At 73.5% G+C, this 56,578-nt stretch carries 51 protein-coding genes and 1 pseudogene (2 of these 52 running past the window's edge); 29 read left to right on the forward strand and 23 right to left on the reverse strand.

Annotation, left to right across the window (positions count from 1 at the left end):
- A protein-coding gene (locus tag AB0L29_RS19980; protein WP_365828889.1) for an N-acetylmuramoyl-L-alanine amidase crosses the window boundary here: on the reverse strand, positions 1–170 show its 5' end (the start). Its footprint begins 1,027 nt before the window's first position; only the first 170 of its 1,197 coding nucleotides appear in the window; it begins with the start codon at positions 168–170; the stop codon falls past the left edge of the window.
- 714 nt (positions 171–884) lie between these two features.
- Here AB0L29_RS19980 and AB0L29_RS19985 point away from each other — a divergent pair.
- From AB0L29_RS19985 to AB0L29_RS20000, 4 genes are all read left to right on the forward strand, one after another.
- Positions 885–1,502, forward strand: coding sequence for an RNA polymerase sigma factor (locus tag AB0L29_RS19985; protein WP_365828891.1), 618 nt, complete (start codon positions 885–887; stop codon positions 1,500–1,502).
- 341 nt (positions 1,503–1,843) lie between these two features.
- Positions 1,844–2,761 (forward strand): hypothetical protein, encoded by a 918-nt coding sequence (locus AB0L29_RS19990; RefSeq protein ID WP_365828893.1) that lies wholly within the window; start codon positions 1,844–1,846, stop codon positions 2,759–2,761.
- Positions 2,762–3,141: 380 nt separating this feature from the next.
- A complete protein-coding gene (locus tag AB0L29_RS19995) occupies positions 3,142–3,819 on the forward strand; it encodes an RNA polymerase sigma factor (protein ID WP_365828895.1) in 678 nt (225 codons plus the stop codon).
- On the forward strand, positions 3,819–4,925 hold the full coding sequence (locus tag AB0L29_RS20000; protein ID WP_365828897.1) for a hypothetical protein: 1,107 nt from the start codon (positions 3,819–3,821) through the stop codon (positions 4,923–4,925). Before AB0L29_RS19995 ends, AB0L29_RS20000 begins: the two co-directional genes overlap by 1 nt.
- Positions 4,926–5,191: 266 nt before the next feature.
- Here the strand turns inward: AB0L29_RS20000 and AB0L29_RS20005 are convergent, their stop codons facing one another.
- A complete protein-coding gene (locus AB0L29_RS20005) occupies positions 5,192–5,980 on the reverse strand; it encodes a L,D-transpeptidase family protein (RefSeq protein ID WP_365828987.1) in 789 nt (262 codons plus the stop codon).
- Between the two features lie 336 nt (positions 5,981–6,316).
- On the opposite strand from AB0L29_RS20005, the gene AB0L29_RS20010 reads away from it, so the two are divergent.
- Positions 6,317–7,897 (forward strand): methylmalonyl-CoA mutase family protein, encoded by a 1,581-nt coding sequence (locus tag AB0L29_RS20010; RefSeq protein ID WP_365828899.1) that lies wholly within the window; start codon positions 6,317–6,319, stop codon positions 7,895–7,897.
- A 159-nt stretch (positions 7,898–8,056) separates the two neighbouring features.
- On the forward strand, positions 8,057–8,707 hold the full coding sequence (gene leuE, locus AB0L29_RS20015) for a leucine efflux protein LeuE (protein ID WP_365828901.1): 651 nt from the start codon (positions 8,057–8,059) through the stop codon (positions 8,705–8,707).
- Positions 8,708–8,755: 48 nt separating this feature from the next.
- Here the strand turns inward: leuE and AB0L29_RS20020 are convergent, their stop codons facing one another.
- The gene (locus AB0L29_RS20020) at positions 8,756–10,156 is read right to left on the reverse strand and encodes an FAD-dependent oxidoreductase (RefSeq protein ID WP_365828903.1); all 1,401 of its coding nucleotides are present in this window, start codon (positions 10,154–10,156) and stop codon (positions 8,756–8,758) included.
- 69 nt (positions 10,157–10,225) lie between these two features.
- Between AB0L29_RS20020 and AB0L29_RS20025 the strand changes: the two genes are divergently transcribed.
- Positions 10,226–10,876, forward strand: coding sequence for a TetR/AcrR family transcriptional regulator C-terminal domain-containing protein (locus AB0L29_RS20025; RefSeq protein ID WP_365828905.1), 651 nt, complete (start codon positions 10,226–10,228; stop codon positions 10,874–10,876).
- A gap of 17 nt (positions 10,877–10,893) precedes the next feature.
- On the opposite strand, the gene AB0L29_RS20030 is transcribed toward AB0L29_RS20025, so the two are convergent.
- The 4 genes from AB0L29_RS20030 to AB0L29_RS20045 all read right to left on the reverse strand — a co-directional run bounded on the left by AB0L29_RS20030 (position 10,894) and on the right by AB0L29_RS20045 (position 15,586).
- Entirely contained in the window at positions 10,894–11,769 is an 876-nt protein-coding gene (locus AB0L29_RS20030) for a class I SAM-dependent methyltransferase (protein ID WP_365828907.1), read from the reverse strand.
- A gap of 78 nt (positions 11,770–11,847) precedes the next feature.
- The gene (locus AB0L29_RS20035; protein ID WP_365828909.1) at positions 11,848–12,993 is read right to left on the reverse strand and encodes an acyltransferase; all 1,146 of its coding nucleotides are present in this window, start codon (positions 12,991–12,993) and stop codon (positions 11,848–11,850) included.
- 278 nt (positions 12,994–13,271) lie between these two features.
- A complete protein-coding gene (locus tag AB0L29_RS20040; RefSeq protein WP_365828911.1) occupies positions 13,272–14,609 on the reverse strand; it encodes a polysialyltransferase family glycosyltransferase in 1,338 nt (445 codons plus the stop codon).
- On the reverse strand, positions 14,606–15,586 hold the full coding sequence (locus tag AB0L29_RS20045; protein WP_365828913.1) for a glycosyltransferase family 2 protein: 981 nt from the start codon (positions 15,584–15,586) through the stop codon (positions 14,606–14,608). The genes AB0L29_RS20040 and AB0L29_RS20045 overlap by 4 nt, the downstream gene beginning before the upstream one ends.
- A 198-nt stretch (positions 15,587–15,784) precedes the next feature.
- Here AB0L29_RS20045 and AB0L29_RS20050 point away from each other — a divergent pair, with 198 nt between their 5' ends.
- The 13 genes from AB0L29_RS20050 (at position 15,785) to AB0L29_RS20110 (ending at position 32,029) form a co-directional block, all read left to right on the forward strand.
- Entirely contained in the window at positions 15,785–17,134 is a 1,350-nt protein-coding gene (locus AB0L29_RS20050) for a DUF6716 putative glycosyltransferase (protein ID WP_365828915.1), read from the forward strand.
- Positions 17,135–17,169: 35 nt separating this feature from the next.
- The gene (locus AB0L29_RS20055; RefSeq protein ID WP_365828917.1) at positions 17,170–18,453 is read left to right on the forward strand and encodes an acylneuraminate cytidylyltransferase; all 1,284 of its coding nucleotides are present in this window, start codon (positions 17,170–17,172) and stop codon (positions 18,451–18,453) included.
- Between the two features lie 14 nt (positions 18,454–18,467).
- Positions 18,468–19,406, forward strand: a complete 939-nt coding sequence (locus AB0L29_RS20060) for an N-acetylneuraminate synthase family protein (RefSeq protein WP_365828919.1) — start codon at positions 18,468–18,470, stop codon at positions 19,404–19,406.
- Between the two features lie 47 nt (positions 19,407–19,453).
- On the forward strand, positions 19,454–20,518 hold the full coding sequence (locus AB0L29_RS20065; protein ID WP_365828921.1) for a hypothetical protein: 1,065 nt from the start codon (positions 19,454–19,456) through the stop codon (positions 20,516–20,518).
- Between the two features lie 637 nt (positions 20,519–21,155).
- Positions 21,156–22,397, forward strand: coding sequence for a M20 family metallopeptidase (locus AB0L29_RS20070; RefSeq protein ID WP_365828989.1), 1,242 nt, complete (start codon positions 21,156–21,158; stop codon positions 22,395–22,397).
- Positions 22,398–22,688: 291 nt separating this feature from the next.
- Entirely contained in the window at positions 22,689–23,741 is a 1,053-nt protein-coding gene (locus tag AB0L29_RS20075) for a BMP family ABC transporter substrate-binding protein (protein ID WP_365828923.1), read from the forward strand.
- A 622-nt stretch (positions 23,742–24,363) separates the two neighbouring features.
- A complete protein-coding gene (locus AB0L29_RS20080; RefSeq protein ID WP_365828925.1) occupies positions 24,364–25,419 on the forward strand; it encodes a BMP family ABC transporter substrate-binding protein in 1,056 nt (351 codons plus the stop codon).
- A gap of 206 nt (positions 25,420–25,625) precedes the next feature.
- Positions 25,626–27,194 (forward strand): ABC transporter ATP-binding protein, encoded by a 1,569-nt coding sequence (locus AB0L29_RS20085; RefSeq protein ID WP_365828927.1) that lies wholly within the window; start codon positions 25,626–25,628, stop codon positions 27,192–27,194.
- Complete coding sequence (locus AB0L29_RS20090) at positions 27,194–28,318, forward strand: ABC transporter permease (protein WP_365828929.1); 1,125 nt, start codon at positions 27,194–27,196, stop codon at positions 28,316–28,318. The genes AB0L29_RS20085 and AB0L29_RS20090 overlap by 1 nt, the downstream gene beginning before the upstream one ends.
- Positions 28,315–29,592 carry an ABC transporter permease gene (locus tag AB0L29_RS20095; protein WP_365828931.1) on the forward strand — a complete coding sequence of 426 codons (1,278 nt, stop codon included), beginning with the start codon at positions 28,315–28,317 and terminating at the stop codon, positions 29,590–29,592. The genes AB0L29_RS20090 and AB0L29_RS20095 overlap by 4 nt, the downstream gene beginning before the upstream one ends.
- Entirely contained in the window at positions 29,589–29,981 is a 393-nt protein-coding gene (locus AB0L29_RS20100) for a cytidine deaminase (RefSeq protein WP_365828933.1), read from the forward strand. Before AB0L29_RS20095 ends, AB0L29_RS20100 begins: the two co-directional genes overlap by 4 nt.
- A gap of 75 nt (positions 29,982–30,056) precedes the next feature.
- Positions 30,057–31,340, forward strand: a complete 1,284-nt coding sequence (locus AB0L29_RS20105) for a thymidine phosphorylase (RefSeq protein ID WP_365828935.1) — start codon at positions 30,057–30,059, stop codon at positions 31,338–31,340.
- Between the two features lie 95 nt (positions 31,341–31,435).
- Positions 31,436–32,029 carry a Uma2 family endonuclease gene (locus AB0L29_RS20110; RefSeq protein ID WP_365828991.1) on the forward strand — a complete coding sequence of 198 codons (594 nt, stop codon included), beginning with the start codon at positions 31,436–31,438 and terminating at the stop codon, positions 32,027–32,029.
- A 5-nt stretch (positions 32,030–32,034) separates the two neighbouring features.
- On the opposite strand, the gene AB0L29_RS20115 is transcribed toward AB0L29_RS20110, so the two are convergent.
- Positions 32,035–32,955 (reverse strand): AEC family transporter, encoded by a 921-nt coding sequence (locus AB0L29_RS20115; protein WP_365828937.1) that lies wholly within the window; start codon positions 32,953–32,955, stop codon positions 32,035–32,037.
- A 178-nt stretch (positions 32,956–33,133) separates the two neighbouring features.
- Between AB0L29_RS20115 and AB0L29_RS20120 the strand changes: the two genes are divergently transcribed.
- Positions 33,134–33,478, forward strand: coding sequence for an STAS domain-containing protein (locus AB0L29_RS20120; RefSeq protein WP_365828939.1), 345 nt, complete (start codon positions 33,134–33,136; stop codon positions 33,476–33,478).
- Here the strand turns inward: AB0L29_RS20120 and AB0L29_RS20125 are convergent.
- Both AB0L29_RS20125 and AB0L29_RS20130 read right to left on the reverse strand, forming a co-directional pair.
- Positions 33,362–34,378 (reverse strand): sigma-70 family RNA polymerase sigma factor, encoded by a 1,017-nt coding sequence (locus AB0L29_RS20125; RefSeq protein ID WP_365828941.1) that lies wholly within the window; start codon positions 34,376–34,378, stop codon positions 33,362–33,364. The two genes, AB0L29_RS20120 and AB0L29_RS20125, sit on opposite strands and share 117 nt — an antisense overlap.
- Positions 34,379–34,618: 240 nt before the next feature.
- Positions 34,619–35,887, reverse strand: coding sequence for an MFS transporter (locus AB0L29_RS20130; protein ID WP_365828943.1), 1,269 nt, complete (start codon positions 35,885–35,887; stop codon positions 34,619–34,621).
- A gap of 63 nt (positions 35,888–35,950) precedes the next feature.
- On the opposite strand from AB0L29_RS20130, the gene AB0L29_RS20135 reads away from it, so the two are divergent.
- Entirely contained in the window at positions 35,951–36,985 is a 1,035-nt protein-coding gene (locus AB0L29_RS20135) for a LysR family transcriptional regulator (protein WP_365828945.1), read from the forward strand.
- A gap of 47 nt (positions 36,986–37,032) precedes the next feature.
- Here the strand turns inward: AB0L29_RS20135 and AB0L29_RS20140 are convergent, their stop codons facing one another.
- Positions 37,033–37,794, reverse strand: coding sequence for an alpha/beta hydrolase (locus AB0L29_RS20140; RefSeq protein WP_365828947.1), 762 nt, complete (start codon positions 37,792–37,794; stop codon positions 37,033–37,035).
- Between the two features lie 153 nt (positions 37,795–37,947).
- Between AB0L29_RS20140 and AB0L29_RS20145 the strand changes: the two genes are divergently transcribed.
- Together AB0L29_RS20145 and AB0L29_RS20150 are read left to right on the forward strand one after the other, a co-directional pair.
- Positions 37,948–39,105 (forward strand): adenosine deaminase, encoded by a 1,158-nt coding sequence (locus AB0L29_RS20145; RefSeq protein ID WP_365828949.1) that lies wholly within the window; start codon positions 37,948–37,950, stop codon positions 39,103–39,105.
- Positions 39,106–39,233: 128 nt separating this feature from the next.
- Entirely contained in the window at positions 39,234–39,599 is a 366-nt protein-coding gene (locus AB0L29_RS20150; RefSeq protein ID WP_365828951.1) for an ATP-binding protein, read from the forward strand.
- Positions 39,600–39,682: 83 nt separating this feature from the next.
- Here the strand turns inward: AB0L29_RS20150 and AB0L29_RS20155 are convergent, their stop codons facing one another.
- From AB0L29_RS20155 to afsQ1, 5 genes are all read right to left on the reverse strand, one after another.
- Positions 39,683–39,883, reverse strand: a complete 201-nt coding sequence (locus AB0L29_RS20155) for a PspC domain-containing protein (protein ID WP_365828953.1) — start codon at positions 39,881–39,883, stop codon at positions 39,683–39,685.
- Positions 39,884–39,976: 93 nt separating this feature from the next.
- Entirely contained in the window at positions 39,977–40,558 is a 582-nt protein-coding gene (locus AB0L29_RS20160; RefSeq protein WP_365828955.1) for a VanZ family protein, read from the reverse strand.
- A gap of 102 nt (positions 40,559–40,660) precedes the next feature.
- Positions 40,661–41,407 (reverse strand): hypothetical protein, encoded by a 747-nt coding sequence (locus AB0L29_RS20165; protein ID WP_365828957.1) that lies wholly within the window; start codon positions 41,405–41,407, stop codon positions 40,661–40,663.
- On the reverse strand, positions 41,407–43,008 hold the full coding sequence (locus AB0L29_RS20170; protein ID WP_365828959.1) for a HAMP domain-containing sensor histidine kinase: 1,602 nt from the start codon (positions 43,006–43,008) through the stop codon (positions 41,407–41,409). Before AB0L29_RS20170 ends, AB0L29_RS20165 begins: the two co-directional genes overlap by 1 nt.
- Positions 43,005–43,682: a two-component system response regulator AfsQ1 gene (afsQ1, locus tag AB0L29_RS20175; RefSeq protein ID WP_189908514.1), complete on the reverse strand. Its 678-nt coding sequence runs from the start codon at positions 43,680–43,682 to the stop codon at positions 43,005–43,007. Before afsQ1 ends, AB0L29_RS20170 begins: the two co-directional genes overlap by 4 nt.
- A gap of 225 nt (positions 43,683–43,907) precedes the next feature.
- Here afsQ1 and AB0L29_RS20180 point away from each other — a divergent pair, with 225 nt between their 5' ends.
- Entirely contained in the window at positions 43,908–44,675 is a 768-nt protein-coding gene (locus AB0L29_RS20180; RefSeq protein ID WP_365828962.1) for a SigE family RNA polymerase sigma factor, read from the forward strand.
- A 292-nt stretch (positions 44,676–44,967) separates the two neighbouring features.
- On the opposite strand, the gene AB0L29_RS20185 is transcribed toward AB0L29_RS20180, so the two are convergent.
- Entirely contained in the window at positions 44,968–45,672 is a 705-nt protein-coding gene (locus AB0L29_RS20185; protein WP_365828964.1) for a uridine kinase, read from the reverse strand.
- Between the two features lie 59 nt (positions 45,673–45,731).
- On the opposite strand from AB0L29_RS20185, the pseudogene AB0L29_RS20190 reads away from it, so the two are divergent.
- Positions 45,732–46,118: pseudogene (locus tag AB0L29_RS20190) on the forward strand (hypothetical protein); the annotation flags it as partial.
- A 130-nt stretch (positions 46,119–46,248) separates the two neighbouring features.
- On the opposite strand, the gene AB0L29_RS20195 reads toward AB0L29_RS20190, so the two are convergent.
- From AB0L29_RS20195 to deoC, 3 genes are read right to left on the reverse strand one after another with little or no spacing between them, the layout of a single operon-like run.
- On the reverse strand, positions 46,249–47,133 hold the full coding sequence (locus tag AB0L29_RS20195; protein ID WP_365828966.1) for an aldehyde dehydrogenase family protein: 885 nt from the start codon (positions 47,131–47,133) through the stop codon (positions 46,249–46,251).
- On the reverse strand, positions 47,126–48,562 hold the full coding sequence (locus AB0L29_RS20200) for an aldehyde dehydrogenase family protein (protein ID WP_365828968.1): 1,437 nt from the start codon (positions 48,560–48,562) through the stop codon (positions 47,126–47,128). Before AB0L29_RS20200 ends, AB0L29_RS20195 begins: the two co-directional genes overlap by 8 nt.
- A gap of 5 nt (positions 48,563–48,567) precedes the next feature.
- Positions 48,568–49,530: a deoxyribose-phosphate aldolase gene (gene deoC / locus AB0L29_RS20205; protein WP_365828993.1), complete on the reverse strand. Its 963-nt coding sequence runs from the start codon at positions 49,528–49,530 to the stop codon at positions 48,568–48,570.
- Positions 49,531–49,788: 258 nt separating this feature from the next.
- On the opposite strand from deoC, the gene AB0L29_RS20210 reads away from it, so the two are divergent.
- Positions 49,789–50,496, forward strand: a complete 708-nt coding sequence (locus tag AB0L29_RS20210; protein ID WP_365828970.1) for a PH domain-containing protein — start codon at positions 49,789–49,791, stop codon at positions 50,494–50,496.
- 469 nt (positions 50,497–50,965) lie between these two features.
- Here AB0L29_RS20210 and AB0L29_RS20215 read toward each other — a convergent pair whose 3' ends face one another.
- The 3 genes from AB0L29_RS20215 to AB0L29_RS20225 all read right to left on the reverse strand — a co-directional run bounded on the left by AB0L29_RS20215 (position 50,966) and on the right by AB0L29_RS20225 (position 54,262).
- Positions 50,966–52,597: a phospho-sugar mutase gene (locus AB0L29_RS20215; protein WP_365828972.1), complete on the reverse strand. Its 1,632-nt coding sequence runs from the start codon at positions 52,595–52,597 to the stop codon at positions 50,966–50,968.
- A 301-nt stretch (positions 52,598–52,898) separates the two neighbouring features.
- Positions 52,899–53,723, reverse strand: coding sequence for a purine-nucleoside phosphorylase (locus AB0L29_RS20220; RefSeq protein WP_365828973.1), 825 nt, complete (start codon positions 53,721–53,723; stop codon positions 52,899–52,901).
- Positions 53,724–53,824: 101 nt separating this feature from the next.
- Positions 53,825–54,262, reverse strand: a complete 438-nt coding sequence (locus AB0L29_RS20225; RefSeq protein WP_365828975.1) for a gamma-glutamylcyclotransferase — start codon at positions 54,260–54,262, stop codon at positions 53,825–53,827.
- A 97-nt stretch (positions 54,263–54,359) separates the two neighbouring features.
- Here AB0L29_RS20225 and AB0L29_RS20230 point away from each other — a divergent pair, with 97 nt between their 5' ends.
- The gene (locus AB0L29_RS20230; RefSeq protein ID WP_365828977.1) at positions 54,360–55,808 is read left to right on the forward strand and encodes an NAD(P)H-quinone dehydrogenase; all 1,449 of its coding nucleotides are present in this window, start codon (positions 54,360–54,362) and stop codon (positions 55,806–55,808) included.
- A 166-nt stretch (positions 55,809–55,974) separates the two neighbouring features.
- Positions 55,975–56,578, forward strand: the 5' portion of a protein-coding gene (locus AB0L29_RS20235; RefSeq protein ID WP_365828979.1) for a DeoR/GlpR family DNA-binding transcription regulator. It continues 359 nt past the right edge of the window; the window shows 604 of its 963 coding nt (coding positions 1–604); the start codon lies at positions 55,975–55,977; the stop codon falls past the right edge of the window.

A 56,578-nucleotide genomic window follows, 5' to 3' on the forward strand; every position in this document is an offset into this window, starting at 1 on the left:
AGCGGATCGCTGCCCGGTACGTCGATGCTGTGCACGGTGCCGGTGGGGTCGGCCTGCGCCGGGGCGGCCAGACCGAGGGTGCCGAGCGCGAGGGCGGCGGCGACAGCGGTGTGGAGGAAGGGGCGCATCAGCCGGCTTTCGTCGTCGTTCCGTCGGACGGGGATCCGCATGCGGCGCACCCGAGGACGGACCGGGTGGCGGGGCGCATGCGGATCCATCCCTTCCGGTGCGGGGAACGGGCGAAACGGCGCACGGGCGCGATGCGCCCGTCCGGCGGTCCGGGACGGCACCGCCGGCCGATCACCGGCGTACGCCAAGGCGAAACGGTGGTACGGCCGCTGTGCCGCACCGCTGCGTCCGGGGCCGCAGCGGTGACTCGTGACGCGTGCGGTCCCGCATCCGCTCGGCCGGCCGGGGAGCCCCCGGGAGGACTCCCCCGGCCGGAGAAGGGGGCGGGGTCCCACGGGCAGGACGCGGGACGCAGGACGCAGGGCGCAGGGCGGGGGGGCAGCGACGCGCGCCGCGGGCCGGGGAGATGCGGTCGTGCGCGACGGCCCTCGTCGCGCGCCACCGCCCGCACCCGGCCACCGCCCGCACCCGGCTGCCGCTCGACTTCTCGGCGGCCGGCCCGCGCGTCGTCGACTTCCTGGCCGACGGGCTCCGCAAGGGCGGCGCGGACCGGGAACGGGCCCACGGCACGCTGCTCGCGCCCGGCGCGTACGCCGGAGAGGTGCCGGTGCGCCGGGCGGGTGCGGCGGGCCGCGGCCCGGGGCGCTGTGACACTTCGATGAGGTCCGACGCTGAGGACCGTGGAGGCGTGGGCACGGCCGGCCGTGCCGCACGACGCGGATTCGTCACTCACTCGGTACGGACGAGGACAGTTCTTGGGCCACGGAGGGGAACCCCGCCGCGCACCGGCGTACGACGGGGAATTGGGCGCGGCCGTCGCGCGGGCCCAGGAAGGTGACGAGGCCGCCTTCGCGGTCGCCTACCGGCTCGTACAGCCCGGGCTGCTCGGCTATCTGCGCGGGCTGGTCGGGGACGACGCGGAGGACGTGGCCTCCGACGCCTGGCTGGAGATCGCCCGGGACCTGGGGCGGTTCAGGGGCGACGGGGCCGGCTTCCGCGGCTGGACGGCGACCATCGCCCGGCACCGGGCGCTCGACCATCTGCGCCGCCGGCGGGCCCGGCCCCGGGCGGCGACCCTCGAACAGGACGTCCTGGAACTGCCCGGGCCGCAGAGCACCCACGAGCAGGCGCTGGAGGCCATGTCCACCGAGCGCGCCCTGGACCTGGTCCGCGGGCTGCCCCGCGACCAGGCCGAGGCGGTGCTGCTGCGGGTCGTCGTCGGCCTCGACGGCCCCGCCGCCGCGCGTGTGCTCGGCAAGCGGCCGGGAGCGGTGCGCACCGCCGCCTACCGGGGCCTGAAACGCCTGGCCGGACAGGTGGGCGCCGAGAGTGTGACGGATGAGGCACCCCGGACGCTGGGTGAGTCGACATGAACGCCACCGGCGGGGGACCGGCGGCCGGGCCGCCCGGCCCGGGCGGGGCCTGCGGGCCGGTCGGGCCGTCCCCTCCGGTGGGCCGGCGGGACGGGTCCGGCCGGCCGGCGTGAACGCAGCGGACCGTCCGTACGTACCGGCGGGCGGCCGGGTGCGCCTCGCGCCCCCGGCGAACCGAGGCGACCGGGCCGGCCCGACCGGACGAACCGGCCGCACGGCCCACCGGGACCGGACGGGCCGGGACCACCGCGTGGGACGAACGGTCCGCGCGGACCGAGACGAACCGCACGGCGCCCCCGCGGCCCGTGGGCGGCACAGAGCGAGCGGAGACGGGAACGGACATGGGTGAACGGCAGAGCGACGGCGGACTGCCCGGCCGTCGGCGTGTGCACCCTGGCGGCTCCGCGTGCGGGCACCGGAGCGCGGCCGGTCCTGGCGCCTGCGCCCCGGACACCCGGGAAACGGCCCCGGGCGGTGCCGCGCTGGAGGCGCTGATCGCCGCCGCGCTGCGCGGGGACCGCATCGACGCGGAGGCCGAGCGGCGGGCGGTGGCCGCGTTCCGGGCCGCCCGCGAGGCGGGGGCGCACCGGGCGCGCACCCGCCGCCGGGACGACTGGCGGCCCCGGCCCCGGCCGCGCCCGGCGCGCTCGGTGAGGGCCGCCCTCTCCGTGGCGCTGGCGAGCCTCACGCTGGGCGGCGTCGCGGTCGCCGCGATCGGCGTGACGGGCTCCCACGGCGGCGACGGCGCCCGTGACGACCGGCGGGACACCCGGCCCCCGGCCGCCTCCGCCGGCGCCTTCCAGCGGCCGGACGCCGGGGCCGCCGCCCCGTCCGGCGCCGGCTCCGCGCGCCCGGACCGCCCGGCCGCCGCCCAGGACACCGCGGCCCACTGCCGCGCCTACGAACGGGTCGAGGGCCGCGGCAGGGCCATGGACGCGACGGCCTGGGAACGCCTCGTCACGGCCGCGGGCGGCGAGCGCAACGTCGCCGCGTACTGCGTCGGGCGGCTGAAGGACGCGGCGGACGGCGGCGACGGGCGGGGCCGGGCGAGCACCAGGCCCGCACCGGGCGACCCGGCCGACAAGGGCGACAGCGTCGGCAACGGCACCGGCGCCGACAACGGCGCCGACAACGGCAACGGCGCCGGCGACGGCGCGGCCGACCCGGGCACCGGCAACGCCGGCGGCGACCCCGGCGGCAGCGGCCGGGGGAAGAACAACGGCGGTGACGGCGGCAAGGCCGGCGCGAAGAAGCCGTGACCGCCCCCGCGCGGCACTCCGGCGGCCCGCCCGCCCACGGCCCCGCGGCCCCACCCAAGGCAACGGCCGGGGCCGCCACCCCCCACAGGAGAGGCCCCGGCCGTCGCGCGGAACGGGCCGCGCGGCGGCCCGTACTTCCTACAGCGCCGGGCGCGCGGAATGTGTCACACCTCCGCGTCACGTATTGGTTGCATCTTGTACCGACATGGACGGGAAACGGTTTCAGGTCGTAACGTGCCATTCGCGCCAGGCCGCGAAGGACAGACGACCACACCGACCGCCAGCGGCCCTGAGACGGCGACCAAGATCGAGGAATCACGACGGCGAGAACCCGGTCCGCGCGAGCGGCGCCGGTCCGGGGGCAGAAGGGCGCGCGCGGGGTGCAGGGGGACGACGCGGAACTGACCGCCGCGGTGCGCGCGGCGCAGGACGGGGACGAGACCGCGTTCCGGACCGTGTACCGCGCCGTGCATCCGAGGCTGCTCGGCTACGTACGGACACTGGTCGGCGACCCCGACGCCGAGGACGTGGCGTCCGAGGCCTGGCTGCAGATAGCCCGGGACCTGGGGCGGTTCAGCGGGGACGCCGACCGGTTCCGCGGCTGGGCCGCCCGCATCGCCCGCAACCGCGCCCTGGACCACATACGGATGCGGGGCCGGCGCCCCGCGATCGGCGGCGACGAGACCGAGCTGACCGGCCGGGCCGCCGAGTTCGACACCGCCGGGGAGGCGATCGAGGCGCTGGCCACCGACAGCACCTTCTCCCTCATCTCCCGGCTGCCCCAGGACCAGGCCGAGGCCGTCGTGCTGCGCGTGGTGGTGGGCCTCGACGCGAAGACCGCGGCCGAGACCCTCGGCAAGCGGCCGGGTGCCGTGCGCACCGCGGCGCACCGCGGTCTGAAGCGGCTCGCCGAACTGCTCAGGGGCGCCGATCCGCAGGCGGATCCGGAATCGGCGGGAGTGCTCGACGTCGTGCCGCCCCAGCGAGAACCGCGCCGCCGCGCGGTGACGTCCGCGACTGTGACGCCCACGCGCACGCGGACGCAGAAGGACATGTGATGGCCGACGAGCAGTACAGGTGGCTGGACCGCGAAACGGCGGAGCGGTTGCTGCGCGGAGAGCCACTCGAAGCTGTCGATCCCGCCGCCCGCGACCAGGCCGAACGGCTCGCCGGAACACTCGGCGCGCTGTCCGCCCCGCCCCCTCCGGCCGGCGAGGAGCTCCCCGGCGAGGCCGCCGCGCTGGCCGCCTTCCGCGCGGCCCGCGCCGAACGCGCCGAACGCGCCGGCACGGGCGTGATCCGGATCGGCGGGCCCGCCGGCACCGCCCGCCGCTCCCGCTGGGCGCGCCCGGCACGGCTCGGGCTGGCCGCCGCGCTGGCCGTCGGCATGGTCGGCTCGGTCGCGGTCGCGGCCGGAACCGGAGCCCTGCCGACGCCGTTCGCGGGCGGCGATCCGGAACCCGGGACCTCGGCCGCCGTCACGCCCTCCGGGCGCCCGCTGACGTCGCCCTCGCCGCGCGGGTCCGGGTACGGCGACGCGATCCCCGGCGGGCCGTCGGGCGACCCCTCCGCGGGGATCGCCGGGGGCGCCGGCCCGGGCGAGCCGGGCCGTGGCACGACCACGCGGCCCGGCTCCGGCGCGGGCACCGACGCCCCCCGCAGCCGCTCCGGCAGCCAGGGGAAGCGGATCGCCTCGGCCTGCCGCGACGTCCGCGACGGCAGGGGGCTCGACCCCGGCCGCAGGCGCGTCCTGGAGGACGCGGCGGGCGGCGCCTCCCGGGTGTGGAAGTACTGCGAGGGCGTGCTGGCCGCGGCCGACGGCGGTTCCGCGAACGCCGGGAACAAGGGCAGGGGCAAGGGCGAGAAGGACGAGAGCAAGGACAAGGACGACAAGGACAAGGGCGGCAACGGCGGCAACGGCAACGGCGGCAACGGCAACGGCGGGAACGGCAACGGAGGCGACGGCGGCAACGGCAACGGAACCGGCCGGAGCGCCCCGGGCGGCAAGGCCGGTGACGGCGGTGGCAAGGGCCGGGGCGCCGGCCACCGGAACGGCGCCTTCCCGCCCTCGACGCCGTTCGCCCCCGCGCCCCTGGCCTCGCCGGAGGCGGCGCCTCCGCCGGGGTCCGCTCCGTCCCCCGCCCCCACGTACAGCGCGATCTGAGCCGGCCGGGCGGCCGGGTGGCCGGACACGGACCGCGCTGACCTTGATACCTGCCCTCTGACCTGCGGTTTCGTGATCCCGGAAAATTTTTTCGCCGAGGGTGTGACGTTCTGGGCCGCCGTGGCGCAGTAATGAGTGAGCCGACTGGTCATCGGCCGTCGCACGGAGCCGGGGTTCCCCCCGTACCCACGGCTCGTGCACCTGGCGCGGGCGGGACACGTTCCCCCGGTCCCGTCCGCGCCCCGAACGTCCCTGCCGCCCGGCGCTCACCAGTGGACGACGACCTTGTCGCCGTTCCTCACCTGCGCGTACAACCGGGCGATCGCCGCCTCGTCCCGCACGTTGACGCAGCCGTGCGAGGTGCCGGCGTAGCCGCGGGCGGCGAAGTCGAGGCTGAAGTGCACCGCCTGGCCGCCGCTGAAGAACATCGCGTACGGCATGGCGGAGTCGTAGAGCGTCGACCAGTGGTCGCGGGACTTCCAGTAGACGTGGAAGACGCCCTCCCGGGTGGGTGTGTACTGCGAGCCGAAGCGGACCGCCATCGTCGACAGGGTCCGTCCGTCCACCATCCAGCGCAGGGTCCGGCTCGACTTGCTGATGCACAGCGCCCGCCCGGTCAGACAGCGCGGGTCCGGCGCGTCGGCCGGCTGGCCGCCCATCAAGTACAGCTCCCACCGGCCCGGCTCGTGCGTCATCTCCAGCAGCCGCTGCCAGGTGACGGTGTCGGTCCGGCCCGTGGGCGGCAGTCCGCGCTTGCCCTGGAAGCCCCGCACGGCCTTCTCCGTCAGGTCGTCGTACGTCCCCGTGGGCCCGTGGAACAGCCAGGCGACCTGGCGCAGCCGGGCCTGCAGCTCGCGGACGTCGCGGCCGGTGGCGCCGCGCGACCACAGCACCGGGGCCCGCCCGGCCGGCGCGGCGCCCGGCCGGCCGTCGGCCGCACGGGTCGGCGCACCGCTCGGGAGCTCGACGCGCACCGGCGGACGGCGTACGCCGTCCGCGCCGGTGGTCTGCACCGTGCAGCCGGTTCCCCAGCAGGTCGCCGCGGCCAGCGCCACGACGGCGGCGACCGCCCTCCCCCTGCCCGCGGTACGGCCCGTAGTACGCACCCCAGCCCTCCAGCCGTCTCACCGATGCGCCCGGATGTCACAGGAGATGTACCCCGGACCGGACCGTTCACGAACCCGGTGGCATTGCGGTGACGGGTGCCGCGGTGGAGGCTGTGAGCGAGGTCCCGTCGCGGCTGTGAGCAAGGTCCCAGCGTGCGCCTCTCCACCGGGTGCACGCCCACCGCTACAGTCCGTCGAAGGGTCGGTCTGTACTGGCGGGTAACCGGCGGGTAACAAGTGTCCGGCCGGTCACTCGGGCAACTGCTCAGCGGGAGGCATCACACCATGGCGCGCGAGTCGGAGTCGGGTCTGCCGATCGAGCCGGTCTACGGGCCGGAGGCTCTTCGGGGCTGGGATCCGGCCGGGAAGCTGGGTGAGCCGGGGGGGTATCCGTTCACGCGGGGTGTGTATCCGTCGATGTACACGGGCCGGCCGTGGACGATGCGCCAGTACGCCGGTTTCGGTACGGCGGTGGAGTCCAACGCGCGCTACCGGCAGTTGATCGCCAACGGTACGACGGGGTTGTCGGTGGCCTTCGATCTGCCCACGCAGATGGGGCACGACTCCGATGCGCCGATCGCGCACGGTGAGGTGGGCAAGGTGGGGGTGGCGATCGACTCGGTGGAGGACATGCGGGTGCTGTTCGGCGGTATTCCGCTGGGCGAGGTCTCCACGTCGATGACGATCAATGCGCCGGCCGCGGTGCTGTTGCTGCTGTACCAGCTGGTGGCCGAGGAGCAGGGGGTGAGCGCGGAGAAGCTGACCGGCACGATCCAGAACGACGTGCTCAAGGAGTACATCGCGCGCGGGACGTACATCTTCCCGCCCCAGCCGTCGCTGCGGCTGACCGCGGACATCTTCCGGTACTGCCGGGCGGAGATGCCGAGGTGGAACACGATCTCGATCTCCGGCTACCACATGGCCGAGGCGGGTGCCTCGCCGGCGCAGGAGATCGCCTTCACGCTGGCCGACGGCATCGCGTACGTGCGTACCGCGGTGGCGGCGGGCATGGACGTGGACGATTTCGCGCCGCGGCTGTCGTTCTTCTTCGTGGCGCGCACCACGATTTTGGAGGAGGTGGCCAAGTTCCGTGCGGCGCGGCGGATCTGGGCGCGGGTGATGCGGGAGGAGTTCGGCGCGAAGAACCCCAAGTCGATGATGCTGCGTTTTCACACCCAGACCGCCGGGGTGCAGCTGACCGCGCAGCAGCCGGAGGTGAACCTGGTGCGGGTGGCGGTGCAGGGGCTGGCGGCGGTGCTGGGCGGCACCCAGTCGCTGCACACCAACTCCTTCGACGAGGCCATCGCGCTGCCCACCGACAAGTCCGCGCGCCTGGCGCTGCGCACCCAGCAGGTGCTGGCCTACGAGACGGACGTGACGGCGACGGTGGACCCGTTCGCCGGCTCCTACGTCATCGAGACGATGACCGACCAGGTGGAGGCGGCGGCGCTGGAGCTGATGGGCAAGGTGGAGGACCTCGGCGGGGCGGTGGCCGCCATCGAGCGCGGCTTCCAGAAGGGCGAGATCGAGCGCAACGCCTACCGCATCGCCCAGCAGACCGACTCCGGCGAGCGGGTGGTGGTCGGCGTCAACCGCTTCCAGCTCGACGAGGAAGAGCCCTACGAGCCGCTGCGGGTGGATCCGGCCATCGAGGCCCAGCAGGCCGAACGCCTGGCCGAACTGCGCGCGCAGCGCGACCAGCCGGCGGTGGACAGCGCGCTGGCGGCCCTGAAGAAGGCCGCCGAGGGCGACGACAACGTGCTCTACCCCATGAAGGAAGCCCTGCGCGCCCGCGCCACCGTGGGCGAGGTCTGCAACGCGCTGCGCGAGGTGTGGGGGACCTACGTGCCCAGCGACGCGTTCTGAACCACCCCGCCACCCCGCCACCCCGCCGCACCACCACGCACACGACCCGCCCGGCCCCGCCCGGGCAGGCACCCCCCGAGGCGGCCGGCCGTCGCCCTCGACGACGGTCGGTCAAAACCCCGGTGAGGGCGGCCGTACCCGCGTGCGACACTCCTTGGCATGTTCGGTGTCGTCGACCTCCCCACCTACCTGGCGGGCCTGGCCCTGATCGTCCTGCTGCCCGGCCCCAACTCCCTGTACGTGCTGTCCGTCGCCGCCCGGCGCGGCGTGCGCGCCGGATACCGCGCCGCCGCCGGGGTCTGGTGCGGGGACACCGTGCTGATGACGCTGTCGGCCGCCGGGGTCGCCTCCCTGCTGCAGGCCAACGCCCTGCTGTTCGGGATCGTCAAGTACGCCGGGGCCGGATACCTGACGTGGCTCGCGATCGGCATGCTGCGGGCCGCGTGGGGGATGTGGCGGACGCGGGGCGAGAAGGGCGCACAGGACGCCCCGGCCGCCCAGGCCTCCGCCGAGCGGCCCTTCCGCAGGGCCTTCGTCATCAGCCTCTTCAACCCCAAGGCGATCCTCTTCTTCGTCGCCTTCTTCGTGCAGTTCGTCGACCCCGGCTACGCCTACCCCGCCCTGTCCTTCGTCGTCCTCGGCGCCTTCGCCCAGCTGGCCAGCTTCCTCTACCTCAGCGCGCTCATCCTCAGCGGCACCAGGCTGGCCGCCGCCTTCCGCCGCCGCAGGCGTCTGTCGGCGGGGGCGACCTCGGCGGCGGGCGCGCTGTTCCTCGGCTTCGCCGTGAAACTGTCGCTGGCGAGCGCCTGACCGCCTGACCGTGTGACCGCCTGAGCGCCGGTCCGCCGGCCCGCCGCGTCAGCGCAGGCCGACGCGGGCGAGGTAGTCCGCGAGGCCGGCCGCCGCCGTGTCGCCCGCCCAGCCGACGTAGCCGTCCGGGCGCACGAGGAACAGGCCGCTCCCGTACGTCGGGTGGGCGGGACCGCGCACCACGGGCACCGGTGCCGCGGGGGCCTGTGTGCCCAGTGCCAGCAGCGTCCAGTGCGGGCCCCGGAAGGCGTCGAAGAGGCGTGTGCCGTCCACCGTCGCGTCCGGTGCCCGGTCGCCGGCCCGTACGGGGCCCGGGGCGGGGCGCGTCTCCCGGGCGAGGGAGGAGTGCCGGTAGCCGACGCCCAGTTGGAGGGTGGCCGCCCCCCGGCGGGTCTCGCCCCGCAGGACACGGGTGGAGAGGCCGAGCACGTCGGCGGCCGTCGGGCGGCGTTCCTCCTCGTAGGTGTCCAGCAGGTCCTCGGGCGCTCCGTCCCGGAGCACCGCGCCCAGTTTCCAGCCCAGGTTGTAGGCGTCCTGGACGCTGGTGTTGAGGCCCTGGCCGCCCGTCGGCGGGTGCACGTGCGCCGCGTCCCCGGCGAGCAGGACCCGGCCCGCGCGGAACCGGTCCGCCAGGGCGGTCCGGGCGCGGAAGTCCGAGGCCCAGCGGACCTCCGTCACGTCCTCGGGAGCGAGGTGGGAGCGGGCCGCGACCACCTTGCGGACGCCGTCCGGGGTCGTGTCCACGCTCGCTCCCCGCGGGAAGGAGGCGGTCAGCTGGAAGTCCTCCGTCCCGGCGAGCGGGCAGATCGCGAGGTGGCCGCCGGCGCCCCCGTCCGGCGGGAAGAGGTGCCAGTTGTCGCGGTCCAGACCGGTGATCCGCACGTCCGCCACCAGCATCGGGTGCGGGTCCACCGTCTCCCCGGTCATCCCGATGCCCAGCGCGCGCCGCACCGTCGAGCGGCCGCCGTCGGCGGCGACGGCGTACCGGGCCCGGACCGGTTCGCCGGAGGCGAAGTGCGCGGTGACGCCCTCCTCGTCCTGCGTCACGGACACGACCTCGCGGCCGAAGGCGACCCGTCCGCCGAGTTCCGCCAGCCGCGCGTACAGGATCTCCTGGGTGCGCCACTGCGGCACCATCAGCGGCTGCGCGCAGGGCGAGTCGTCGGTGGCCTCGACGGGGTCGAACATGTGGTGTTCCCCGAGGCGTTCGCCGTCGCGCCAGACCATCCCGACCGGATAGCCGCCGCCGGCCGCGCGGATCGCGTCGAGGACGCCGAGGTCGTCGAAGACCTCCATGGTGCGCGGCTGGATCCCCTTGCCCCGCGAGCCCGGGAAGAGCGTGTCGGCGCGCTCCGCCACGAGCGCCGGGACCCCGCGCCGGGCGAGGTCGATGCCCAGGGCGAGGCCGGTCGGGCCCGCACCCGCGATCAGGACGTCCACGGTCGTCATACCGACTCCTTAACGCTGTTAAGTGATGCTCGGGCCGAGCGTCCCCTTAACGGCGTTAAACTGTCAAGCGTGAGTACGGAACGACGCGCGCCGCTGGACCGTCGGCGGGTCGCGGACACGGCCCTGGAGCTCCTGAACGAGGTCGGCCTGGAGGGCCTGACCCTGCGCGCCATCGCCAAGCGGCTGGACGTCAAGGCGCCCGCTCTGTACTGGCACTTCGAGGACAAGCAGGCGCTGCTCGACGAGATGGCGACGGAGATGTACCGCCGCATGGTCGCCGGGGTGCCCCTCGACCCCCGGGACGACTGGCGGACGCGGCTGCTGAAGGCCAACCGGGGGCTGCGGACCGCGCTGCTCGGCTACCGGGACGGGGCCAAGGTCTTCAGCGGGTCGCGGTTCACCGGCATCGAGCACGCGCGGCAGATGGAGGACGACCTGCGGCTGCTGACGGGGGCGGGGTTCAGCCTGCCGCAGGCCGTCCGGGCCTTCACGACGGCGTACCTCTACACGCTCGGCTTCGTCACCGAGGAGCAGGGCGTCCGGCCGCTGCCCGGCGAACGGCGGCCCGGCTACGACGTGGAGGAACGCGCCCGCCTGATGGCCGGCTTCCCGTTGTCGGCCGCGGCGGGCGCGGAGCTGTTCGCGGACTACGACCGGCACTTCGAGGAAGGGCTGGCCCTGGTCATCGAGGGGATCGGGGCGCGGTACGCGGTCGCCTGACCCGGGCGCCGGGGCGGCTACGCCGGTGCCCGGCCCGCCCGTGCCCGCCGCAGCGCCCGGGTGACGAGCGGCGGCAGCAGGTCCGCCGCGAGGCGGCGGGCCCGGGAGCGCGGCGCGCGGGGCGCCGGGGGGACGTAGTGGCGCGAATGGGGGAACGGCGGCGGCTGCATGCGCCGGGAATGGGCGCGGACCAGGCGGTGGCCGGCGGCCCACTGGACGCTCACGCCGCAGTCCTCGCGCTTCTCCAGCAGCGCGAGCAGGGCCTCCTGCAGCGGCTTTGGGTCCCCCCACGTGCCGTACAGCTTCTGCGTGCTGAGGCAGACGGGGCGCAGTCCGCGCTCGAGGACCGCCTCCCACACGGCGACGGCGACGCCCGGGGTGTGCTCGGAGCGGAAGTCGTCCAGGACGACCACGCCCCCGGGCAGCAGGACCTCGCGGGCCGCGCCGATGTCGCCGTACACGTGCTCGTACAGGTGCGAGGCGTCGACGTGGACGAAGCGGCAGGTGCCGGGGGCGACGTGCGAGGTGATCACGGAGCTCGGACCCTGGACCACCGTCGGCAGGGTGTCGTGGAAGGAGAGGTAGTTCCGTTCGAACGCCTGACGGGTGAGCGAGGCGTACGACCCGGCGGTCTCGGTCCGGTTCGCCCGGTCCGGAGCCTCGCTCCCGAACAGGTCGCAGACCGTGAACGTCTCCCCGTCGCGCAGGTGACGGCCCATCAGGATCGCGCTCCTGCCCAGGTAGGCGCCGAGCTCCAGCAGATCGCCGCGGACCCCGCTCGCCTCCTGTTGTTCGAGGAGCCAGGTGAACAGCACCTGGTCCAGTGGGGGGAACCACCCGGGGACGTCGGCGAGTACGCCCGGGTACGTGTCGGTGGCTTGTGCGTTGGCCATGGGACGAGCCTGCTCCGTGAAACCCGGACAAGTCGCCATAGGGTGGACGTGTCGTGAAGAATCCGGCGCGCTTGGGTGTCAGCGCGTCCGGGACAGCGCCGCCCGCAGCCGCGGCGTCAGCGGCTTCTCGACGTACCGGTACAGCAGCCAGGCCAGCGCCAGCATGGAGGCGACCGTCAGGGCGAAGGCGGGGGCCGAGGCGATGCCCAGTCCGACGTGCAGGGCGTGGATCACCACCCAGCCCAGGTGCTCGTGCACCAGGTAGAACGGGTACGTCAGCGCGCCCGCCACCGTCAGCCAGCGCCAGTCCACCCGGTTCAGCCAGCCGAGGGCGATCGCCGCGACCGCCGCGAAGCCCAGCGTCACGACGAGCACGATCCCGAACGAGGAGCGGTAGGAGAAGCCGCCCGCGTCCGGCGCGTGCCACAGCGCCCGCACCGCGTGGTGCTGCCCGATCAGCCAGCTCACGGCCACGATGCCCCAGGCGTGGGCGTCCCCGCGGTCGCGGTGGACGAGGTAGAGGCCGATGCCGCCGACGAAGAACGGGGCGTACTCGGGCATCAGGACCAGGTCGAGCAGCGGCTCGTGGGCGGCCTGCGCGATCACCGCCGCCAGCGTCCAGCACGCGCAGAACAGGATCACCCGCTGCCGGTTCGCCCCCGGCAGCACCACGCACAGCGCGAACAGCGCGTAGAAGCGCAGCTCCGCCCAGAGCGTCCAGCACACCCCCAGCACCCGGTCCACGCCCAGCGGCATCTGCAGCATCGTCAGGTTCACCAGGGCGTCGCTGGGCGAGACCGCCTCGTAGGCGACCACCGGCAGCGCGAACACCGCCGTCACCAAGGCGACGGCCACCCAGTAGGCGGGCAGCAGGCGGGAGGCGCGGGAGGCGAAGAACGACCGCAGCGGGCGGCCCCAGCCGCTCATGCAGATCACGAACCCGCTGATGACGAAGAAGACCTGCACGCCGAGGCAGCCGTAGGCGAAGAACTCGTGCAGCGTGGGGAACTGCTCCCTGGGCGAGCTGCCCCACGCCTCGGTGACCTCGCCGTCGCGTCCGCCGTAGTGGTAGGCCGCCACCATCAGCGCGGCGACCAGCCGCAGTCCGTCCAGGGCCCGCAGCCGGACCGCCGCCCGCGGCCGGCCGGCCGGAGCGGGCCGCTCCTGGACGGGTGCCGCCGGGGCGGCTTGCGGGGCCGGAGCCCCGACGACCGTTTCGGTCATGCTGATATCCCTCGCCGTGCGCTGCGGATTTGTTTTTCGCCACCCTCCTGGCCGAATGCGCCGGGGTCGGAGGAAAGCCGTCCACGAAAAGCCTAGGGCGTCGTTCCGGGCTCTTTTGTTCGATGCCCGCACGCTTTACCCCGCGGTCGGCGCGGGTTCATTCTCCCGTCGCCCGCGTTCCCCGCCGTTTCCCGTGTCCGGTACGGATCTCCCCGCCACTGTGAGGCAGCCGACACGGCACCGCGGCAGGGGATTCCACCGGTCCGGATCCGCCGTCCTCAGCGGCGGCGCACCGCCCTGCGCAGCGAGCGGGCCCGTCCCACGACCCTGCGCACGGCCGCGTTGCGCGGCAGGAACGCCAGCTGGGCGGGCACACCGCCGGGCAGGCCCAGCGAGGTCAGACGCCGCTTCTTGAAGTAGCGCCGGGTGTGGGAGTCCAGATGCCGCGCCAGGTACCGCTCGGCCTGCGGACGCAGCTCCGGCAGGATCCTCGGCTGCATCGCGAACCCCACGGCGCGCACCAGGTCGCCGAGCGCGTCGGTGTCCGTCGACGCGCGCTGTGCCCGGACGGCGTCCCGGTCGGTCAGCTCCGGCAGCAGCGCGTCGACGATCGTGACGGGGACGCGGTTGCTGTTCTCGTACGGCGTCAGGCGCTCCAGCAGCGTCTCCGTGCCGATCCGGGCGACCGGCAGACCGTACAGCGCGGAGGCGGTGAGCAGGCCGGTGGAGAAGCAGCCGGCGACCAGCGCCGGGCGTATGCACTGGTAGAGCACCTCGGCCAGCACCGGCGTGTCCAGCACGGTGAGGTCGGCGCCGAGCCGGTCGGCCTCCGTCTCCAGGGTGCGGGCGAAACGGGCGGGGGCCGAGGGGTGCGGCTTGAACACGACCGTGGTGTGGCCGAGAGCGACGGCGCCCCGCAGCATCCGCACGTGCAGGTCCTCCTCCTCCTCGGGGGAGAGGATGCCGAGCGCGGACAGGTACTGGCCGAGCAGCAGCGCGGCTCCCTCGGTGTCCGGCAGGCCGGCGCCGGTGTCGGCGAGTTCGGCCAGCACCTTGGTGAACGCGGCGGTCGGCACGATCTCCGGTCGCACGTCGAACTCGGTCAGCAGCAGCGGCCTGAGCCCCGGCACCAGGTCCAGGTGGAGCAGCCGCTCGATGCGCGTGCCGACCAGCGGGTCGATCTTGTTGCGGGTGGGGCCGTAGCTCATCAGGCCGTCCGCGTAGACCGTGACGGGGGCGCCGGTGAAGATCTGCGCCACGCCGAGCGCCGGGTGCACCTGGATCGACTCGACGGCGAGCGCCACGTCGTCGTCGCCCAGGCCCCAGGCCAGCCGCAGGTACCGCTCCCACATCGGGACGTCGTCCATGCGCGGCGACCAGCCCCCCGGGTGGAAGGGGAAGATGGTCTCGTTCCACGAGACGACGTCGTCGAACCGGCCGCGCAGCCGCTCGAAGCCCGGCATCGTGTCCACGGCCGGTGCCGTCTCCGGCGTCGCCGCGTTGTTGGAGACCAGCAGGATCCGCCGGTCGGCGTCGTCGAAGCAGCCGGCGTCCAGGGCGGCGGCCAGGGTGGCCGTGCCGTACAGCGTCGACGCCATGAAGATCTGGGTGGTCACGCGGCCACCTCCGCGGCCGCGGCGGGACGGCGGCGCAGCCGGCGCAGACGGGAGGCGCGCTCGGCGTCCATCGAGTCGAGCACCTCGTCGAGCGCCCCCTGCGGCATGCGCCGCAGCGCGGCGGCGCTCATCGACTTCAGTTTCCTGGCCACGGCGGGCTCGAACCTTTCGATGGATCCAAGGTGGTGGGAGATGATCGCGCAGTACGTGCGCACGGCCTTCGGCAGCAGCCGCGCCGCCTCCGGGTCCTCGGCGGTCTCCTTGACGACCTGGTCGAACGCGCGGATGAAGTCGAGCTGGCGCACGTCACCGATCTGGGTGAGCGAGGAGGCCACCCCCCGCCGGTAGAAGACGCCGAGCAGCCCGGACACCGCGAAGGACTCCGCCTCCCGGTGCAGCTTCCAGATCCACGGCCGGTCCTCGGCCGTGCGCAGCCCGTCGGTGAAGTGCAGCAGGCCGCGGTCGGCCAGCCGGCGGTGGTACACGCCGGCCCAGGCGTAGGCGTAGTCGACGGAGGTGGAGCGGTGGGCGGGCAGGATCGCGTCGCGCGGACGCAGCACCGTGTTGCGCCGCCCGTGCGGCACCCGGTGCACGGAGCGGGCCCGGGCGGTGCACTGCACGTGGTCCACGCGCAGGAAGTCGCAGCCCAGCGCCTCGATCTGGGCGACGAGCCGGGCGTAGTAGCCGGGCGCCAGCCAGTCGTCGCCGTCCAGGAACGTCAGGTACTCGCCGCGCGCCCGGTCGATGCCGGAGTTGCGCGCGGTCGCCAGGCCGCCGTTCCTCTCGTGCGCGACCAGCACCGCCCCCGGCAGGTCGCGTTCCGCGCGGGCGAGGATGTCCGGTGTCCCGTCGGTGGAGCAGTCGTCGACGAGGATGAACTCGAAGTCGTCCCGCGCGTTCGCGCGCAGACTCTTCAGGGTGTCGGGAGCGTATTGCTGCACGTTGTAGAACGGCACGATGACGGAGAGCTTGACCACGGACGGGATGTTAGGCGGCGGCCCGTCACGCGCCTTTGCCGTTGGTTTGATGCCGGGTGAACGGCTCGTGTCGATGCCATGAACCAGGGCTTTTTCCCCGCGCACCCGGGCCGGATTCGCCGTTCGGCGACGTGCTGTTAACCGTTTGTTGCGTTCGGGTTGGGCGGATCCTAGAAATGGCTTCCTAGCGTCTTCGACGTGCCAGCAAGTGCAACGAAAGCCCTGCGGGTGGCCGTTATCGCGGACTCCGACACCCGGTGGAAATGGGGCGCGCTCACCGCGAACCGCATCGCGCCGGGGAACACCGGACGGGTGGCGCAGACGGACGTCCGCCTGGACGGCTATCTGCTGCGCGGCCGCGCCACGCCCACCGCCCGCCAGTTGGAGGAGGTCGGCGTCCGGGCGGACTCCCTGCGCGAGGTCACCGCCGTCGAGTTCCTGCGGACCATGGCGCGCGAGCCGTACGACCTCCTGGTCCTCGCCCTGGTCGGCGGCGGCGTGCAGGCGATGCTGCACGGCCTCAAGCGGGTCTGGGAGGACCGCCCCGAGCGGCCCGTCGTCGTCACCGGCTACGTCGGCGTCGTCTACGAGAAGCTCGCCGACGGCCTGCTGCTGCGGCACGGCGCGGACCTCGTGCTCGCCAACTCCCGCCAGGACGCGGAGCGTTTCCGCGCCGTGTACGAGGGGGTCGGCGCCGACGCCTCGTCGGTGACCGAGGTCGCGCTGCCGTTCCTGGGCGGCGCGCCCTACACCGGCGAACACGACCCCTACACCGTGGTCTTCGCCGCCCAGCCCTCCGTCCCGGACAGCCGCAAGGACCGCATGTACCTGCTGGACCGGCTGGTGCGCCACGCCCGTCTGCACCCCGAGCGGGAGGTGCTGCTCAAGCTGCGCTCCAAGCCGGGCGAACACACCACGCACATCGAGGAGCTGCCGTACCAGAAGCTGGCGCAGCGGCTCGACCCGCCGTCCAACTTCCGCCTGGTGTACGGGCACATGGGCGAGGTGCTGGACCGCACCGACCTGCTGGTGACGGTCAGCTCCACGGCCGCGCTGGAGGCGCTGCACCGCCGTATCCCCACCGTCGTCCTCACCGACCTCGGCATCCGGGAAGCCCTCGGCAACCACCACTTCGTCGGCTCCGGCTGCCTCGCCTCCTGGGACCAGCTCGACGCCGGGCACCGGCCCGCGCCCGACGAGGAGTGGGTGTCCCGGCAGGGCGTCGCGGCCGGGGACTCCCCCTCCGGGGCGGGCTCGTACGCCACCGCCTTCGACACGGCCCGCGAGCGGATCGCCGAACTGCTCCGGCGGCCCGGCGGCCTGCCCCCGCTGACCCCGTACTACACGCCCGGCACCGCGCCCGGTTACCTGCCCGGCCTGCTGGCCCGCCACCACCTCGGCCCGGACGGCACCCCGCTGCCCGGCGCGCCCGCCGCCGACAAGGAGCCCGGTCCGGTCCGGCAGATCGTGCGCCGGGCGGCGCGCGGCGCCTACCGGCACGGCGTGCAGCGGGTGGCGCCGGTGATCCGGCGGATGGGCGAACTGTGACCGCCGCCCCCCTACCTGCCCAAGGAGTAGACCCCATGTCCCACCCGGAAGCGGGCCACGGCGCCGCGGTGCGCCGCGTGCTCGCGGTGATCCCCGCGCGCGGCGGCTCCAAGGGCGTCCCCGCGAAGAACCTCGCGCCCGTCGGGGGCGTGCCCCTGGTGGCGCGCGCCGTGCGCGAGTGCCGGGCCGCGCGGCTCGTCACGGACGTCGTCGTCTCCACCGACGACCAGGCGATCGCCGCCGCCGCCCGGCACGCCGGCGCCGAGGTCGTGCTGCGGCCCGCCGCCATCGCGGGCGACACCGCGACCTCCGAGGCGGCCGTGCTGCACGCCATGGAGGCCCACGAGGCGCTGCACGGCGCGGCGGTGGACGTGGTGCTGCTCGTGCAGTGCACCAGCCCGTTCCTGGTCCGCGAGGACATCGACGGGGTCGCGGCGGCCGTCGCGGAGAACGGCGCGGACACCGCGGTGACCGTGGCGCCCTTCCACGGCTTCCTGTGGCGGGACGCCGACGACGAGGCGAAGGCCGCCGACCAGGCCCCGCAGCCCGGATCCGGGACTCCGCCCGAGGGCGGCTACGGCGTCAACCACGACAAGTCCTTCCGCCCCCGCCGCCAGGACCGCCCCCAGGACCTGCTGGAGACCGGCGCCGCCTACGCCATGGACGCGGCCGGCTTCCGCGAGCACCGGCACCGCTTCTTCGGCCGCACCGAACTCGTCCGCACCGACCCCGCGCGGGTGCTGGAGATCGACGACCCGCACGACCTGGCGCGGGCCCGGGCCCTCGCCCCCCTCTTCGACGCGGACCGCCCCGGTGCGCTGCCGACCGCCGACGACGTCGACGCGGTCGTACTGGACTTCGACGGCACCCAGACCGACGACCGGGTGCTGATCGACGCCGACGGACGGGAGTTCGTCTCCGTGCACCGCGGAGACGGGCTCGGCATCGCGGCCCTGCGGAGGAGCGGGCTGCGGATGCTGATCCTGTCCACGGAGCAGAACCCGGTCGTCGCCGCCCGGGCCCGGAAGCTGAGGCTCCCGGTGCTGCACGGCGTCGACCGCAAGGACCTCGCGCTGAAGCAGTGGTGCGAGGAGCAGGGCATCGCGCCGGAGCGCGTGCTCTACGTCGGCAACGACGTCAACGACCTCCCGTGCTTCGCCCTCGTGGGCTGGCCCGTGGCGGTCGCGAGCGCCCACGACGTCGTACGCGGCGCCGCACGCGCGGTCACCACCGTCCCCGGTGGCGACGGCGCGATCCGGGAGATCGCCGGCTGGATCCTCGGACCCTCGCTCGACTCTCTCGACCCCCTCACCAAGTAAGGACACCTCCTGCCATGAGCACCAACTCCCGCATCCGCCGGTTCGGTTCGCGCGAGGTCGGCCCCGGCCGCCCCGTCTACGTCACCGGCGAGATCGGCATCAACCACAACGGCGACCTCGAGAACGCCTTCAAGCTGATCGACGCGGCCGCCGAGGCCGGCTGCGACGCGGTCAAGTTCCAGAAGCGCACGCCGGAGATCTGCACCCCGCGCGACCAGTGGGACATCGAGCGCGACACCCCCTGGGGCCGGATGACGTACATCGACTACCGCCACCGCGTGGAGTTCGGCGAGGACGAGTACCGCCGGATCGACGAGTACTGCAAGGAGAAGGGCATCGCCTGGTTCGCCTCCCCGTGGGACACCGAGGCCGTCGCCTTCCTGGAGAAGTTCGACGTCCCCGCCCACAAGGTGGCCTCCGCCTCCCTGACCGACGACGAGCTGCTGCGCGCCCTGCGCGCCACCGGCCGCACGGTCATCCTCTCCACCGGCATGTCCACCCCGAAGCAGATCCGCCACGCCGTCGAGGTGCTGGGCAGCGACAACATCCTGCTCTGCCACGCCACCTCCACCTACCCGGCCAAGGCCGAGGAGCTGAACCTCCGCGTGATCAACACGCTGGAGAAGGAGTACCCGAACGTCCCGATCGGCTACTCCGGCCACGAGACCGGCCTGCAGACCACCCTGGCCGCCGTCGCCCTCGGCGCCGTCTTCGTCGAGCGCCACATCACCCTCGACCGCGCCATGTGGGGCTCCGACCAGGCCGCCTCCGTCGAGCCGCAGGGCCTGACCCGCCTGGTCCGCGACATCCGCACCATCGAGGCCTCCCTCGGCGACGGCGTGAAGAAGGTCTACGAGTCCGAGCTCGGCCCGATGAAGAAGCTGCGCCGCGTCACCGGCGTGGTCGCCGAGGCGGAGATCGCCGCGGCGGCGGGCGAGCCGGTCACCGTCTGAGCAGCCCGAACACCGAATACGTCTGACGACGGGACGGTCGTACGCCGATGAGCCCCCACGCCGGAAACGCCGGCCCCCGCACCCTCGCCTTCGTCGAGAGCCCGGTACAGCTGCTGAATGTGCTGGAGTGGGCGCACCACCGCGCGCCCGGCGGGGGGCTCACCCTGGTGGTGCTGTCCCCGATCGACCCGATGACCCGCGGCCAGCTGCGGCGCATGTCCGACCTGGCCCGCGAGGAGGGCCACGAGGTCCGCTGGGAGGAGGCGCGGGGCGGGGCCGCGGCACCGTTCCGGACGATCGGCGGACTGGCTGGCATGCTGCGGCGGGCCCGGCAGGTGGTCCTGGGGGACCCCTTCTCGCGCTACGTGCAGCTGCTGCTGACCATCACGCGCGCCCGCGACCTGGTCGTCGTCGACGACGGTACGGCGACGATGGAGTTCGTCGGCCAGCTGGCCCGGGGCGAGCGCCTGGTGCGCTGGCACCGCAAGGGCGGCCGTCCGGGCCCGCGCGACCTCCTCTTCGCGCCGGTGTCCTCCTCGGCCCGGCGCCGCCTGACACCGGGCGACCGGCGCCGGGTGGAGATCTTCTCCTCCATGCCGATGGAGGACACCCCGGCGGGCGTCACGGTCACCGCCAACGCCTTCGCCTGGACCCGCGCCCGCTTCGGCCCGCCGCGCGTCACCAAGGGCGCCGACATGGTGGGCACGTCCCTGGTGGAGACGGGCGTGGTGGACGGCGACCGCTACCTGGAGGCCGTCCGCGCCCTCGCCGGGGCCCACGGCGCGACCCGCTACTTCGCCCACCGCCGCGAGAGCGCGCAGAAGCTGCACCGGCTGGCCGTCGAGACCGGCCTGGAGATCGTCCGCCCCGAACTGCCCCTGGAACTCGTCGCCCGCCGCGGTCCCATCGGCCGTACGGTGCTCAGCTTCCCGTCCACGGTCGTGCACACGCTCCCGCTCGCACTGGCCGGCACGGAGGTGCGCGTGGCCGTGTGCGACATAGACCCCGCCTGGCTGACCGACCACGCCTCGCCACGCGCCCAGGGCTTCCTGTCCGGGGTGACCGGGAAGGCCCGGGACGTGCACCGCCTGTCGGCGCTGGGCGCGGTCTAGCCTCCGGCCCTCGCCGCCCTGGCGCTCCGGCCTCAGGTCCTCCGGTCTTCCGGCTTCAGGTCTTCCGACTTCAGGTCTTCCGGCCCCAGGCCCGCCGCCCTCGGCCCCCAACCCTCGCGCCCAGGCCCGCCGCCCCGGCCCCCAGACCGGCCGACGGACCGGCCGGTACGAGACCGCCCAGGGCCGGGGCGCGGAGCATCCCGGTGATCCCTCCGGTGCCGGGCGGAGGGCCGCCGGGGAAGCGCTCGGCACCAGCTCCCGGCCGTGTCGCCGCACGGAATCCGGGCGGCGGGGAAGAGACCCGGGGCGCCGGCGCACACGCGGCGCGCCCGGGCGGGGCCGCCGCCGTCGCGGGGGGTGCGCACCGTCCGCCAGGCGAACGACCAGGCCTACCCCGGCCCGGGCGTGGTATGCGTGGAAGGGATGGATGGGTACAGGGCCTGGCCGGGATGTGACCGAACTCACAGTGCGTGGGGACGGCCGGCCGTTCACCCGCAAAGACGGGCGAGTTTACCCACCCCGATCGGCAGATATGCGTCAGGCGGCCGGTGTTTCTTCCCCTGACGGGCTGAAGTTTTGTCGATCGCCGGTCAGCCGACCGCCTCCGCGTCCTACCCTTCAAAGGGTGAAGCAACTGATGTCACTGGAGTCCGAGATCGATCTCCCCCAGGGAGCCGTGCTTCCCGGCGCGCTGCCCGACGCGCTGCGCGCCGAGCTCATCGCGTTCCGCCGCGACCTGCACATGCACCCGGAGCTCGGCAACCAGGAGTTCCGCACGACCGCGGCGATCAAGGAACGGCTCGAGAAGGCCGGTCTCAAACCGCGCGTGCTCGGCGCCGGGACCGGCCTCGTCTGTGACATCGGCGCCGACGGCGGCGCGGGGGAGGGACGGCGCACCACGCCCGCCATGCTCGCCATGCGGGCCGACATCGACGGCCTGCCCATCCCGGACATGAAGACCGAGTGCCCGTACCGGTCGACCGTGCCCGACCGCGCGCACGCGTGCGGCCACGACGTGCACACCACCGTCGTCCTGGGCGCCGGACTCGTCCTCGCCGACCTCCACCGGCAGGGGCGGCTGCCCCGGCCCGTGCGGCTGATCTTCCAGCCCGCCGAGGAGGTGCTGCCCGGTGGCGCCGCCGACGCCATCAAGGACGGTGCGCTGGACGGCGTCGGCGCGATCATCGCCCTGCACTGCGACCCCCGGGTCGACGCCGGCCGGATCGGCCTGCGCGAGGGCCCCCTCACCTCCGCCTGCGACCGGCTGGAAATCGCCCTGGAGGGCCCCGGCGGGCACACCGCCCGTCCCCACCTGACGACCGACCTGGTCACCGCCGCCGCCCGGGTCGTCACCGACGTGCCCGCCCTCCTCGCCCGGCGCTTCGACAGCCGCAGCGGCCTGGCCCTGACCTGGGGACGCATCGAGTCGGGACACGCCCCGAACGTCATCCCGCAGCACGCCGAGCTCTCCGGCACCGTGCGGTGCCTCGACATCGAGGCCTGGCGGCAGGCGCCCGACCTCGTCGTCGCCGCGATCGACGAGATCGCCAACCTGCACCGCGCCAAGTCGGAGATCAACTACGTGCGCGGCGTCCCGCCCGTGGTCAACGAGCCCGGCGTCACCGAGCTGCTGCGGGACGCCATGATCGCCCGTCGCGGCACCGAGTCCGTCGTGGGCACCGAGCAGAGCCTCGGCGGCGAGGACTTCTCCTGGTACCTGGAGCACGTGCCCGGCGCCATGGCCCGGCTCGGCGTGCGCACCCCCGGCGAGCGGATCGTGCGCGACCTGCACCAGGGCGACTTCGACGTCGACGAGTCGGCGATCACCGTGGGCGTGGAGCTGTTCACCGCCGCCGCCCTCATCCACGGGCTGAGGTAGGCCCCGCCGCCGCCGGGCGGGCGGGCGGGGATCCGGCGACGGCCCGGGCCCTGCCACCCCGCTCCGGTTGCGATCGGGGCGGGGCCGGGGCAGCGTGGTGCGCGTGCCGTACGGACCCGCGCACCACGTTCCGCGTGCGCCTTTCGATACCGTGGTTCACAAGGACGTAACCGGCCATCGGCACGAATGGATAACAGCCACGCGGAACCCCGTTCCCAGGAATGTCTACGCGCGTTAATGTGCGCCGAACTGGGCACCCGCTGCGGGGCTGTGAGAATGGGGAACTTCAAGATGCGTCGGATATCCAAACTGACCCGCGTCGCGGTGGGGGTCGCGTCGCTCGCGCTCGCCGCCACGGCCTGCGGCGGCACCAGCAGCGAAGGCAGCGGAGGCGACGACGGCACCAAGGGCGGCAAGGGCCTCGCCATCGCGTACGACATCGGCGGCAAGGGCGACCAGTCCTTCAACGACGCCGCCTACGCCGGCCTCACCAAGGCCAAGGGCGAGTTCGGCTACGAGACCGCCGACATCGAGCCCACCGAGGGCGAGACCGACGCCGACAAGGAGCAGCGCCTGTCCTCGCTGGCCCGCCAGGGCTACAACCCGGTCATCGGCGTCGGCTTCGCCTACGGTCCCGCGATGAAGGCCGTGGCCGCGAAGTACCCGAAGACCACCTTCGGCATCGTCGACTCCGTGGTCGAGGGCAAGAACGTCGCCTCCCTCGTCTTCGCCGAGGAGCAGGCCTCCTACCTCGCCGGCGTGGCCGCCGCCAAGAGCACCAAGAGCAAGGTCGTCGGCTTTGTGGGCGGTGTGGACATCCCGCTGATCCACAAGTTCGAGGCCGGCTTCGAGCAGGGCGTCAAGGACACCGACCCGAAGGTCGAGGTCCTCTCGCAGTACCTGACGCAGACGGCCGAGGAGGGCGGCTTCTCCAGCCCCGACAAGGGCAAGGCCGCCGCCGAGGGTCAGATCGAGAAGAAGGCCGACGTCGTCTACCAGGCGGCCGGCCTGTCCGGCCAGGGCGTCATCGAGGCCGCCGCGAAGGCGAAGGTCTGGGCGATCGGCGTCGACTCCGATCAGTACAAGCAGGCCGCCCTGGCGAACTACAAGAACCGCATCCTCACCTCCGCCCTCAAGGACATCGGCGGTGCGGTGTACGCCCTGGCCAAGTCCGTCGAGGACGGCAAGCCGCTCACCGGCACCCAGACCTTCGACCTGAAGGTGAACGGCGTCGGCCTGTCCGAGAGCAACCCCGAGTTCGGCAAGATCGCGGGCCTGAAGGACGCCGTGGCCAAGGCCAAGGAAGGCATCACCGACGGCTCCATCAAGGTCAGGACGGAGTAGCGGCCGCGCGGTCCGCCCGGCCGCCCGGCCGGGCGGCCGCCGACGGACACGCGGGAAGCGGGCGGGCCCCCGGGGCCGGCCCGCTTCGGCGTTCCCGGGCCGCCTCCCCGGCGGCCCTCCTCGGGCGGCCGGCCGGATGAGGGAGGGACGTCCGGCCTGCCGGGTGAGGGAGGGACGTCCGGCCTGCCGGGTGACGGTGACCACAGTCGTACCGGCGGGCGGGCATCCCCAAGGGTCCCGTTCCCCTCCCGCGCCCCCGTCCGCCCTCCTGCGCGTCACCCACCGCCACCTCCCGTTTGCGGTCGGCAAGGTCCCGGCCCGGTCCGCAATCGTGTTGGCCACGGGCGGATAACAAGGTGGACAGAAGGGGTTTTCAGGCAGGTCTACGCGCGTTAATCTGCGGCGAGCCAGCGCCGATGCTGAACCGTCCGGCGCTGAGCGACCCCGGATCAGTACGGGCACCTCCCCCGCACCGCCCGGCACGCACTCCCGCCGCATCGGCCGAAGGCCCAAGCAGCTCCGCTACGAGGGCCTTCGTTCGGCACGCCGGGAGTACGCGCCGAACGACGCGGGAACGCACCCGCACCTCCGGACCCGCCAGTACGACTAGGAGCACCACAACATGCGCCGGATTTCCCGGATCACGGTCGCAGGCGCAGCGACCGCCTCCCTGGCCCTGGCCCTCGCCGCCTGCGGCTCCACCTCGACGTCCGGTTCCTCCTCTTCCTCGGACACCAAGGGTGACAAGGGTCTCGCCATCGCGTACGACGTCGGCGGCAAGGGCGACCAGTCCTTCAACGACGCCGCGTACGCCGGCCTGAAGAAGGCGCAGCAGGAGTTCGGCTACGAGACGGCCGACATCGAGCCCACCGAGGGCGAGACCGACGCCGACAAGGAGCAGCGCCTGGCCCTGCTGGCCCGCCAGGGCTACAACCCGGTCATCGGCGTGGGCTACGCGTACGCCGCGGCCGTGAAGGGCGCCGCGGAGAAGTTCCCGGACACCACCTTCGGCATCGTCGACGACTCCACGATCACCGCCAAGAACGTCGCCGACCTGGTCTTCTCCGAGGAGCAGGCGTCGTACCTGGCCGGTGTCGCCGCCGCCAAGAGCACCAAGAGCAAGGTCGTCGGCTTCGTGGGCGGTGTGGACATCCCGCTGATCCACAAGTTCCAGGCGGGCTTCGAGCAGGGCGTCAAGGACACCGACCCGAAGGTCAAGGTCCTCTCGCAGTACCTGACGCAGACCGCCGAGGAGGGCGGCTTCTCCAGCCCCGACAAGGGCAAGACGGCCGCCGAGGGCCAGATCGAGAAGAAGGCCGACGTCGTCTACGCGGCCGCCGGCCTGTCCGGCCAGGGCGTCATCGAGGCCGCCGCCGCCAACAAGGTGTGGGCGATCGGCGTCGACTCCGACCAGTACAAGCAGGAAGCCCTCGCCAAGTACAAGGACCACATCCTCACCTCGGCGATGAAGGACGTCGCCAAGGCGGTGTACAACCTGGCCAAGTCGGTCGAGGGCGGCAAACCCGAGACCGGTATCGTCAGGGGCGATCTGAAGACCGGAGAGGTCGGCCTCGCGGACTCCAACCCCAAGTTCAAGGCCGACGCCGAGCTCCAGGAAGCCATCAAGACGGCCAAGGAGAAGATCGTCAGCGGCGAGATCAAGGTCAAGAGCAGCTGATACAGCAACACCTCGAGCAGCGTGTAACCGTGGGGTCACGTCCGCTCAACGGGGTACGAGGAGGCAGCCTCCTCGTACCCCGTTGTCCCGGTGCGTCGCCCCTTTCGATGCCGTAGGGGCGCTACGCGCGTAGACGACCCCCGTCCCCAGGAGAGTGCGCCATCAACGCGTCCAGCAGCCCTCCGGCCGGAGCGGCGGGCGGTCAGGTGACCGCCGTCGAGCTCGCCGGGATCACCAAGCGTTTCCCGGGCGTCGTGGCCAACCACGACATCCACCTCACCGTCCGCAAGGGCACCGTCCACGCCCTCGTCGGCGAGAACGGCGCCGGCAAGTCGACGCTGATGAAGATCCTCTACGGCATGCAGAAGCCGGACGAGGGCACCATCGCCATCGACGGCGAGCAGGTCACCCTGTCCTCGCCGGCCGACGCCATCGCCCGCGGCATCGGCATGGTGCACCAGCACTTCATGCTCGCCGACAACCTCACGGTCCTGGAGAACGTGGTGCTCGGCAGCGAGAAGCTGCACGGCATCGGAGCCAGGGCCCGCCGCAGGATCAGGGAGATCTCCGACCGCTACGGCCTGGACGTGCACCCCGACCTGCTGGTCGAGGAGCTCGGCGTCGCCGCCCGCCAGCGCGTGGAGATCCTCAAGGTCCTCTACCGCGGTGCCCGCACGCTGATCCTGGACGAGCCGACGGCCGTGCTCGTGCCGCAGGAGGTGGACGCGCTCTTCGCCAACCTGCGCGAGCTGAAGTCCGAGGGCCTGTCGGTCATCTTCATCTCCCACAAACTGGGCGAGGTCCTCTCGGTCGCCGACGACATCACCGTCATCCGGCGCGGCACGACGGTCGGCACGGCCGTCCCCGCCGAGACCACCCCGCGCCAGCTCGCCGAGATGATGGTCGGCAGCGAGCTGCCCACGCCCGAGACGGCCGAGTCCACGGTCACCGACCGCCCGGTCGTCACCGTCGACAAGCTGCGCCTGACGGCCCCCGGCGGCAAGGCGCTCCTGGACGACATCAGCTTCACCATCCACGCGGGCGAGGTCCTGGGCATCGCCGGCGTCGAGGGCAACGGCCAGACCGAGCTGGTCGACGCGCTGATCGGCCTCAGGCACGCCGACTCCGGCACCATCTCCCTGGAGGGTGAGGAGATCACCGCCTGGGCCACCCGCAAGCGCCGCGAGCAGGGCATCGGCTACATCCCCGAGGACCGCCACCGCCACGGCCTGCTCCTGGAGGCCCCCCTCTGGGAGAACCGCATCCTCGGCCACGTCACGGAGAAGCCCAACGCCAAGGGCGTCTGGCTGGACCCGAAGGCGGCCCAGGAGGACACCCGCCGGATCGTGACGGAGTACGACGTCCGCACCCCCGGCATCGACGTCACCGCCGCCTCCCTGTCCGGCGGCAACCAGCAGAAGCTGATCGTCGGCCGCGAGATGAGCCACAAGCCGCGCTTCCTCATCGCCGCCCACCCCACCCGGGGCGTGGACGTCGGTGCGCAGGCCGCCATCTGGGACCACATCCGCGAGGCCCGTCGCGAGGGCCTGGCCGTGCTGCTGATCTCCGCCGACCTGGACGAGCTCATCGGCCTGTCCGACACCCTCCGCGTGATCTACAACGGCAGGCTGGTCGCGGACGCAGACCCGGCCACCATCACCCCCGAGGAGCTGGGCTCGGCCATGACCGGTGCCGCCACCGGACACCTCGAACACGAAGAGACCCCCGAGACGCCGGCCGACACCCCCGAGTCTCCGGAAGACGAGGCCCGCTGATGAAGAAGTTCGACAAGGAGCGCGTACTCCTCGCGGTGGCCGGGCCGGTCATCGCGCTCGCCGTGGCCTTCGTGCTGAGCGCGATCGTCCTGCTCGCCTCGGGCAAGAACCCCGTCGAGCCGTTCGCCCTGATGTTCGAGCAGGCCTCGTTCTCCGACATCCAGGTCCTGATCATCAACCAGGCCTCGATGTACTACATCGCGGCGCTCGCGGTGGCCATCGGCTTCCGGATGAACCTGTTCAACATCGGTGTCGACGGCCAGTACCAGCTCGGCGCCATGCTGGCCGCCGTCGTCGGCGCCCACCTGGACCTGCCGGCCGCGGTCCAGATCCCGCTGCTGCTCCTGACCGCCGTGTGCACCGGCGCCTTCTGGGCCGGGATCGCGGGTGTCCTGAAGGTCACCCGCGGCGTCAGCGAGGTCGTCGCCACGATCATGCTCAACGCGATCGCGACCTCGGTCATCGCCTACCTGTGGCTGCCGACCGTCTTCGGCGTCAAGGTCGGCAACAACAACACCACCGGCGAGATGTACGAGTCGGGCTGGATCCCCGGCATCGACATGGGCGCCGCCGGCGAGATCTACGGCCTGGTCGTCCTCGCCGTCCTCCTCGGCATCGGCTACTGGGTCGTCCTCAACCGCACCCGCTTCGGCTTCGACCTGCGCGCCTCGGGCGCCTCGGAGACCGCGGCGGCCGCCAGCGGCGTCGACCCCCGGCGCATGGTGCTGACCGCCATGCTGATCTCCGGCGGCATCGCGGGCCTGGCGGGTCTGCCGATCCTGCTCGGCGACACCCACACCTACAGCCTGAACTTCCCCACCGGCATCGGCTTCCTCGGCATCGGCATCGCCCTGCTCGGCCGCAACAGCCCGGTCGGCATCGCCTTCGCCGCCCTGCTGTGGGCCTGGCTCGACAAGGCCTCGCCCGAACTGGACTTCCACGGCTACGACAAGGAGATCGCGGTCATCATGCAGGGCCTGATCGTCCTCTCGGTCGTGGTCTCCTACGAGGCCGTCCGCGAGTGGGGCCTGCGCCGCCAGCAGCGCCGCGTCGGCGCGGAGCTGGCCGCCGGCCACGTCCTGGGCGCCGACAACAACACCACGAAGGAGGTGGCTGGCCGATGACCGCCTCGCAGACCTCGGCGACCGACGTCAACCAGCCCACGCTGCAGCCCGCGGCGCCGACCGGCCGCCGCCTGTCGCTGCCCGTCCTGCTGCTGGTCATCGCCGGGGCCCTGGCGCTGACCTCGATCGTCCGCATCATCACCGGCGCCGACGGCATCACCAACGTCAGCCAGATGTCCACCGCGCTCCAGCTCGCCGTACCCATCGGCCTCGCCGGTCTCGGCGGCCTGTGGGCCGAGCGCGCGGGCGTCGTCAACATCGGCCTCGAGGGCATGATGATCCTCGGCACCTGGTTCGGCGCCTGGGCCGGCTTCCAGTGGGGCCCGTGGACCGGTGTCCTGGTCGGCATCGCCGGCGGCGCGATCGGCGGCCTGCTGCACGCCTTCGTCACCGTCACCTTCAACGTCAACCACATCGTCTCCGGTGTGGCCATCAACATCCTCGCCCTCGGCGCCACCCGCTACCTCGCGCCGCTGGCCTTCGAGGGCCACCCGGGCGGCTCCGCCAAGCAGTCCCCGGCGGTCGAGTCCCTCGGCCACTTCACGGTCCCGGGCCTGTCGGACGCCCTGCGCGACCTGAACGCCAAGGGCTGGTTCTTCGTCTCCGACATCGCCGGCCTGCTCGGCGGCCTGGTCACCAACGTCTCCTGGCTGACCCTGATCGCCGTCGCGCTGGTCCCCGCCACCTGGTGGATCCTGTGGCGCACCGCCTTCGGCCTGCGCCTGCGCTCCTGCGGCGAGAACCCGGTCGCGGCCGAGTCCCTCGGCGTGAACGTCTACAAGTACAAGTACTTCGCCGTGGTCGTCTCCGGCGGCCTGGCCGGCCTGGGCGGTGCGTTCCTGTCCATCGTGGCCAACCCCTTCTACCTGGAGGGCCAGGTCAGCGGCCGCGGCTTCATTGGCCTCGCGGCGATGATCTTCGGCAACTGGATGCCGGGCGGCCTCGCCCTGGGCGCGGGCCTGTTCGGCTACACCGACAGCCTCAACCTGCGCGGCGGCTCCGAGAACGTCCACGCCCTGCTGCTGCTCGGCGCGCTGCTGCTGATCATCGGCGCGATCTGGCTGGCGATCCGCAGGAAGTACCTCCAGGCGGTGATCATCCTGGTCGTCGGCGCCCTGGTGTTCGCCTGGTACGCCGGCACCAACGAGGTCCCGAACCAGGTCGTCTCCGCCACGCCGTACGTCGTCACCCTGGTCGTGCTGACCCTGTCCGCCCAGCGCCTGCGCATGCCGAAGGCGGACGGCCTGCCCTACCGGAAGGGACAGGGCAAGTGACCGCCGTCGACTGGGAGAAGCTGCGCGCGGTGGCCCGGGACGCCATGACCCGGGCGTACGCCCCGTACTCGGGCTACCGGGTCGGCGTGGCGGCCCTGGTCGACGACGGCCGGATCGTGTCCGGCTGCAACGTCGAGAACGCCTCGTACGGACTCGGCCTGTGCGCCGAGTGCGGACTGGTGTCGGAGCTGCACAACTCCGGCGGCGGCCGTCTGACGCACTTCACCTGCGTGGACGGCGACGGCGAGATCCTCGTCCCGTGCGGTCGCTGCCGCCAGCTGCTGTACGAGTTCGGCGGCCCGGGCCTGCTGCTGGAGACCCCGGCGGGCATCCTGCCGCTGTCGGAGATGCTGCCCCAGGCCTTCGGCCCGGGCCATCTCGTCAAGTAACTCCCCGCGGCCCCTCCGAGCCCTCACCCGGGCCCCCGGAGGGGCCGCACCCTTCGCACTCCCGGAAGGAAACCCATGGCCATGGACGCCATCTCCGTCATCCGCACCAAGCGGGACCGCGGCGAGCTCAGCGACGAGCAGATCGACTGGGTCATCGACGCGTACACCCGCGGGGAGGTGGCCGACGAGCAGATGTCGGCCCTCGCGATGGCCATCCTGCTCAACGGCATGAACCGGCGCGAGATCGCCCGCTGGACGGCGGCGATGATCGCCTCCGGCGAGCGCATGGACTTCTCGTCGCTGTCGCGCCCCACGGCGGACAAGCACTCCACGGGCGGCGTGGGCGACAAGATCACCCTGCCGCTCGCCCCCCTGGTCGCCGCCTGCGGCGCGGCCGTCCCGCAGCTGTCCGGCCGCGGCCTCGGCCACACCGGCGGCACCCTGGACAAGCTGGAGTCGATCCCCGGCTGGCGCGCCCTGCTCTCCAACGAGGAGATGCTGCGCGTCCTGGACACCACGGGCGCGGTGATCTGCGCGGCGGGCGACGGCCTGGCCCCGGCGGACAAGAAGCTGTACGCCCTGCGGGACGTCACCGGCACGGTCGAGGCGATCCCGCTCATCGCCTCCTCGATCATGTCCAAGAAGATCGCCGAGGGCACCGGCTCCCTGGTCCTGGACGTGAAGGTGGGCAGCGGCGCCTTCATGAAGACGATCGAGGACGCCCGGGAGCTGGCCTCCACGATGGTGGGCCTGGGCACGGACCACGGCGTGCGGACGGTCGCGCTCCTCACCGACATGTCGACCCCGCTGGGCCTGACGGCCGGCAACGCGCTGGAGGTCCGCGAGTCGGTCGAGGTCCTGGCGGGCGGCGGCCCGGCCGACGTGGTGGAGCTGACGATAGCCCTCGCCCGCGAGATGCTCGACGCGGCGGGCGTGAAGGACGCCGACCCGGCCAAGGCCCTGGCCGACGGCTCCGCGATGGACGTCTGGCGCCGCATGATCGCCGCGCAGGGCGGCGACCCGGACGCCGCGCTGCCCACGTCGAAGGAGCAGCACGTCGTCAAGGCGGGCGCCTCCGGCGTCCTGACCCGCCTGGACGCCTACGACATCGGCGTCGCCGCCTGGCGCCTGGGCGCGGGCCGGGCCCGCAAGGAGGACCCGGTGCAGGCGGCGGCGGGCGTGGAGATGCACGCCAAGCCGGGCGACACGGTGACCGAGGGCCAGCCCCTGCTGACCCTCCACACGGACACCCCCGAGCGCTTCGACTACGCCCTGGAGGCGATCGAGGGCTCGTACGACATCGCGGCCCCGGGCACGGCCTTCACCCCGTCGCCGGTGGTGCTGGAACGTATCGCCTGACCAGGGGTTTCCCCATTCGGATGAACGGGATCGGTGGACCGCCGCCGATCCCGTTCGGCATGCTGGGACCGGTGACGTACCGATTGGAGACCGCCATGGGCGCACTCACCGTCGACCACATGACGGCCAGTGGCCACGAGTGGGACGGCCTCGTCCGGATCTGGAAGGAGACGGACGCACCCGAGGGCTGCAGGGTGGAGATCATCGAGGGGATCGTCACCGTGGCACCACCGCCGTCCAACGACCACAACGACATCGCTGACCTGGTGCAGCGAAGCCTTTACGCGGTCATCCCCGGACACTGGGGCATCTACCAGACCCTGGGCATGGCGGTCCCGTCCCGCGACGGGCTCTACATCCCTGACATCGCAGTCGCGCCGAGGCAGGCCCTGCGTGGCGAGGAAGGGAACTACGTCCCGGCGGCCGCCGCGGAACTCATCGTCGAGATCACTTCCAAGCCCGACGCGATCAACGACCGGCTCAAGAAGACCGCAGGCTACGCCCAGGCCGGAGTCCCCCTTTACCTCCTCGTCGACAGCTGGGCTCCGGGCGGCCCCACGGTCACGCTCTACGGTGAGCCGAAGAGCGAGGTCTACCGCGTCCTGCAGGCCGGAAAATTCGGCGACCCCGTCACCTTGCCCGAGCCCTTCGACTGCACCCTCGACACCAGCCTGTTCCCGGTCGGCTGAAGAAATCAGCCCAACAGCGCCGCCACCACCACCAGCACCGGTACCGACACCACCGTCGACAGCAGGATCGCCTCCCGGGCCAGCACCTCTCCGACCCGGTAGCGGCTCGCGTACGTGAACAGGTTCTGGGCCGCCGGCAGGGACGACGTCACCACCACGTCCAGCAGGGCCGCGCCCCGCAGCCCGAAGACGCCCGCCGCCAGCGCCCAGGCGACCACGGGCTGGGCGAACGACTTGAGCGCCACGGCCAGCAGCACCGGGGCCCGTTCGCCGCCGCGCAGCGGGAGGGCGCTGCCGCGCAGGGAGATGCCGAAGGCCAGCAGGACGGCGGGCACCGACATGTTGCCGATCAGGGTGAGCGGATCCATCAGCGGCCCCGGGAGGCCGATACCCGCCGCCGACACGGCCACCCCCGCCAGCGACCCCGCCGCCACCGGGTTGCGCAACGGGGTCAGCAGCCGCTGCCACAGCGGACGCTGCTCCCCGCCGCTCGCGAGATCGAGGACCGTGAGCGCGACCGGTGTGACCCCGACGAGCTGGAACAGCAGCACCGGCGCCACCAGCGACGCGTCGCCCAGCACGTACACGGCGATCGGGATGCCCAGGTTGCCGGAGTTGACGTAGCCGGAGCACAGGGCACCGATCGTCGTACGGCCCACCCCCCAGCGGCGTACGGCGCCGACCGCCACGAAGACCCCCGCCGCCGCTGCCGTGCTCAGCGCCGTCACCAGCAGCCGGCTGGAGAAGACCACCGCCAGGTCGGCGCGCGCGAGCGTGGTGAAGAGCAGCGCCGGCGAGGCCACGTGGAAGGCGAGCCTGGTCAGGACCTCGCGCCCCTCGTCCCCGAGGTGGCCGCCGCGGCCGATCGCGTATCCGACCCCGATGACCACGGCGATGACCGCGAAGCCGCTCAGCACTCCCTGCACGGCGGCTCCTCACCGGGAAGGAGGGCAGCGGGCACCGCGGGCGGGGGAGGTACGTGGGGCATGCGGGCAACCCTCCGGGGAGGGTCGTGTCCGGGTCAATGTGATCCTCGCGTCGCCGGGCGCCCGGCCGGACGCGATGAGTTGCCGGCACCCGCGCGGTCTACCGTTCGTGGACGCCATGACACCGCCCGTACTCGTGCTGCCCGGCCCCGTCACCCGGGACGAGGTGGGAGGGCTGAGCGAACGGGTGCAGGAACTGCTGCGCGCCGGCGGTGCCGGGGTCGTGGTCTGCGATGTCGCGGGGCTGGGGCCGCCCGGGCTCGGCGCCGTCGACCTGCTGGCGCGGCTGCAGCTGGCCGCCCGCAGGGCCGGGGGCCGGATCCGGCTGCGCGACCCGGACCCGGCCCTAGGCGCCCTGCTCGACCTGGTCGGCCTCCGCTTCGAGACGGAGGGGCAGCCCGAACAGCGGGAACCAGCGCCCGGTGTCGAGGAAGCAGTGGAATCCGGTGATCCGGCCGCCTGATATCTCCAGCACCTGCACCGCCCACGGGACGAAGCCGCCCGCCTCCGGGTCCGGCTTGTACTGGGCGAAGCCCGGCAGCCCGTTGACCCGGACCGGCACCAGACGGGAACCCGCGCAGGGCGCGCCCAGCGTCGTCATGAAGCCCGTGATGTCGTCGGCGCCGGTCAGCCACAGGTCGAACGGCGGCATCGTCATGACGGCGTCCTCGTGCAGCAGGGCGGTCAGCGCCGCCATGTCGTAGCCCTCGAAGGCCGCGACGTACCGCTCCAGAAGCTTCTGCTGCTCCTCGTCCAGCGGGTCGGAGACGGCCGCCCCGGCGCCCGGCTCCTGCCGCTCGGCCAGGGTCGCCCGGGCCCGCTGGAGGGCGCTGTTGACCGAGGCGACCGAGGTGCCGAGCAGTTCGGCGACCTCGCTCGCCCGCCACGCGAGCACCTCGCGCAGGATCAGCACCGCCCGCTGCTTGGGCGGGAGCTTCTGCAGGGCGGCCATGAAGGCGAGCCGCACGGACTCCTTGGCGACCGCCGCCTCCGCGGGGTCCTGCGTCGTGGGCAGCACGCGCGCGTCGGGCATCGGCTCCAGCCAGGTGTGGTCCGGGCGGGGGGACAGGGCGGCCCGGGCGAGCGGGGTGGACTCGGTCAGGTCCATGGGTCGGGCGCGCTTGTTGCCCGCGTTCAGCATGTCCAGGCAGACGTTGGTCGCGATGCGGTAGAGCCAGGAGCGGAGACTGGAGCGTCCCTCGAACTTGTCGTGGCTGCGCCAGGCGCGGACCATCGTGTCCTGCACCGCGTCCTCGGCCTCGAAGGAGGAGCCGAGCATCCGGTAGCAGTACCCGGTCAGTTCGACCCGGTGCGCCTCCAGCCTGGCGTCCAGGTCCGTCGTAGTCGCCGTGCCGTTCGTCATGGTCCACCCACCCCTGTGGCGTTCCTGTCGCGCACCTTCGCGCCCAGCACTTCGGAAGCTACCGCAGGCCACTGACAACGGCCCCCGGAGGAGGAGAAGGCGCAGGCCGGACCGGTTGTCTCACGGTCGTGGGCGGACGCCGGCGGCCGGGGCCGGCCGTCGTCCGCCACCGCGCGGCGGCGCCCGCCGTCCGGCCCCGGCCGGAGACGTCCGGCCCCGGCCGGGGAGCGCGCCGTGGGCTCAGACCGCCGCCGGACGCCGTTGCGCCCGGGCCGCCCGGGTGCCGAGGAGCGTGATCGCCACCACCCCGGCCACGGCCAGCAGCCCGACCCCCACCGTCCCGGCCCAGCCGGCCGCGTGGAAGGCCACCGCGCCCGCCGTGCTGCCCGCGCTGGAGCCGATGTAGTACGCGGACTGGTACAGCGCCGACGCCTGCGCCCGGCCGCGCGTCGCCGTCCTGCCCACCGCCGACGACGCCACCGCGTGGCCCGCGAAGAAGCCCGCCGTGACGAGCACCAGACCCAGCAGGACCGGCGCGATCGCATCCGCCAGGGACAGCAGCAGGCCCGCCGCCGTGGTGCCGCCCGCCGCGTACAGCGCGCCCCGCCGGCCCAGCCGGCCGACCAGCCGGCCCGCCGTCGACGCCGACACCGTGCCCACGAGGTAGACGAGGAAGACCGAGCCGACGACGCCCTGGGGCAGGGAGAACGGCGCCTCGGCCAGGCGGTAGCCGATGACGGTGTACACGCCGCCGAACACCGTCATGAACAGCGCGCCGATCGCGTACAGGCGGCGCAGCAGCGGGTCGCGGAGGTGGTCGCGCACCGTCCCCGCCAGCACCCGGGGCCGCAGCGACCCCGCCCGGAAGTGCGCCGGCGCCGGCAGCAGCAGCCGGAAGGCCACCGCGCAGGCCACCGCGACCACCCCGACCACACCGACGGCGACCCGCCAGCCCCACTCCTGGGCGACCCAGCCGGTGACGATCCGGCCGCTCATCCCGCCGACGCTGTTGCCCGCGACGAACAGGCCGATCGCGGTGGTCAGCGCCTTGGGGGTGACCTCCTCCGCGAGGTACGCGGTCGCCGAGGCCGGCAGTCCGGCCAGGGCCGCGCCCTGCAGCGCCCGCAGCACGACCAGGACGTCCAGCGACGGGGCGAAGGGGACGAGCAGCCCGAGGGCCACCGCGACGGCCAGCGACGCCGTCATGACCGCACGGCGTCCGAAGCGCTCCGACAGCGCGCTCATCGGCAGGACGGACACCGCCAGGCCGCCCGTCGCGGCCGCCACCGTCCAGCTCGCGTCGCTCGCCGTCACCGCGAACTCGCCGGAGACCGACGGCAGGAGCGCCTGCGTGGAGTAGAGCAGCGCGAAGGTCGCGACCCCCGCGAGGAAGAGGGCCAGGCTCATCCGGCGGTAGCCGGGGCAGCCCGGGGACATGCGTGAGTCGGGAACGGGGACGGGGACGTCGGCGCCCACGGCGGTGGACGCCCCGGTACTGGCGGGAGACATGCTTCGACGCTACGTACGGACCGGATCATCCGTCCAATGCACGGAATCGCCATAATCGTTCCCATGGTGCATCAACCGAGCTCACGGACCCGCCTGTCACCGTCCGGTGACACACGAGACACAACGGGCACGGCACGCGGGGCAGGCGCGGCACGCGGGGCAGGCGCGACGCACCCGGCCGGCGCGGCGGACGCGGCGGACCTGGCGCGACTGCTCGCCCCCCGCCTGGCGTACTTCGCCGGCGTCGCCCGCACCGAGCACGTCACGCGCGCCGCGCAGGAGATGGGCGTCCCCCAGTCGACCCTCTCCCGCGCCATGGCCCGCCTCGAACAGGACCTGGGCGTCGACCTGTTCGCCCGCCACGGCCGCACGGTGTCCCTCACCCCCGCCGGCCGCGCGTTCCTGACCTCCGTCGAACGCGCCCTCGCCGAGATCGGGCGCGCCGCCGACGAGGTGCGCGCCGACGCCGACCCGGCCACCGGCAAGGTCGCCTTCGGGTTCCTGCACACCATGGGCGCCGAGACCGTCCCCGGCCTGCTCCAGGCGTTCCGCGCCGACCACCCCCGGATCCGCTTCAGCCTCGTCCAGAACTACGGCGAGGCGATGATCGAACGGCTGCGGGCCGGCGAGCTGGACCTGTGCCTGACCTCCCCGGTGCCGGACGCCCCGGACCTGGTCGCCCGCCGCCTGGACGAGCAGAAACTGCGCCTCGTCGTCCCCGCCGACCACCGTCTGGCCACCCGTCGGCGCATCCGCCTGGCCGAGGCCGCCGACGAGACCTTCGTCACCCTGGAACCCGGTTACGGGCTGCGCCGCATCACCGACGACCTCTGCAAGGAGGCCGGCTTCCGGCCCCGCGTCGCCTTCGAGGGCGAGGAGGCCGAGACCCTGCGGGGCCTGGTCGCGGCCGGCCTCGGGGTCGCCCTCCTGCCACCGCCCGCCGTGCCGCGCCCGGGAGTGGCCGAACTGACGGTCACGGCCCCCCGGGCGGTCCGCGAGATCGGTGTGGCGTGGGCGGCGGGCCGCCCGGACACCCCGCCGGTGGCCGCCTTCAAGAAGTTCCTGCTGTCGCGGCGCGGCAACCTGCTCCCGGCCTGAGGACGGAAGCGGGCGGGCGGCGGGGACCCGGCGGCGAAGGCCCGGCGCTACCGCCGCCAGGAAGTCCCGAACCCCGCCGCAAGCGGCATCCGCAGCCCCAGCGGGGGCGGCGCGGCGAAGGCGTCCCGCACCGGCCGCGAGAAGGCCCGCCCGAACAGCGCCCCCATGACGAAGTCCTCGGCCAGCGCGAGGACTTCGCCGCGGTACTGGTGCAACCCGTGCCCGTCGGCGTGCACTTCGAACCGGCACACCTCCCGGTTCGCCTTCTTCGCCCGCGCCGCGAGCCGGAACGACAGCTCCGGATCGGTCCGCCCGTCGTGCGTGCCGTGCACGATCAGCACCCGCCGCCCGGCGAGCTGGCGCACCGGTTCGGGTTCGGCGGCCACGTCGTCCCCCGGCAGCCAGGGAGCCAGCGCCAGCACGGAGTTGACGGCCTCGTGGCCGCCCGCGCGCAGTGCGGCCCGGCCGCCCATGCCGAGGCCGGCGAGGCAGACGGGGACGTCGCCGTAGCGCCGCACGACCTCGTCGGCGGCCCAGGAGGCGTCACCCGCCGGATGGGCCTCGCCGCCGTTCCAGCCGCGGTAGCGGTAGTGCACCACGTGGACGGCGATGCCCTCGTCCCGCCCCGCGCGGGCGAGCCGGCGTCCCAGCGCGCGGACGGACGCGGCCGCCCACAGCGCGGACGGTCTGCGGCTGGAGACCTCGTCGCCGCCGGGGAGCAGCAGTACCGCCCCGCCGACCGCCGTCGGCTCGGGACCGAGCGTCTTCCCCAGCCGGGCCCTGCGCACCGGCGTCGCTTGCTGTGCCATGGCAGAACAGTGTCAGAAGCGCGGGTGTACGCGACCCGTCCTTGCGGTCACCGTTGCGTATCGACGCGGACGTGCGGACGCGAAGGGGTACGCGAGGCGCGCGGGAGGCGCGCGGGAAGCGCACTCTACGCGCGTAGGAGTTAGAGTGCGGAAATGACGAGCCAGATCCATGCGAAGACCCCGACGCAGGACCAGATCCGCCGGGCGCCGAAGGTTCTGCTGCACGACCACCTCGACGGCGGGCTGCGCCCCGGCACCGTCGTCGAACTCGCCCGGGAGACGGGCTACACCCAGCTTCCCGAGACCGACCCCGAGCGGCTCGCCGTGTGGTTCCGCGAGGCGGCCGACTCCGGCTCCCTGGAGCGGTACCTGGAGACCTTCACCCACACCGTCGGCGTGATGCAGACCCGCGAGGCCCTCGTGCGGGTCGCCGCCGAGTGCGCCGAGGACCTCGCCGCGGACGGCGTCGTCTACGCCGAGGTGCGGTACGCCCCCGAGCAGCACCTTGACGGCGGACTGAGTCTCGAGGAGGTCGTCGAGGCCGTCGACGAGGGCTTCCGGGAGGGGGAGCGGCGCGCGCGGGCGAACGGCCACCGCATCCGCGTGGGCGCCCTGCTCACCGCCATGCGGCACGCGGCCCGCGCCCTGGAGATCGCCGAACTCGCCAACCGCTACCGCGACCTGGGCGTCGTCGGCTTCGACATCGCGGGCGCCGAGGCCGGCTACCCGCCCACCCGGCACCTGGACGCCTTCGAGTACCTCAAGCGCGAGAACAACCACTTCACCATCCACGCCGGCGAGGCCTTCGGCCTGCCCTCCATCTGGCAGGCCCTGCAGTGGTGCGGCGCCGACCGGCTCGGGCACGGGGTGCGCATCATCGACGACATCCAGGTCCACGAGGACGGCACGGTCGAGCTCGGGCGGCTCGCCGGCTACGTCCGGGACAAGCGCATCCCGCTGGAGCTGTGCCCCAGCTCCAACCTGCAGACCGGGGCGGCCTCCTCGTACGCCGAGCACCCCATCGGGCTGCTGCGCCGGCTGCACTTCCGCGCCACGGTGAACACGGACAACCGGCTCATGTCCCACACCAGCATGAGCCGGGAGTTCGAGCACCTCGTCGACGCGTTCGGTTACACGCTCGACGACATGCAGTGGTTCTCCGTCAATGCGATGAAGTCGGCGTTCATTCCTTTCGATGAACGGCTGGCCATGATCAATGACGTGATCAAACCCGGATACGCCGAGCTGAAGTCCGAATGGCTGTTCCAGCAGGCCGCTCCCGCCAGCGGTTCCACGGGAGCGGAGGGCTGACGCGGGGGCGCGGGGCGCGGACGGCGTTCACCATCCGTCCGCATTTCCATGTTTGCGGCGCCCGCACCGGCGTGTTTACGGTCGCGGCACCGCTGACAACCCGTCACCCCGTCTCGAGGACGCATTTCATGAAGCAGTCTGCTGCCAGGACCCTCGGTGTCGCCGCCCTCGGTGCCGCCTTCGCCGCCGCCGGCACCGGCGCCGCGAACGCGGCACCGTCCCTTCCGGACGCCGGCCGGACGCTGGACACCGTGACCAGGACGCTCCCCGCGGAGACCGTCCCCCAGGCGCTGCCCGGCGGGGGGCAGGCGCTGGAGCAGGGGCGGAGCGTGGCCGGCTCGGGTCTCGGGACCGCGGCCCCGGTTGCCCGGCAGGTGGTCGGGCAGCAGCTGTCCCAGGGCCCGGCCCGGCCGGTCGCCGGTCTGCTCGGCGGCCTGCCGGTGCAGGGGCTGCCCACGCAGGGCACGCCGGTGAACGGGATCCCGCTCGGCTGACCCGCGCGCAGGCGGGCACACCTGCCGATGGGGCGCACCCCGGACACGGGGTGCGCCCCACCGGCGTACCCGGGCGACGGCGCTCACCAGGCCGTGCGTGCCTTGTCCTCGGACGGCAGGAAGATCCACAGCGCGATGTAGAGCAGGAACTGCGGGCCCGGCAGCAGGCACGAGAGCAGGAAGACCACCCGCATCGTCGTGGCGGAGGTGCCGAAGCGCCGTGCCAGCGCGGCACACACTCCGCCGATCATGCGGCCGTCGGTGGGGCGGGCGAGACGGGACATGTGCGGCTCCTTCGTGTCTTCGGCCCGTTCGCCTCCGGGGCGCCGCGGCCGGTGCGGGGCCTCCCTCGGTGGCTGCCCCGTCTGCACTCCACGCTACGGGGACGAAGGGGGCAAAGCGTCACTCCACGGGGCGATCCCGACCCTGGGAATCGTCGGGGTCCGACCCTGAGCCGGCTCCTCCTGGAGGACGGTCGCCCGGCCCCGGCGCTCGCTTCGGCGGCGCAGCCGGGAACGGCCCGCGGGGACGACGGCGAGGTGCGCGAGGGCCACGCCCACGGAGTTGAGCAGCAGCGAGTCGACGTCCACGACCTGGCCCGGCACGCCGGTCTGCAGCAGCTCGATGCCCAGTGACAGCAGGGTGCCCGCGGCGACGGTACGGGCCAGCGAGCCGAGCCGGGAGACGGCCAGCCGCCCGCCCGCCATCGGCAGCAGGACACCCAGCGGGGCCAGCAGGGCGAGCCCCTCGCCGATCCGGCGGGCCGCCTCCGGCCAGCCCAGCGCGAGGTCGGCCCGGATGCCGGCGAACGGCCGCAGATTGGCGGGCATCACCCAGGGCACGTCCAGCGGCCGCAGCGTCAGCCAGGCGACGCACACGAGGTGGGCGACGAGGAGGACACCTCCTGCCACGCGGATGCGGATCGCGGCGCTGCCGCCGATGGAGCCTTGACGCTGCACGCCCCCCTAGACGCGGCCTTCGGCGCGATCGGTTCCGGAACGCCGCCCGGGACCGGTGTGAGGCCTGCGCCACAGCGCCTCGGCCGCGGCCCGACGGAACCGTCAGCCGCCGACGGCCTCCGCCGACGGCGGCTCCTTGCTGCCGGGCCGGGCCCGCACCTCGTCCGTGCACTCGTAGCGGCGCGGCGGCTCGTCGCCGGGCCCGCCGAGGATCACGGAACCGTCGCCCTCGGCGGCCGCCGAGTCGGAGAACGTGCAGACGATCTGGGCGAGCGCGTACGAGGTGAGGCCGCCGGGCGCGGTGCTCAGCCGCAGCGCGTCCTCCGGGTCCCCGGGGCGCGGCCCGCCCACCCGCAGGCCGCCGCGCACGTCCGTGCCGTACCCGGCCTCCTTCTCGGCGGCCGACGGCTGCGCGGCGAGCTCGTCCAGCAGCCCCTGCGCCACCAGCAGGCGCCGCTCGGAGTCGGCGGTGCCGTCCGGGACCCGCACGTTCCGGTCGACGGTCACCAGCGACGAGCCGCACAGCAGGAACACCTGCACCGGCAGACCGCCCGCCGTCCGGGCCGGCACGCTCGGCCCGGCGAGCGAACACCGCACCCGCGAGGGCGCCGGCCCGAAGTCCGTCGGCACCTCCGTGGCGCGGATCCCGCACCCGGCGAGCAGGGCGACGGCGGCGAGCACGGGGACGGCCGCCAGCCGCCGTCCGGCCCCCGCCCGCTCCCGACGCCGGCGCCCGCCGCCCGCGCCCCCGGGGGAGACGGCCGCCGGCCGCCGTGCGACCGCCGTCCGCTCCTGCGGGGCGCCGCCGCCGTCCCCCAGGGACGCGGCCGGCCGGCGTCGTACGTTCATCAGGCGTCCCCCTTCGCGCCCTCGTCCTTGGTCCTGTCGTCGCCGGCCCGGTCCTTCCCGGCGCCCTCCGCCTGCTCCGTCAGCGCGGAGACGTCCCGCGGCAGCCGCAGCGTGAAGACCGCGCCGCCCTCCGGGCAGTTGGCGGCGGTGATCCCGCCGCCGTGGATGTGGGCGTTCTCCAGGGCGATGGACAGGCCGAGGCCGCTGCCCTCGGAACGCGGCCGGGAGGCGCTGGCCTTGTAGAACCGGTCGAAGACGTGCGGCAGGACGTCCTCGGGGATGCCGGGCCCGTGGTCGCGCACCTGGATGACGAGCTCGCTGTCCTCCTCGCGCACGGACACCCGCACCGGGGAGCCGCCGTGCTTGAGCGCGTTGCCGATGAGGTTGGCCAGCACGACGTCCAGGCGACGCGGGTCGATACGGGCGTGGATGCCCCGCTCGGCGTCCAGCTCGACCGCGTCCAGCCAGGCCCGGGCGTCGATGCAGGCGGTGATCTGGTCGGCGATGTCGACGTCGTCCAGGACGAGCCGGGCGGTGCCCGCGTCGAAGCGGGTGACCTCCATCAGGTTCTCGACCAGGTCGTTCAGCCGCCGCGTCTCGCTGACGACGAGCCGTACCGCGGGCTCGATCATCGGGTCGATGCCGCCGCTCTCGGAGTCCAGCTCCTCCTCCAGCACCTCGGTCACGGCGGTGATGGCGGTCAGCGGCGTCCGCAGCTCATGGCTCATGTCCGCCACGAAGCGGCGGGACGCCTCGTCCCGCGCGGCCATGTCCGCCACCCGCTTCTCCAGCGCCTCGGCGGCCTTGTTGAAGGTCCGGGACAGATCGGCCAGTTCGTCGGTCCCGGACACCCGCAGACGGGTGTCCAGCCGGCCCTCGCCGAGCCGCCGTGCGGCGACGCCGAGCCGGTGCACCGGCTTCAGCACGGTCGTCGCGGCGGCCTGGGCGAGCAGCGCCGAGCCGATCAGCGCGAGCCCGGTGGCGATGCCCAGCGACCAGGCCAGCGAGTTGAGGTCCTTGGCCTCCGGCTCCAGCGACTTGAGCATGTAGCCGGTGGGGCCGCCGCCGATCACCCTCGTCCCGGCCACCAGGTAGGGGGTGTCGTCCTCGACGATCCGCTGCCAGTACAGGTGGTAGGCGTGCTCGTTGGACGAGGTGACCTTCTGCCGCTTGTCCACCGCCTTGCGCAGCGACCGCGGCACGTCGCGCAGCGAGAAGCCGTTCAGGCCGCCGGAACTGCCGTACACGGTCCTGCCCCCGGCGTCCTCGGCGACCAGCAGCACGGTGAAGCGCTGGCCGCTGCCCGCCATCTGGCCCGCGGTGTGCTGCAGCTCGTCCTGCGTGGGACGCTCCGGCAGCGCGCCCGCCCGGTTCTGCATCTCCTGCTCGAAGTCGCGCAGCACGGCGTCCTGGGTGCGGGTGAGCACCGCCTCGCGGTTCAGCCAGTAGGCGATCGCGGACGCGGAGACGGCGGCCGTCAGGGCCACCAGACCGAAGACGACGACCAGCCGCAGGCGCAGGCTGGTGAAGCGCAGCCCCGACAGAACCTTCTTGCGCGCCGCGGCCCAGCCGCGGGTCCCCCCCGGGTGGTGCCGTGTCACTGAGGCGGATCCAGCCGGTAGCCGACACCGCGCACGGTACGGATCAGCGTCGGGGACGACGGCACGTCCTCGACCTTGGCGCGCAGCCGCTGGACGCAGGCGTCCACCAGGCGCGAGTCGCCGAGGTAGTCGTGCTCCCACACCAGCCGCAGCAGCTGCTGGCGCGACAGCGCCTGCCCCGGCCGCCGGCTCAGCTCCAGCAGCAGCCGCAGCTCGGTCGGCGTGAGCTGGAGGTCCTCGCCGTTCTTGGTGACCGTCATCGCCGCCCGGTCGATCACCAGGCTGCCGAAGGTCGCCGAGTCGCTGGACTCCCGCTCGCCGCGCCGCAGCACCGCCCGGATCCGGGCGTCCAGCACCCGGCCCTGCACCGGTTTGACGACGTAGTCGTCGGCACCGGACTCCAGACCGACGACGACGTCGATGTCGTCGTTGCGCGCGGTCAGCAGGATGATCGGCAGCTGGTCGGTGCGCCGGATGCGCCGGCACACCTCGAACCCGTCGATGCCGGGCAGCATCACGTCCAGCACGATCAGATCCGGTCGCTGCTCGCGCAGCAGCTTCAGACCGTCCTCACCACTGGCAGCGGTCGCCACGCGGTGACCCTGGCGCGTCAGAGAGAGCTCCAGGGCCGTCCGGATGGCGTCGTCGTCCTCGATCAGCAACAGGGAAGGCACGGGCTCATTCTGGCCCATGGAGGCGCGCGGTTCGACCCGTGGGCCGAGATGGGGGCCGCCGGTACCGCCGACGCCGGTGAACGGCCCGTGGACGCGCCGCGGCCGGCCCCTGTGACAGGTCTGTGACAGTCGGCGGACACGGCCATGAAGTCGCCCCGGCAAGCTTTTCGGCACGGGCAGGACAGCACGACCGAATGACCGGAAGTCCACGACGGGGGGCGCGAGATGAACACGCTGCACGGCACCAGCACCAGCGCAGTGATCACGCGTCTGCACGACGTGCACCGGGGCGGCGAGAAGTCCGGTGCCGGCGGGGGCGCCTCCCTGCTCGGGGGAGGGCGGGGGTGCGCTCGCGGCAGCGGGCGCCAGCACACCGCCTACATGACGGTGGTCGACGCACCCGCGGAGGAGAGCAGGGAAAGCCACGGGGGAACCGCGTACGGGGAGGCCCCGGGGGAGCGCCGTTCCCTGTCCGAGGCGGAGTTCACCGCCTACGTCCAGGAGCGCCGCGCCTCCCTGTACGCCACCGCCTACCACCTCACCGGCGACCGCTTCGAAGCCGAGGACCTGCTGCAGAGCGCGCTGTTCTCGACGTACCGGGCGTGGGACCGGATCAGCGACAAGGCGGCGGTCGGCGGATACCTGCGCCGCACCATGACCAACCTGCACATCAGCGCCTGGCGGCGCCGCAAGCTCAACGAGTACCCGACCGAGGAACTGCCGGAGACGGTCGGCGACACGGACGCGATGCGCGGCACCGAGCTGCGCGCGGTCCTGTGGCAGGCCCTGGCCCGGCTGCCCGAACTCCAGCGCACCATGCTGGTCCTGCGCTACTACGAGGGCCGCACGGACCCGGAGATCGCGGAGATCCTCGGCATCAGTGTCGGCACGGTCAAGTCCAGCATCTGGCGGTCGCTGCGCCGGCTGCGCGAGGACGAGGTCCTCAGCCTGGGCCGTGACGAGGTGGACGCCTTCGGCGAGTTGGTCGCCTGAAGGTCGGGGGGAGAAAAACAGGATCCGGGTGTATCAGGGGAGGGACACCGGGGTCTTCATCTCAGGGACCCGGAATCCGGGTCCGGGGGAACACGGGGGAAACCCAACGGGGGAGCAACGGGGGAACACGGGGGACCCCGGGAAACCGGGGAGCGACACGGGGGATCGCGGGGGAAGCACGGGGGAGCGGGGCTGGAGGGCCGGGGGGTCCGTCCAGCCCCGCTTTCGTGTTCCCGTCTTCCGGCTTTCGTGTTCCGGGCTTCCGGCTCGCGTTGCGGGTGCGGGCCCCGGATCAGGCCGCCGTGCCGGCCGTCGCGCACGGGCCGGCCGCCGCGGTCGCCAGGCGGCCCAGCGCCTCGTCCCGGTCGCAGGCGTACGCGCCGAGCGCCGTCTGGCGGGCGATGATCGAGCGCTCCAGCCGCATCAGCCGCCAGCCCCGGCGCACCAGGAACGGCACCGACTTGCGGCCCTCCCTCAGGTCCCGTACGAAGCGCCGGCGGAAGGTCGTGACCGGCCCGCGGCTCAGGCACAGCGCGTCGGCCAGGACGCCCAGGTCGCGGCAGCGACCGATGATCTCCGCGGCGAAGACGCCCTCCGCGATGAACAGCGGGGTCCGCCCGATGTCGACGGTCTCCTCGCCGGTGCGGGCGCTGAGCGCGAGGTCGTAGACGGGAACAGTGGTACGGCCCGTGTGGCACAACCGGGTGATCGCGGCGACGGCCGTGTCCGCGTCCCAGGAGTCCGGGTGGTCCCAGTCGATGTCGGAGCTCCCCGCCACCAGCGGAAGCGTCGGGTCGTCGCCCTCCTTGTAGAAGTCGTCGAGCCGCAGCACCGGGAGGCCGGAGCGGGCCGCGAGGAGGGACTTGCCGGAGCCGGAGGGGCCGCAGAGCAGCACGACTCGCGTCGGTACGGGCGGATGGGAACTCACGGGACACCAGTGTGAGGCATCGAACGGCCGCCGTACGACCCCGCGGGCGGGCTTTGAAGCACGCGTCACACCTCTACTACGCTCCGCACCGTCCCGATCACTCCCCGCTTCGGAAGGCGGCGGCAGCCATGGTCCGGCACGCGTCCTCCCACCGGTCCACCGCCCGGCGCGCCCTGATCGCCCTGGCGGCCGCGGGAGCGGCGCTGGGAGCCGGCGCGGGGACGGCCTGCGCGGGCACCGGGCCGGCCGCCGGCGTGGCGCACGCGCGGTCCGCCCCGCCCGGCGGGACCGACCCGCAGGCCGGACCCCGGGGGCCGGCCGGCACGGTCGGCCACGTCACCGGTCCGGTCGCGGACCTCGAGCCCAACCCGCCCGCCGGCACCGGCGTGGACCCGCTCGACAACGGCGTCGGCACCCGGGCCGCCGGCTTCCGGCCCGTGACCACGCAGGAGTCGACCGGACCGGTCGCCCAGGCGCCGTCGGTCGGGGCCGTGCCGGTGGCAGGCCGGGTCACCGGTCCGCTCGCCCGTCAGGCCCGCCCGCGCAGCGGGACGCGAAAGCCCCGGCCCTCCCGGACGGAGGAGGGCCGGGGCTTATCGGGCCGAGGGCTCCCGCACCCCTGGCGGGGGAGCCGGACCGGCCGGACTAGTACGAGGAGCCCGACGCGCCCAGCGACCCGGTCGGGTGCCAGACCGTCTTCGTCTCCAGGAACGCCGTCATGCGGTCGATGCCGGGAGGCGCGAAGTAGTCCACGGGCCGTGGACGCAGGACCCGCTTGAGGTTGTCGGCCGCCGCGATCTCCAGCTCCTTCGCCAGCGCCTCGTCGGCGCCCGCGAGGTCGATCGCGTTGACGTCCTGGTGGGCGGCGAGGGGCGTGGCGATCTCCGCCGTACGGCCCGACAGGACGTTGACCACGCCGCCGGGGAGGTCGGAGGTGGCCAGGACCTCGCCCAGGGACAGCGCCGGGAGCGGGGCGTGCTCGCTCGCCACCACGACCGCCGTGTTGCCGGTCGCGATCACCGGGGCGACCACCGAGACCAGGCCCAGGAACGAGGACTCCTGCGGCGCGACGACCGCGACCACGCCCATCGGCTCGGGGGCGGAGAGGTTGAAGTACGGGCCCGCCACCGGATTGCTGCCGCCCACCACCTGGGCGATCTTGTCGGTCCAGCCCGCGTACCAGACCCAGCGGTCGATGGTCGCCTCGACCTGCTCGGCGGCCTTGGACTTCGACAGGCCCTCGGCGTCGGCGACCTCGTGGACGAACTGGCTCTTGCGCCCCTCCAGCATCTCCGCCACGCGGTAGAGGACCTGGCCGCGGTTGTACGCCGTCGCGCCCGACCAGGCGCCGAACGCCTTGCGGGCGGCGACGACCGCGTCACGGGCGTCCTTGCGGGAGGAGAGCGGCGCGTTCGCCCACCACTTGCCCTTGGAGTCCGTCACCTCGTACACCCGGCCGCTCTCGGAACGCGGGAACTTCCCGCCGACGTACAGCTTGTAGGTCTTCAGCACGGAAAGTCGGTCAGACATCGAGGTAAGCCTCCAGGCCGTGACGGCCGCCCTCGCGGCCGAAGCCCGACTCCTTGTAGCCGCCGAACGGCGACGTCGGGTCGAACTTGTTGAACGTGTTGGACCAGACGACGCCCGCGCGGAGCTTGTTCGCCACGGCCAGGATCCGGGAGCCCTTCTCCGTCCAGACGCCCGCCGACAGGCCGTACGGCGTGTTGTTGGCCTTGGCGACGGCCTCGTCGGGCGTGCGGAAGGTCAGCACCGACAGCACCGGGCCGAAGATCTCGTCGCGGGCGATGGTGTGCGCCTGGGTGACGCCGGTGAAGAGCGTCGGTGCGAACCAGTAGCCGGAGGTGGGCAGTTCGCAGGCCGGCGACCAGCGCTCGGCGCCCTCGGCCTCGCCCTGGTCGGCGAGCGCGGTGATGCGGGCCAGCTGCTCGGCGGAGTTGATCGCGCCGATGTCCGTGTTCTTGTCGAGCGGGTCGCCCAGGCGGAGGGTGGCGAGCCTGCGCTTGAGGGAGTCCAGCAGCTCGTCGTGGATCGACTCCTGGACCAGCAGCCGCGAGCCCGCGCAGCAGACCTGGCCCTGGTTGAAGAAGATGCCGCTGACGATGCCCTCGACGGCCTGGTCGATCGGGGCGTCGTCGAAGACGATGTTGGCGCCCTTGCCGCCCAGTTCCAGGGTGAGCTTCTTGCGGGTCCCCGCCACCGTGCGGGCGATCTCCTTGCCGACGGCCGTGGAGCCGGTGAAGGCCACCTTGTTCACGTCCGGGTGGGCGACCAGCGCGGCGCCCGTGTCGCCGTAGCCGGGGAGGATGTTGACGACGCCCCTGGGCAGGCCCGCCTGGCGGCAGATGTCCGCGAAGAACAGCGCGGACAGGGGGGTCGTCTCGGCGGGCTTGAGGACGACCGTGTTGCCGGTCGCCAGCGCCGGGGCGATCTTCCACGCCAGCATCAGCAGCGGGAAGTTCCAGGGGATGACCTGCCCGGCCACGCCCAGCGGCCTGGGCTGCGGGCCGAAGCCGGCGTGCTCCAGCTTGTCGGCCCAGCCCGCGTAGTAGAAGAAGTGCGCGGCGACCAGCGGGAGGTCGGCGTCGCGGGTCTCCTTGATGGGCTTGCCGTTGTCCAGGGTCTCCAGGACCGCGAGCTCGCGGGAGCGCTCCTGGATGATCCGGGCGATGCGGAACAGGTACTTCGCCCGTTCGGAGCCGGGCAGCGCCGACCACTTCTCGAACGCCTTGCGGGCGGCCCGCACCGCGCGGTCGACGTCGGCCTCGCCGGCCCGGGCGACCTCGGACAGCACCTCCTCGGTGCTCGGCGAGACGGTCTTGAAGACCCTGCCGTCGGCGGCCTCGGTGAACTCGCCGTCCACGAAGAGGCCGTAGGACGGGGCGATGTCGACCACCGAGCGGGACTCGGGGGCCGGTGCGTACTCGAATGCGGAAGCCATGGTGATCAGTCCACCGTCACGTAGTCGGGGCCGGAGTAGCGGCCGGTGGCCAGCTTCTGGCGCTGCATCAGCAGGTCGTTCAGGAGGGAGGAGGCGCCGAAGCGGAACCAGTGGCTGTCCAGCCAGTCCTCGCCGACGGTCTCGTTGACCAGGACCAGGAACTTGACGGCGTCCTTGCTGGTGCGGATGCCGCCGGCCGGCTTCACACCGACCTGGACGCCGGTCTGCGCCCGGAAGTCGCGCACGGCCTCCAGCATGAGCAGGGTGTTCGCGGGGGTCGCGTTGACGGCGACCTTGCCGGTCGAGGTCTTGATGAAGTCCGCCCCGGCCAGCATGCCGAGCCAGCTCGCGCGGCGGATGTTGTCGTACGTCGACAGCTCGCCCGTCTCGAAGATGACCTTCAGGCGGGCGCTGGTCCCGCAGGCCTCCTTCACGGCGACGATCTCGTCGTACACCTTCATGTACCGGCCCGCGAGGAACGCCCCGCGATCGATGACCATGTCGATCTCGTCGGCGCCCGCGGCCACGGCCTCCCGGACGTCGGCCAGCTTCACGGCGAGCGGGGCGCGGCCCGCGGGGAAGGCGGTGGCCACCGAGGCGACCTTCACGCCGGAGCCGGCGACGGCCTCCTTGGCGACGGCCACCATGTCGGGGTAGACGCAGACCGCGGCCGTGGCGGGGGTGGTGCGGTCGGTCGGGTCGGGGCGGACCGCCTTCGCGCCGAGCGCCCGGACCTTGCCCGGAGTGTCCGCGCCTTCCAGCGTCGTCAGGTCGACCATCGAGATGGCGAGGTCGATGGCGTACGCCTTCGCGGTCGTCTTGATCGAACGGGTGCCGAGGGAGGCGGCACGCGCCTCCAGGCCGACCGCGTCGACGCCGGGCAGCCCGTGGAGGAAGCGGCGCAGCGTGCTGTCGGACGCGGTGACGTCCGTGAGTGCGTGAGCTGCGGGGGATGCAGTACTGGGCATGGTCACCAGACGAGCATATCTACGCGCGTAGCGGGTGTACAGCCCCCGATGCTCGTTCGAGAGGCTCCGGCGCGGATGAGCGGAGACGGGCGGGGGCGGGCGGGGACAGACAGGGACGGACGGGGCGAACACGGAGAAGAGAAGGAGGGGGAGGGGGAGGGGGAGGACGGGGAGGGGGAGGGAAGCGGGGCGGCAGCGCGGGCGGGCCGGGCGGCGCCGCGTGCGAGCGGTCCGGGGCCGTCGGGCAGAATCGGGGCCATGACGACCCCGGAGCACCAGTCACCAGCGCCGCAGCCCTCGGGGCCCGAGTCCCGGGACCGGATCTACCGCTCGGGCGCGGGCCTGGCCGGGGGCGTGCTGCTGCTCGCCATCGTGGGCTGGCTCGGCATCGACGCGGTGGTGTCGGGGCGGGGCCGCACCCCGTGGCTGGCGCTGGCCGTGCTGCTCCTCGCCGTCCCCCTGGTGTTCGCGTTCACCCTGCGCCCCGCCGTCTACGCCAACGACGACCGGCTGCGCGTCCGCAACCCCTTCCGTCTGATCGTCCTGCCCTGGGGGCGGGTCGGCTCCCTGCGGTCCGGCTACTCCAACGAGGTCGTCGCCGCCTCCGGCGCCAAGTACCAGCTGTGGGCCGTTCCCGTCTCGCTGCGCGCCCGCAAGAGGGCGGCGCGGCTGGAGATGCGGGCAGCGGCGGAGCAGGCCCGGGCCGCCGGTGGCCGGGGCCGGCGGACCGGTGGCTTCGGGGGGTTCGGAGGCTTCGGGGGCTTCGGGCCGGGCGGTGGTGCCGTGCCGGAGGGGCCGGTGCGGGCGGAGACCGACCGGATCATGGACGAGCTGCGGGAACTGCATGCCCGGCGGCAGGGGGCGGAGACGGCCCAGGGCGAGGTGACCGTGCGCTGGGCGTACGAGATCGTCGGACCGGCGGTCGCCGGAGCGGTGTTGCTGGCGGTGTTGCTGGCGGTGGGGTGACGGGACGGCCCGCGAAGGGCCCGCGGGCCGGGACGGCGGACGGCCGGCCGGGCGGGGGACCGCATCCCCGGTGCGCCCCGGGGCGGGACGGGCCCGCGCGCCCGCTCCGGGCGTCGTGCCGGCCGTAGTGGTCGTGTCCCGGGGCCCGGGCCCCGGGGCGAGGCCGTGGCCGCCGGCCCGCCCACCGCGCTCCGTCCCGGCCCGGACCCGCGCCCGCCGGCGGTGGCGCCGGGCGGGGCGTGGGTGACGGCGGTGGTGGTCGCGCGGTGGGGAAGGCGGAGGGGTGACCGGTGCCCTGTCCTGTCCCGCCGGAGGGGAGCCGGATGTCTCACCCGTCGGGGTGGCCCGGGACGTGCGGATGTTTCACCCGTCGGGGCGCCCCCCGGTTGGGGGACGCCCCGTCAGGCGGTCCGGACGGCGGCGGTGCCACCACCGGTGCCGGGCAGGTGCGCGCGGGCGCGGCGGCGGGTCAGATGCCGGCCGCCGCGGCCAGGTCCCGCTTGATCGACGCCAGCAGGTCCGTCGCCCTCGCGCGGGCGGTGGGCAGGTCGGCGTGCGCGGCCACCGGGACCACGACCTCCAGGTAGCACTTGAGCTTGGGCTCCGTGCCGCTGGGGCGGACGATCACCCGGGCGCCGTCGAGGGTGTAGCGCAGCCCGTCGGTGGGCGGCAGGGTGTCCGTGCCCCGGGTGAGGTCCTCGGAGCGGGTGACGGGCAGGCCGCCCAGGCGGGCCGGGGGCTGCTCGCGCAGGCGGCGCATCGCGGCCGCGATGAGGGAGAGGTCCTGGACGCGCACCGAGAGCTGGTCGGTGGCGTGCAGGCCGTGCTCGACGGCGAGGTCGTCGAGGAGGTCCAGGAGCGTACGGCCGTCCTCCTTGAGCTCGGAGGCCAGCTCCGTGATGAGCAGCGCGGCCGTGATGCCGTCCTTGTCGCGCACGCCGTCCGGGTCGACGCAGTAGCCGAGGGCCTCCTCGTAGCCGTAGCGCAGGCCCGGCGCGCGGGCGATCCACTTGAAGCCGGTGAGGGTCTCGACGTGCCGCAGGCCCGCCTTTCCGGCGATCCGGCCGAGCAGGGAGGACGAGACGATCGACTCGGCGAAGGTGCCGGTCGCTCCCCGCCTGACCAGGTGCGCGGCGAGGAGGGCGCCGACCTCGTCGCCCCGGAGCATGCGCCAGTCCTCGCCGTCCCGCACGGCCACGGCGCAGCGGTCGGCGTCGGGGTCGTTGGCGATGACCAGGTCGGGGCCGGTCTCGCGGGCCTTGGCGAAGGCCAGGTCCATCGCGCCGGGCTCCTCCGGGTTGGGGAAGGCGACGGTGGGGAAGTCCGGGTCGGGGTCGGCCTGCTCGGCGACGAGGACCGGCTCCGGGAAGCCGGCGCGGGCGAAGGCGGCGAGCAGGACGTCCCTGCCGACGCCGTGCATCGCCGTGTAGACGGTCCTGGCGGTACGGGGGGAGCCGGGGGCCAGGACGGCGTCCGTACGGGCGAGGTAGGCCTCCAGGACGGAGTCGTCGAGGACCTCCCAGCCCTCGGTGGGGCGGGGGACGGCCGTGAGGGAGGGCACGGCGGCGATCTCGGCGGCGATGTCCGCGTCGGCGGGCGGGACGATCTGGGAGCCGTCGCCCAGGTAGACCTTGTAGCCGTTGTCGCGGGGCGGGTTGTGGCTGGCGGTGACCTCCACGCCGGCGACGGCGCCGAGGTGCCTGATGGCGAAGGCCAGGACGGGGGTGGGCAGGGGCCGCGGGAGGAGAGCGGCGCGCAGGCCCGCGCCGGTCATGACGGCGGCGGTGTCACGGGCGAAGTCGGCGGACTTGTGGCGGGCGTCGTAGCCGATGACGACGAGACCGCCGTCTTGGCCGTTCCTCCTCAGGTACGCGGCGAGGCCGGCGGCGGCGCGGATGACGACCGAACGGTTCATGCGCATGGGGCCGGCGCCGAGTTCGCCGCGCAGGCCGGCGGTGCCGAACTGCAGGGTGCCGCTGAAGCGTGCGGCGAGCTCGGCGTGGTCCCCGGCGTCGATGAGCCGGGCGAGTTCCTCGCGGGTCTCCGCGTCGGGGTCCTCGGCCAGCCACGCCTGGGCCTGTGCGATGAGGGCGTCTTGCACGGTCGGTCAGCCTCTCGTTGTGGTGGTGGTTCGGATGCCCGCGATGAGGGGGCCGGGCTGCCTGCGGCGGCCCGTGCGGCTTCGGCGGGGCGCGCCGCATCGCCCGCGGTCCCGTTCCGGGCGGGGCCGCGCCGGGAGGGGGCGTCCGTCCCCGCAACGGCGCGAGGGGGCGGGCGACCGGCCGGCCGGCGGCGCGCCGGCCGCTGCGGGCGGCCCCCGGCACGTTCCCTCGCCGCCGTGGGCGGCCGCGGGCCCGTCCGCCCGCGGCGGTCGTCCCGCCCCGGCGGGGCGGGGCCGCGGCCTACAGCCGGTCCAGCACCCGCGTCAGCAGCGAGCCCATCCGGGTGGCCGAGTCGCGGCCCGCCTGGAGGACCTCCTCGTGGTTGAGGGGCTCGCCGGTCATGCCCGCGGCGAGGTTGGTCACCAGGGAGATGCCCAGGACCTCCGCGCCCGCCTCACGTGCGGCGATGGCCTCCAGGACCGTCGACATGCCCACCAGGTCGGCGCCGATGACACGGGCCATGCGGATCTCGGCCGGCGTCTCGTAGTGCGGGCCGGGGAACTGCGCGTAGACGCCCTCCTCCAGGGTGGGGTCGATCTCCTTGCACAGGGCGCGCAGCCGCGGGGAGTACAGGTCCGTCAGGTCGACGAAGTTCGCGCCGACGATCGGGGAGGTGGCCGTGAGGTTGATGTGGTCGCTGATCAGGACCGGCTGGCCGGGGCGCATGCCCTCGCGCAGGCCACCGCAGCCGTTGGTGAGGACGACCGTCTTGCAGCCGGCCGACACGGCCGTGCGGACGCCGTGGGCGACGGCGGCCACGCCGCGGCCCTCGTAGTAGTGCGTGCGGCCCAGGAAGACCAGCGCGCGCTTGTCGCCGATCCGGTAGGAGCGGATCCTGCCTCCGTGGCCCTCCACCGCCGGCGGCGGGAAACCGGGCAGCTCGGTGACCCGGAACTCGGCGTCGGGGTCGCCGAGGGCGTCCACGGCCGGTGCCCAGCCGGAGCCCATCACGAGCGCGACGTCGTGGGTCTCGGCGCCCGTGAGCTCGCGCAGGCGGGCCGCGGCGGCGTCGGCGGCGGCGTAGGGGTCGCGCTGGATGTCGTCCGGAAGAAGAGATGCGTTCACGCGGATGAGGGTAGCCGGTTCCTGCCTACGCGCGTAGATGACGGAGCTGAAGAGAGTGCGATCGTTGTCTTGTCGTTTCCGGCGGGACGGGGCGCGGAAGGTCAGCAGGGGCGTTTGCGGAGTTCCATGACGTAGTCGTGGGGGGCGCCCGCCGACTCGGCCGCGTCCGCGATCCCGCCCAGGTAGCGGGCGGAGGGCAGGCCGCCCTCGTAGGAGTTCAGGACGTACGTCCACGCCCGCTCCTCGCCGTCCAGGGTGTGCACGCGGATCCGGGTCCGGCGGTATATGTCCATGCCGACGCCTTCCCAGCGGTCCAGCGACTCCTCGTCCATGGGGGCGATGTCGTACAGCGCGACGAACACCTGGGACAGCGGGTCCTCGACGATCGTCGCGAGCGCGCCGTCCCACCCCATGTGCTCGCCGCCGAAGGTCAGCCGCCACCCGTTCAGCCAGCCGGTGGCGCGCAGCGGCGAGTGCGGGGCGCGGCGGGACATCAGCCGCGCGTCGAGATTGCCGGCGTACGCGGCGTAGAGCGACATGGTCAGAGCGTACGGCAGGCGGCACCGGCGTCACTCCGGTAACGGAAGGGGCCACGGCCGGGCCCCCGGGCGGTCGCACCTTCGGCGGTACGGGACAATGGAGTACGTGACTCGGATCGTGATCATCGGTGGCGGACCCGGCGGATACGAAGCGGCGCTGGTCGCCGCGCAACTCGGTGCGGAGGTGACCGTCGTCGACCGCGACGGTCTGGGCGGGGCGTCGGTCCTGACCGACTGCGTGCCCTCCAAGACGCTCATCGCCACGGCCGAGGTGATGACCACCTTCGACTCCTCCTACGAGGAGCTGGGCATCATGGTCGCGGACGACACGCCGCCGCTGGAGCAGGAGGCCCGGATCATCGGCGTGGACCTCGGGAAGGTCAACCGCCGTGTGAAGCGGCTCGCCCTCGCCCAGTCGCACGACATCACCGCCGCCGTCACCCGCGCGGGCGCCCGGGTCCTGCGCGGGCGCGGCCGGCTGGACGGCATGCAGGCGCTCGACGGGTCGCGCAGGGTCGTGGTCACCGCCGCCGACGGCAGCGAGGAGACCCTCACCGCCGACGCCGTGCTCATCGCCACCGGCGGGCACCCCCGCGAGCTGCCCGACGCGCAGCCCGACGGCGAGCGGATCCTGAACTGGACCCAGGTGTACGACCTCACCGAGCTCCCCGAGGAGCTGATCGTGGTCGGGTCCGGTGTGACCGGCGCCGAGTTCGCCGGCGCCTACCAGGCCCTCGGGTCGAAGGTGACGCTGGTGTCGTCCCGGGACCGGGTGCTGCCCGGTGAGGACCCGGACGCGGCGGCCGTCCTGGAGGACGTCTTCCGGCGGCGCGGCATGAACGTCATGGCACGTTCCCGCGCCCAGTCCGCCAAGCGGGCCGGCGACCGCGTCGAGGTCACGCTCGCCGACGGGCGGGTCATCACCGGCTCGCACTGCCTCATGGCCGTCGGCGCCATCCCGAACACCCGGGGCATGGGGCTGGAGGAGGCCGGCGTCAAGCTGCGCGAGTCCGGGCACATCTGGACCGACAAGGTGTCCCGCACGACCGCTCCGGGCGTGTACGCGGCCGGTGACGTGACCGGTGTGTTCGCCCTCGCGTCCGTCGCCGCCATGCAGGGCCGCATCGCCATGTACCACTTCCTCGGCGACGCGGTGGCCCCGCTGAACCTGAAGACCGTCTCCTCGAACGTCTTCACGGACCCGGAGATCGCGACCGTCGGCTACACGCAGGCCGACGTCGACGCCGGGAAGATCGACGCCCGGGCCGTGAAGCTGCCGCTGCTGCGCAACCCGCGCGCGAAGATGCAGGGCATCCGCGACGGCTTCGTCAAGATCTTCTGCCGGCCGGGCACCGGGATCGTGGTCGGCGGTGTCGTCGTGGCGCCCCGCGCATCGGAACTGATCCACCCCATCTCGATCGCGGTCGACAACAACCTGACGGTCGAACAGATCGCGAACGCCTTCACCGTCTACCCGTCCCTGTCGGGCTCGATCGCCGAGGTGGCGCGGCAGCTGCACACCCGCAAGGCGGGCGAGGAGGTCTGACGACCGGATCCCGCCCCGTGCCGGTCACGGGGCGTGCCCGACCGTGCGTGCGGCGTAGTCGACGGGACTAGGCCTTATACCACTTTCCACTGCCCGTCGCGAACAACTTCTGTTATTCGGCGCAAACTGCTGAAAGCAGACGGTCGTTGGGGTTACTGTCAGTTTCGTGTTCGCTGCAGAACGTCGCCAATTGATCCTCGAAATGGTGCGAGCGAACGGGGCCGTGTCGCTCCGTGAGCTCGCCCGCGTCGTCCAGACCTCCGAAGTGACCGTACGGCGGGACGTGCGCGCGCTGGAGGCAGAAGGACTCCTCGACCGCCGGCACGGCGGTGCGGTACTGCCGGGCGGTTTCACGCGGGAGTCCGGCTTTCCGCAGAAATCCCATCTCGCGACCGCCGAGAAGACCGCCATCGCCGACCTCGCCGCGAACTTCGTGCAGGAGGGCGAGGCCATCGTGGTCGGGGCGGGCACCACCACGCAGGAGCTGGCGCGCCGGCTCGCCCGGGTGCCCGGGCTGACGGTCGTCACCAACTCCCTCCTGGTGGCCCAGGCGCTGGCCCACGCCAACCGGGTGGAGGTGGTCATGACCGGCGGCACACTCCGCGGCTCGAACTACGCCCTGGTCGGCAGCGGGGCCGAGCAGTCCCTGCAGGGGCTGCGGGTGTCGCGCGCCTTCCTCTCCGGCAGCGGCCTGACCGCCGAGCGCGGCCTGTCCACCTCCAACATGCTGTCGGCCTCCGTGGACCGGGCGCTCGTGCAGGCCGCCGCGG

It is taken from the genome of Streptomyces sp. NPDC052701, assembly GCF_040678355.1.
Taxonomy (GTDB): domain Bacteria; phylum Actinomycetota; class Actinomycetes; order Streptomycetales; family Streptomycetaceae; genus Streptomyces.

Bases quoted from the DNA above. Each gene is read 5' to 3' on its own strand.
- AB0L29_RS19990 (WP_365828893.1), top strand. From the start codon at position 1,844: ATGGGTGAACGGCAGAGCGACGGCGGACTGCCCGGCCGTCGGCGTGTG.
- AB0L29_RS20000 (WP_365828897.1), top strand. From the start codon at position 3,819: ATGGCCGACGAGCAGTACAGGTGGCTGGACCGCGAAACGGCGGAGCGG.
- AB0L29_RS20010 (WP_365828899.1), top strand. From the start codon at position 6,317: ATGGCGCGCGAGTCGGAGTCGGGTCTGCCGATCGAGCCGGTCTACGGG.
- leuE (WP_365828901.1), top strand. From the start codon at position 8,057: ATGTTCGGTGTCGTCGACCTCCCCACCTACCTGGCGGGCCTGGCCCTG.
- AB0L29_RS20020 (WP_365828903.1), bottom strand. From the start codon at position 10,156: ATGACGACCGTGGACGTCCTGATCGCGGGTGCGGGCCCGACCGGCCTC.
- AB0L29_RS20030 (WP_365828907.1), bottom strand. From the start codon at position 11,769: ATGGCCAACGCACAAGCCACCGACACGTACCCGGGCGTACTCGCCGAC.
- AB0L29_RS20035 (WP_365828909.1), bottom strand. From the start codon at position 12,993: ATGACCGAAACGGTCGTCGGGGCTCCGGCCCCGCAAGCCGCCCCGGCG.
- AB0L29_RS20055 (WP_365828917.1), top strand. From the start codon at position 17,170: ATGTCCCACCCGGAAGCGGGCCACGGCGCCGCGGTGCGCCGCGTGCTC.
- AB0L29_RS20060 (WP_365828919.1), top strand. From the start codon at position 18,468: ATGAGCACCAACTCCCGCATCCGCCGGTTCGGTTCGCGCGAGGTCGGC.
- AB0L29_RS20065 (WP_365828921.1), top strand. From the start codon at position 19,454: ATGAGCCCCCACGCCGGAAACGCCGGCCCCCGCACCCTCGCCTTCGTC.
- AB0L29_RS20070 (WP_365828989.1), top strand. From the start codon at position 21,156: ATGTCACTGGAGTCCGAGATCGATCTCCCCCAGGGAGCCGTGCTTCCC.
- AB0L29_RS20075 (WP_365828923.1), top strand. From the start codon at position 22,689: ATGCGTCGGATATCCAAACTGACCCGCGTCGCGGTGGGGGTCGCGTCG.
- AB0L29_RS20080 (WP_365828925.1), top strand. From the start codon at position 24,364: ATGCGCCGGATTTCCCGGATCACGGTCGCAGGCGCAGCGACCGCCTCC.
- AB0L29_RS20090 (WP_365828929.1), top strand. From the start codon at position 27,194: ATGAAGAAGTTCGACAAGGAGCGCGTACTCCTCGCGGTGGCCGGGCCG.
- AB0L29_RS20095 (WP_365828931.1), top strand. From the start codon at position 28,315: ATGACCGCCTCGCAGACCTCGGCGACCGACGTCAACCAGCCCACGCTG.
- AB0L29_RS20105 (WP_365828935.1), top strand. From the start codon at position 30,057: ATGGCCATGGACGCCATCTCCGTCATCCGCACCAAGCGGGACCGCGGC.
- AB0L29_RS20110 (WP_365828991.1), top strand. From the start codon at position 31,436: ATGGGCGCACTCACCGTCGACCACATGACGGCCAGTGGCCACGAGTGG.
- AB0L29_RS20120 (WP_365828939.1), top strand. From the start codon at position 33,134: ATGACACCGCCCGTACTCGTGCTGCCCGGCCCCGTCACCCGGGACGAG.
- AB0L29_RS20125 (WP_365828941.1), bottom strand. From the start codon at position 34,378: ATGACGAACGGCACGGCGACTACGACGGACCTGGACGCCAGGCTGGAG.
- AB0L29_RS20130 (WP_365828943.1), bottom strand. From the start codon at position 35,887: ATGTCTCCCGCCAGTACCGGGGCGTCCACCGCCGTGGGCGCCGACGTC.
- AB0L29_RS20135 (WP_365828945.1), top strand. From the start codon at position 35,951: ATGGTGCATCAACCGAGCTCACGGACCCGCCTGTCACCGTCCGGTGAC.
- AB0L29_RS20140 (WP_365828947.1), bottom strand. From the start codon at position 37,794: ATGGCACAGCAAGCGACGCCGGTGCGCAGGGCCCGGCTGGGGAAGACG.
- AB0L29_RS20145 (WP_365828949.1), top strand. From the start codon at position 37,948: ATGACGAGCCAGATCCATGCGAAGACCCCGACGCAGGACCAGATCCGC.
- AB0L29_RS20150 (WP_365828951.1), top strand. From the start codon at position 39,234: ATGAAGCAGTCTGCTGCCAGGACCCTCGGTGTCGCCGCCCTCGGTGCC.
- AB0L29_RS20155 (WP_365828953.1), bottom strand. From the start codon at position 39,883: ATGTCCCGTCTCGCCCGCCCCACCGACGGCCGCATGATCGGCGGAGTG.
- AB0L29_RS20165 (WP_365828957.1), bottom strand. From the start codon at position 41,407: ATGAACGTACGACGCCGGCCGGCCGCGTCCCTGGGGGACGGCGGCGGC.
- AB0L29_RS20180 (WP_365828962.1), top strand. From the start codon at position 43,908: ATGAACACGCTGCACGGCACCAGCACCAGCGCAGTGATCACGCGTCTG.
- AB0L29_RS20195 (WP_365828966.1), bottom strand. From the start codon at position 47,133: ATGTCTGACCGACTTTCCGTGCTGAAGACCTACAAGCTGTACGTCGGC.
- AB0L29_RS20200 (WP_365828968.1), bottom strand. From the start codon at position 48,562: ATGGCTTCCGCATTCGAGTACGCACCGGCCCCCGAGTCCCGCTCGGTG.
- deoC (WP_365828993.1), bottom strand. From the start codon at position 49,530: ATGCCCAGTACTGCATCCCCCGCAGCTCACGCACTCACGGACGTCACC.
- AB0L29_RS20210 (WP_365828970.1), top strand. From the start codon at position 49,789: ATGACGACCCCGGAGCACCAGTCACCAGCGCCGCAGCCCTCGGGGCCC.
- AB0L29_RS20225 (WP_365828975.1), bottom strand. From the start codon at position 54,262: ATGTCGCTCTACGCCGCGTACGCCGGCAATCTCGACGCGCGGCTGATG.
- AB0L29_RS20230 (WP_365828977.1), top strand. From the start codon at position 54,360: ATGGAGTACGTGACTCGGATCGTGATCATCGGTGGCGGACCCGGCGGA.